The organism is Streptomyces sp. R-07, from assembly GCF_049913175.1.
Classification (GTDB): domain Bacteria; phylum Actinomycetota; class Actinomycetes; order Streptomycetales; family Streptomycetaceae; genus Streptomyces.
The window spans coordinates 6,102,327-6,159,041 of sequence record NZ_CP183978.1 but is presented as its reverse complement, the minus strand read 5'-3'; the positions used below and the strand labels follow the sequence as shown (position 1 = coordinate 6,159,041).

Below are 56,715 nucleotides of genomic sequence, written 5' to 3'. Positions count from 1 at the left end.
GGGTTCGTCGAGGACCGCGAAGCCGTCGAGCTCCACGAGGGCCTGCTCGTCCCAGAGGCGTACGACTCCGATGACGGCCATCGCCGGGTAGTCGCGGCCCGCCAACCGGCGCCAGATCCTGCCCAGTTCGTGGGCGTGGTCGCGGTAGGCGGGAACGTCCGTGGTGTAGACGGTGACCCGGGCGAGGTCGGCGGGGGTGCCGCCGGCGTGCCGCAGGGCGGTGAGCAGATTGCCGAGGGCGGTGGTGAACTGCTCGGTGAGGTCCTCCCCCACGACCTTGCCCTCGGTGTCGAGGGCGGTCTGCCCGGCGAGGAAGACGAGCCGGGTGCCGGTGGCGGTGACGGCGTGGGAGAAGCCGGTGGGCGGGGAGAGTTCGGCGGGGTTGTGGCGGTGCAGGCTCATGGCGTCGACTCCTCCTGCTTGTGTGCGTGTGGTTCCTCGCGCTGTCGCGCGTACAACTCCTTCGCGATGATCGTGCGCTGGACCTCGGTGGCGCCCTCGTAGATCCGGGGTGCGCGCACCTCTCGGTAGAGGTGTTCCAGGAGGTGGCCGCGCTGGAGGGCGAGGGCGCCGTGCAGCTGGACGGCGGCGTCGACGACGTACTGGGCCGTCTCGGTGGCGAGGAGCTTGGCCATGGCGGAGCGCCGGGGCACGTCCGGGTCGCCCTCGTCGTACGCGACGGCCGCCGCGTACACGAGGAGGCGGGCGGCCTCCGTACGGGTGGCCATCTCGGCGACGCGGTGCGAGACGGCCTGGAGGTCGGCGAGGACGCCGCCGAAGGCGGGGCGGGCGGCGGTGTGGGCGAGGGCCGCGTCGAGGGCGGCCTGGGCCATGCCGACGGCGAAGGCGCCGACGCTGGGCCGGAACAGGTTGAGGGTGTTCATGGCGACCCGGAAGCCCCGGTCCGGTGCGCCGAGCAGGTCGTCGGGGCCGACGGGGACGCCGTCGAAGGTGAGGGTGCCGAGGGCGTGCGGGGCGAGCATGTCGAGCGGCTCCCCGCCGAGGCCGGGGCGGTCGGCGGGGACGAGGAACGCGGTGACGCCGCGGGCTCCGGCGCCGCGGGTGGTGCGGGCGAAGACGGTGGCGAAGTCGGCCTCGGGGGCGTTGGAGATCCAGCGTTTCTCGCCGTGCAGGCGCCAGCCGCCGCGGCCGTCGGGGACGGCGTCGAGGGCGAGGGCGGCGGCGTCGGAGCCGGCGTCCGGTTCGGAGAGGGCGAAGGCGGCGACGGCGCGTCCCGCGGTGGCCTCGGGGAGCCAGCGGGCGCGCTGGGCGGGCGTCCCGAAGGCGGCGACGGGGTGGGTGCCGAGGCCCTGGAGGGCGAGCGCGGTCTCGGCCTCGGTGCAGGTCCGGGCGAGGGATTCACGCAGGAGGCAGAGGTCGAGGGCGCCGGCCTCGAAGAGCCGGGAGAGGAGGCCGAGCTCGCCGAGGGCCGCGACCAGGGGGCGGTTGACCCGGCCGGGTTCGCCCTGGTCGGCGAGGGGCTTCAGGCGTTCGGCGGCGAGGGTGCGGAGCTCCGCACACCAGGTGATCTGTGCCGGATCGAGCGAGAATGCGGGCATGTGGGCCCTCTCTGACGCCCTCCGGCGCCCTTGTCGCGAACCGTTGACTGCCGTCACCAACACGATACGCTCGTGGAGCGACGGGCGACCCCACCACGACAGGGGGACGGACTCATGGAGCAGCTGACACCCTCGGCCCACCTCGACACCTTCGCCCGCGACCGGCTGCCCCCGCCCGATCGGTGGCCGCGTCTCGTCTTCGACCTCCCCGAGCTCGCCTACCCCGACCGGCTCAACTGCGGCACGGAACTCCTCGACCGCACGGTGGAACGCTTCGGCGCCGACCGGCCCGCCTTCCACGACGGCGAGGGCGGGGTCTGGAGCTACGGGGAGCTCCGCGACCGGGTGGACCGCATCGCCCACGTCCTCACCACCGACCTGCGGGTGCTGCCCGGCAACCGGGTCCTCCTGCGCGGCCCCACCACCCCCTGGCTCGCCGCCTGCTGGCTCGCGGTGATGAAGGCCGGCGGCGTCGCCGTCACCGTCCTGGCCCAGCAGCGCGCCCCCGAACTGGCCGTGATGGCCGACGCCGCCCGGTGCACCCACGCGCTCTGCGACGCCCATGTGCTCGACGAGCTCCTCGCGGCCCGGATACCCGGGCTCCGGATCACCCCCTTCGGCGGGGAGGGACCGGACGACCTGCTCGCCCTCGCCGATCGCCGGCCCGGCCCGTACGAGGCGGTGGCGACCGCCGCCGACGACGTGGCCCTGATCGCCTTCACCTCCGGCACGACCGGGCGGCCCAAGGGCTGTGTCCACTTCCACCGGGACGTCCTGGCCGTCGCCGACACCTTCTCCGCGCGCGTCCTGCGCCCGCTGCCCGACGACGTCTTCGCCGGCTCGCCGCCGCTCGCCTTCACCTTCGGCCTCGGCGGGCTCGTCGTCTTCCCCCTGCGGGCCGGGGCGAGCGCGGTCCTCCTCGAACAGGCCGGGCCCAAACAGCTGCTCGCGGCGATCGAGCGGCACCGGGTCTCGGTGCTCTTCACCGCCCCGACGGCCTACCGGGTCATGCTCGACGAGCTCACCCAGGGCACGGCGCCCGATCTCGGCTCCCTGCGGCGCTGCGTCTCGGCCGGCGAGAACCTGCCGGAGGCGACCTGGAAGGCCTGGTACGCGCGGACCGGTCTCCGTCTGATCAACGGCATCGGCGCGACCGAGCTGCTGCACATCTTCATCTCCGCCGCCGACGGCGACATCCGCCCCGGCACCACAGGGCGTCCGGTGCCCGGCTGGCAGGCCAGGATCGTCGACCGCGAGGGCAACGGCGTCCCGGACGGCGAGGAGGGACTCCTCGCCGTCCGCGGCCCGGTGGGCTGCCGCTATCTGGCCGACCCCCGCCAGGAGGAGTACGTCCGGGACGGCTGGAACGTCACGGGCGACACGTACGTCCGCGAACCCGACGGCTGGTTCCGCTACGTCTCACGGGCCGACGACATGATCATCTCGGCCGGGTACAACATCGCCGGTCCCCAGGTCGAGGAGGTGCTCCTCGACCACCCCGACGTGGTGGAGACGGCGGTGGTGGGCCGCCCGGACGAGCTGCGCGGCCAGGTCGTCGTGGCCTACACGGTGGTACGGGACGGGGTGCCGCGCGACGCGAGCACCGCCGCCGCCCTGCGGGCCTTCGTGCGCGCCCGCCTCGCCCCGTACAAATCACCCCGGGAGATCGTCTTCCTGGACGCGCTGCCCCGCACGGCGACCGGCAAGCTCCAGCGCTTCCTGCTCCGGGACCCGGCGTGACCGGCGTGACCGGCGTGATCCGAAAAACAGGCCCTAAAGTGATCACGTGGCCGAGCAGCACACTCCCCGATCCCTGATCGTCTCCCTCTACGGCGCGTACGGCCGTGCGCCGGACGACTCGCCGGTGCCGGTCGCCGCGCTCATCCGGCTGCTCGGCGTGCTCGGCGTCGACGCGCCCTCGGTGCGCTCCTCGGTGTCACGGCTCAAGCGGCGCGGGCTGCTGCTGCCGGGCCGGACGGCGGGCGGCGCCGCCGGGTACGCCGTATCGGAGGACGCCCGGCGGCTCCTGGACGACGGCGACCGCCGGATCTACGCCCGTACGGAGCCGAAGCTGTCCGAGGGCTGGGTCCTGGCCGTCTTCTCGGTGCCCGAGGCCGAGCGGCACAAGCGGCACCTTCTGCGGTCCCGGCTCGCCCGACTGGGCTTCGGCACGGCGGCGCCGGGCGTGTGGATCGCACCCGCCCGGCTGTACGAGGAGACCCGAAACGCCCTGGAGCGCCTGGAGCTCTCCCCGTACGTGGACCTCTTCCGCGGCGAGCACCTGGGCTACACGGCGACGGCCGAGGCGGTGGCCCGCTGGTGGGACCTGCCGGCGATCGCCGGGCTCCACGAGGAGTTCCTGGCGGCCCACGAGCCGGTCCTGCGCGCCTGGCGGACGGCACCGGCGGGCCCCGAGGACGCCTACCGCGACTACCTCCTCGCCCTGGACTCCTGGCGCCGGCTGCCCTACGCGGACCCGGTGCTCCCGGCGGAGCTCCTGCCGGACGACTGGCCGGGCCGCCGCTCGGCGGAGGTCTTCGCGGCCCTGCACGAACTGCTCCGGGACCGGGGCGCGGAATACGTCCGCCCGTTCCTGGCGGGCGACTAGCGCCGTACGGACAGGGCCCGGAGCAGGCAGATCAGGCCCGCCGTGCCCAGGACCGCGCGGACGATGTTCCACGCCACCCACGGGCCCTCGAACGCGGCCCGCGCGGCGGCGGGGTCCTTGGCCGCCGCGAGTGCGTCGTTGAGCGGTACGTTCGCGGCCGAGGTGACCACGAGGACCGCCAGGCCGAGGACGAACCCGGCGAGCGTCCAGATCCGCGCCCGGCCCGCGCGGTGCTGCCAGGCCGCCACCGCCGTGAGGATCGGCACCCCGAAGAACGGGGTGAAGAACACCGGGTTCTGGATCACGTCGTTGATGTTCCGCATCACCTCGACGTAGACCCGGTCGTCGCTGCGCGCCAGCGCCGGCATCACCGAGCAGACGTACGCGAACCACACCCCCGCGAGCAGTCCCGTCGCCACCGTCGCCGCGCCGAGGACCAGCCCGGCGCCCTTCTTCCCGCCCCTGTTTTCTGTCATGCGCCCATTCAAGGGCGGGAGCGGTGCGCGGACCATGGTTCCGCGTCGCACCCGCATACGCGAGCGTCCAGGGGCGGGCTCTAGTCGCGGCGGCCGGTGGGCGGCCGGCGGCTGCCCGCGCGGTACGGGGCGGGCCAGGGGGCGGCCGGGCCCCGGTACTCCTGCTCGGCCGCCGCGTGCAGGGTCCAGTGCGGGTCGTAGAGGTGCGGCCGGGCGAGGGCGCAGAGGTCGGCGCGGCCCGCGAGGAGCAGGGAGTTGACGTCGTCCCAGGAGGAGATCGCGCCGACCGCGATCACGGGGACCCCGAGCTCGTTGCGGATGCGGTCGGCGTAGGGCGTCTGGTACGAGCGGCCGTAGGCGGGCTGCTCGTCGGGGACGACCTGGCCGGTGGAGACGTCGATCGCGTCGGCGCCGTGGTCCGCGAAGGCGCGGGCGATCGCGACGGCGTCCCCGGCGGTCGTGCCGCCCTCGGCCCAGTCGGTGGCCGAGATGCGGACGGTCATGGGGCGGTCGGCCGGCCACACCTCCCGCACCGCGTCGAAGACTTCGAGGGGGTAGCGCAGCCGGGCCGTGAGGTCGCCGCCGTAGGCGTCGGTGCGGTGGTTGGTGAGCGGGGAGAGGAAGCCGGAGAGGAGGTAGCCGTGGGCGCAGTGGAGTTCGAGCAGGTCGAAGCCGCAGCGGGCGGCGCGGCGGGCGGCGGCGGTGAACTGCTCGCGTACGGCGGTGAGTCCGGCGCGGTCGAGGGCGCCCGGGGTCTGGTTGACGCCGGGCCGGTACGGGAGGGGCGAGGCGGCGACCAGCGGCCAGTTGCCCTCGGGGAGGGGCTGGTCGATGCCCTCCCACATGAGGCGGGTGGAGCCCTTGCGGCCGGAGTGGCCGAGCTGGACGCCGAGCGCGGTGCCGGGCGCCGAGGTGTGGACGAAGTCGGCGATCCGGGTCCAGGCGGCGGCCTGGGCGTCGGTCCAGAGGCCGGTGCAGCCGGGGGTGATGCGGCCCTCGGGGCTCACGCAGACCATCTCGGTCATGACGAGTCCGGCGCCGCCGAGGGCCCTGGACCCGAGGTGGACGAGGTGGAAGTCGCCGGGGACGCCGTCCTCGGCGACGTACAGGTCCATGGGTGAGACGACGACCCTGTTGCGGAGGGTCAGTCCGCGCAGCCGGAAGGGGGTGAACATGGGCGGGGTGCCGGGCGGGCAGCCGAAGTCCTCCTCGACGGCGGCGGTGAAGGCCGGGTCGCGCAGCCGCAGGTTGGCGTGGGTGACCCGGCGGCTGCGGGTGAGCAGGTCGAAGGCGAAGCGGCGGGGCGGCCGGTCGACGTGCCCGGCGAGCTCCTCGAACCAGCGCAGGCTGGAGTCCGCCGCGCGCTGGGTGGACTCGACGACGGGACGGCGCTCCGTCTCGTACGCGGTGAGGGCCTGGTCGAGGGCGGGGTGGGCGCCGACGGCGGCGGCGAGGGCGACGGCGTCCTCGACGGCCAGTTTGGTGCCGGAGCCGATGGAGAAGTGCGCGGTGTGGGCGGCGTCGCCGATGAGGACGGTGTTGCCGTACGACCAGCGTGCGTTGGCGACGGTACGGAAGGCGGTCCAGGCGGAGTTGTTCGAGCGGAGCTCCCGGCCACCGAGCGCCTCGGCGAAGATCTTGGCGCAGCGGGCGGTGGACTCGGCCTCGTCGAGCTCGGGGAAGCCGGCGGCCCGCCACACCTCCTCGCGCATCTCGACGATGACCGTGGAGGAGTCCGCGGAGAAGGGGTAGGCGTGGAGCTGCATCACGCCGTGCTCGGTCTCGGCGATCTCGAAGCGGAAGGCCTCGAAGGGGAAGTCGGCGGCGAGCCAGATGTAACGGCAGCGGTGGGTGGTGATCCGCGGGCGGAAGTGCGCGGCGTGGGCCTCGCGGGTGTGGCTGTGGACGCCGTCGGCGGCGACGACCAGGTCGTGGTCGGCGGCGAGGACGGCCGCGGGCGGGGCCTCGGTGCGGAAGCGGAGCCGTACGCCGAGGTCGGCGCAGCGGGCGTGCAGGACCTCCAGGAGCCTGCGGCGGCCCAGGGCGGCGAAGCCGTGGCCGGTGGAGGTGGTGCGGTGGCCGCGGTGGACGACGTCGATGTCGTCCCAGCGGACCAGCTCGCGGCGGAGCGCCTCGTACACGACGGGGTCGGCGTCCCGGATGCCGCCGAGGGTCTCGTCGGAGAGGACGACGCCGAAGCCGAAGGTGTCGGAGGGCGCGTTCCGCTCCCAGACGGTGACCTCGCGGGCCGGGTCCTGCCGCATCAGCAGGGCGGCGGCATAGAGGCCACCGGGCCCGCCGCCGACGACGGCGACGGTACGGGGGCCCTGGCCGGGCACCGTCAGCACCCCCGCCACTTCGGGGGGCGTTTCTCGGTGAAGGCGGCGTGGAACTCGGCGTAGTCCTCGCCGTTCATCAGGAGCGCCTGGGTGGCCGCGTCCAGCTCGACCGCGGCGGCGAGCGGCATGTCGAGCTCGGCGGTGAGCAGGGCCTTGGTCTGCGCGAGGGCGAGGGCGGGGCCGTCCGCGAGGCGGCGGGCGAGGGCGGCGGCCCGCTCCCCCGCCGCGCCCTCCTCGGTGAGCTCGCTGAGCAGCCCGATGCGCTCGGCCTCGGCGGCGTGGACGGGCTCGCCCAGCATGAGGAGGCGGGTGGCGTGGCCGAGCCCGACGACCCGGGGCAGCAGATAGGCGGCGCCCATGTCGCCGCCGGAGAGCCCGACCCGGGTGAAGAGGAAGGAGAAGCGGGTGGTGGGGTCGGCGATCCGGAAGTCGGCGGCGAGGGCGAGGACGGCCCCGGCGCCGGCGGCGACGCCGTGGAGGGCGGCGACGACGGGGAAGGGGCATTCGCGCAGCGCCCGGACGACCTGGCCGGTCATCCGGTTGAAGTCGAGGAGCCGGGCGGTGTCGAGGGCGAGGGTGGCGCCGATGATCTCGTCGACGTCGCCGCCCGAGCAGAAGCCGCGGCCCTCGCCGCCGAGGACGAGGGCGCGGACGGCGCGCTCGCGGGAGAGCTCGGCGAGGAGGTCGCGCAGGTCGGCGTAGGCGCCGAAGGTCAGGGCGTTGAGTTTGGCGGGGCGGGCGAGGGTGACGGTGGCGACGCCCTGGTCGATGTCCAGGCGCAGGTGCTGCCAGCGTGCCGTGCGGGGCGTGGAGCCGGTAAAGGGGCTCATCCGAGGGGCCTCCTTCCTCCGCAGGGAGGGTATCACCCAGGTGTGACTGTCGTCACGAGTACGCGATACAGCCGTTTCGAGGGGTCCGAAGTCCCTCCCAGAAGGGGAGGGGGTGCCCTGGGAAACGGAATTTGCACCTCGTAAGGTTGAAACCAGGACGTCTCGGGATGCCCCCACCCCACCCGCACCACGGCGAAGGGAGCCCGCCCCCCATGCCCGAAGTCACCGGACCCACGGCCGTCGGACCCGGCACCGAAGCCACCGGGCCCGCCGCCTGGCGCATCCGCCTGCCCCACACCACGGCGGCCGTGCCGATCGCCCGCGCCCTGATCCGTACCGCGCTCACCGACATCGGCCCCGGGGCCGCCGGCCGCCCCGACAGCGACACGGCGGAGCTCCTCACCGCCGAGCTCGTCGCCAACGCCGTCGAGCACACCGCCGGCGCGGGCCCCATCGAGCTGGTCGTCGAGCTGCTCGCGACGCCCGGCGGCTGCCAGATCGAGGTGCACGACTCCCAGCCCGCCGGCCCCGGCGAGCTCGTCTGCCCCGACCCGGAGGCCGAGGTCGACCCCTGGCAGGAGCACGGCCGCGGCCTGCTCCTGATCCGGGCGCTCAGCAGCGACTGCGGCCACCGCCCCACGGCGCACGGCAAGGCGGTCTGGTTCACGCTCCCGGGGATCCCGGCCCAGCGGCGCCACCCGGCGTCCTGACGATCCGCGCATCGCGGCGCCCGCAGACGACGCACAGCGGCAGCGGCGTACGACAGCGGCAGCAACGTATGACAGCTGCAGCGGCAGCGACAGCGGCGTACGACAGACAGCGAGGGCGCCGACGACCGGGACGGCCGCCGACGCCCTGAAGCGTTCCCGGGGAGCTACGCCCCCGCCGGACCGGCCAGCGTCGCGACCAGGACCGCCTTGATGGTGTGCATCCGGTTCTCCGCCTCGTCGAAGACGACCGAGTGCGCCGACTCGAAGACCTCGTCCGAGACCTCGAGCTCGGTCAGGCCGTGCCGGGCGTGGATGTCCCGCCCGACCGCCGTGCCCAGGTCGTGGAAGGCGGGCAGGCAGTGCAGGAACTTGACGTCCGGGTTCCCGGTGGCGCGCAGCACGTCCATCGTCACGGAGTACGGGGCGAGGGCGGCGATCCGCTCGTCCCAGACCTCCTTGGGCTCGCCCATGGAGACCCAGACGTCGGTGACGACGAAATCGGCGCCGGCGACGCCCCCGGACACGTCCTCGGTGAGGGTGATCGTGGCGCCGCTGGTCTCGGCGAGCTTGCGGGCCGCGGCGACGACGTCCTCGGCCGGCCAGTACGCCTCCGGGGCGACGATCCGGACGTCCATGCCGAGCAGGGCGCCGGTGACCAGGTAGGAGTTGCCCATGTTGAAGCGGGCGTCGCCGAGATAGGCGAAGGCGATCCCGTCGAGCGGCTTGTCCACGTGCTCGGTCATGGTGAGCACGTCGGCCAGCATCTGGGTGGGGTGCCAGTCGTCGGTGAGGCCGTTGAAGACGGGCACGCCCGCGAAGGCGGCGAGCTCCTCGACGGCGGCCTGGCTGTCCCCGCGGTACTCGATGCCGTCGAACATCCGGCCGAGGACGCGGGCGGTGTCCTTGACCGACTCCTTGTGGCCGATCTGGGAGCCCGAGGGGTCGAGGTAGGTGGTGGAGGCGCCCTGGTCGGCGGCGGCGACCTCGAAGGCGCAGCGGGTGCGGGTCGAGGTCTTCTCGAAGATCAGGGCGATGTTCCGGCCGCGCAGCCGCGGCACCTCGGTGCCCGCCTTCTTGGCGGCCTTGAGCTCGGCGGCGAGCGCGATCAGGCCGCGGAACTCCTCGGCGGTGAAGTCCAGCTCCTTGAGGAAGTGGCGGCCGATGAGGTCTGTGGCCATGGGACGCGCTCCTGTGGGTACGGGTCGGGAGGACGGCGGTACGGGTCGATGGAAGTGTATACGCACTTCAACATTTCTATACAGCCCCCTCTCGTCTCCGGGCAGGCACGCTCCTCAGGCGGCGTCCCGCTCCACCGGACAGCTCATGCAGCGCGGGCCGCCCCTCCCCCGGCCCAGCTCGCTCCCGGGGATCTCGATCACCTCGATGCCCTGCTTCCGCAGATGCGTGTTGGTCGTGACGTTCCGCTCGTACGCGACGACCACCCCCGGCTCCACGGCCAGCACGTTGCACCCGTCGTCCCACTGCTCGCGCTCGGCCGCGTGCACGTCCTGGGTGGCCGTGAGCACCCGGATGTCCTGGAGCCCGAGGGCCGCCGCGATGGCGCTGTGCATCTGCTCCGGCGGATGGTCGGTGACGCGCAGGGACTGCCCCGCGTCCCCCGGTTCGATCGTGTACGAGCGGAGCATGCCGAGCCCCGCGTACTGCGTGAACGTGTCCTGGTCGACCATCGTCATCACCGTGTCCAGGTGCATGAACGCCCGCCGCTTCGGCATGTCCAGGGCGATGATCATGCGCGCCGAACCGGCCGCGAACATCCCCCGGGCCAGCATCTCCACCGCCTGCGGGGTGGTCCGCTCGCTCATCCCGATGAGCACGGCGCCGTTGCCGATGACGAGGACGTCCCCGCCCTCGATCGTCGACGGATAGTCCGTCTGCCCCTCCGACCAGTGGTGGAAGACGCCCGCCTCCGGGCCCGTGAACAGCGGATGGTGCTTGTAGATCGCCTCGAAGTGCACCGTCTCGCGCTGCCGGGCGGGCCAGCGCATGGCGTTGATGGAGACGCCGTCGTAGATCCACGCCGAGGTGTCCCGGGTGAAGAGGTGGTTCGGCAGCGGGCCGAGGACGAAGTCGTCCAGGTCCAGGGCGTGGAAGCGGACCGAGGTCGGCTCCCGGTGCACCGCCAGGAACTCCCGCTTCGTCATGCCGCCCACGAGCGCCTCGCCCAGCGCGGCGGCGTCCAGCGAGTCGAAGGCCGCCCGGAGGTGGTCGGCGGCCAGCGGCCCGTACTCCTTCTCGTCGAAGACCCGGTCGAGGACCAGCGCGCGGGCCGCCGGAACCTCCAGCGCCTCGCGCAGCAGGTCCCCGAAGAGGTGCACCTCCACCCCCCGGTCGCGCAGCACGTCGGCGAAGCCGTCGTGCTCCTGCCGGGCCCGCCGCACCCACAGCACGTCGTCGAAGAGGAGGGCGTCCTTGTTGGACGGGGTGAGCCGCTTCAGCTCCAGATCGGGCCGGTGCAGGATGACGCGGCGCAGCCGCCCGGTCTCGGAATCGACATGGAATCCCATGCGCCCATCCTGACGGAGCCGGGCTCCCCTGGCCCGCCTTTCGACGGGGTCACCCCGCTCCCGTCGCGGTCAGGTGGCCCACTTGGCCACGCCGACCACCACGATCGCGACCACCAGACCGCCGATCAGCAGCGCGGCACGGCGCAGGAAGCGACGGGTGTAGCCGTTGCCGAGATCGTCCTGGTGGGAGACCGGGGGGCCCGCGGGTCCCGGGCGGTGTGCGGTGCGCGGCAGCCCGTACGCCTCCTTCAGCAGGCCGAGCCAGACCGCGTCCGGCAGCCCCGGGCGTTCGCCGTCGACGATCAGCCAGAACGCCTCCCGGGCCGAGGGCGCCGGGCTCGTCCGGAGGTGCGACAGCAGCTCGGCGAGCGTGCCGACGGGGGCGTCGCCGCCGCCGAGCAGGGGGCGGACCGCCCAGCGGTGCAGCTCGGCGGCGTTGGCCGCGCGCTGCTCCTCCGCCGGCTCGGACGGGTCGTCCCGCGCGGTGGGCGGGGGCACGGCCCACAGGTCCTGGCCGATGACCACCTCGCAGAGCTCCCGGCGCAGCGGATGCTCCCAGGACGGCAGGCGCCGGGCGATCTCCGCCAGGAGGACGGTGACGACGGCGTACGCCTGGCGCCGGCGCAGCGCGTCGAGCAGCTCGCGGCTGCCGCCCCTCCGGACGAGCTCCCGCGCCTCGTCGACACTGCCCACGGTCGGCAGCTTGTGCACGAGCCGCGTCTCCTCCTCCCGCTCCCGCCCGCGCGGCCTCCTGGGGGGCCGGCGCGCCCCCGGACCGGGCCCGGTCCACTGCGGCCCGACGAGCGGCAGGACGGGCCGGGGGTAGGCGCCGCCCGGCTGCCGGGGCGGGGCGTCGGGGGCGTACGGGGGCTCGGAGGGAGGCTGGGGTTCGTGAGTGGGGACACGTACGGGAGCGGGCGGGCGGACGGGGGTCGGCGGGGGTACGGGAGTCGGCCGGGGTACGGGAGTCGGCGGCGGCTCCGGGGCGTACGCGGGCTCGGGCGCGGGCTCGGGCTCGCGGACGGGCGCGGGTCGGGGCGCCGCCGGACTCGGTGCGGACGGCGGCTCGGGCGCGTGTCCGTCCGGGGTGTCCCGTCGCCCGGGGGGCCACGAGTCGCCCCGCCCGTCGTCGGACTCGGGACGACGGCCCGGCGGGACCGGACGCTCCGCCGGGCCCGTCCGTTCGGGCCGGACCGACGGAGCCGGGCCCGGAGCCGGACCGGAGGCATCGGACCACGGGCCCGGGGATGTCGGGTAGGGCGCGCCCGGAGCAGCCGGGTACGGCGAATCCGCCGCGTCGGGGTGCCGGCGGTCCCGGTCGCCCGGGTACTGGGAGCCCGCCGGATCCGGGTGCCGGGGTTCCGGGTACGGGGCGCCCGCCGGATCCGGGTACTGGGGGGCCGGGTACTGGGAGCCCGCCGGATCCGGGTACTGGGGGGCCGGGTGCTGGGAGCCCGCCGGATCCGGATGCCGAGGGTCCGACGCGCCCTGGTCCCGGGGGCTCGGGGCGTCCGAGTCCCGGGGGCCCCAACCGCCCTGATCCCCGGGGCCCCAGCCGCCCTGGTCCCGGGAGTCCCGGCCTGCCTGGTCCCGGGAGCCCTGGCCCGCCTGGTCCCGGGAGCCCTGGCCCGCCTGGTCCCGGGAGCCCTGGCCCGCCTGGTCCCGGGAGCCCCCGCCCGCCTGATCCCAGGGGTCCCCGCCCGCCTGATCACGGGGGTCCGGCGCCGTACGGTTCCTCGGGCCCCGGCCGCTCCCCCGGTGGTCGAAGGAGTCCAGCGTGTCCGCGGCTCGGGCCGCCGTCTCCAGGAGCGGGCCCCGGTGCGCGGAGGCGGCGGTGTGGAGGACCCTGCCGACCACGTGATCGCGGCCCTTGCCCTCCTCGACCTCCCCCAGGTGGTGGCGGACCAGGCGGGCCGCGATCTCCTCCGCCCGGTCGCCGCACCGCTCGCGCGGGTCGACGCGGCGCCGCTCGGTGTTGCGGCTCGCCGCCCCGGACCAGCGGCCGACGAACGCGAAGCGGAGCGCGGGCAGTTCGACGGTGTCGTGGGTGGCGAAGGTCCACGGCCGGTTGGTGAGTGCGCCGAGCATGCTGTGCAGCCCCCACAGCACGGGGTGGGCGGTGTCGCCGCGTTCGTCGAGGACGGTGAACCGGTCGTCGGGGTGGCGCAGGAACTCCGCGACCGTGCCGACGAGCTCCTCCGCCGCGTACGGCAGGAGCCGGTCGAGCTCCGCCTGCCCCCTGCTCGCGGCGGGGCCGAGGGCCTCCTCCGGGACCACCGGCAGCAGGCCGCGCGCCTCGGCGGCGCGCACGGCGGCGGCGCCCTCCCAGTCCCAGCCGTGGAGCCCGAGGCAGACGGAGGGCCTGAGGAGGTTGGGCGCGCCGACGAGGGCGTGGCAGAGCACCGAGGTCCCCCCGTCGGCGTCCGTGAACGGCAGGCGCCGGATGAGCGTCACATGGGCGCGCCGGCGGAGCCGGATGAGGGCCGGCCGGGTCTCGTCCCCGCTGGCCCGCAGGACGGGGCCGAAGATCTGGAAGATCTCCCCGGCCTCGTCGCGGGGCCCGGACCAGGCGACCGGGCCGAAGCCGGTGTTGCCGGTGAGGTTCTCGCTGTCCCAGCGGAAGACGATCTGGTCGACCTCGTTCTCCGACCGTGTCATCGGACGATCCCCTCTCTGGGTTCCGCCCCGGGCAACAGCCCGCACAGGGCGAAGAGCGACAGCAGTGGCGCGAGGACCCGGCGCGGCCGGGCCCCGTGCGGAAATCGGTCACCGCGCGCCTGCCCGCCGGTCGCGGCGACGAAGTGCAGGGTGCAGTCGGCGCAGTCGTCGAAGGGCTTGAGCCAGGCGGCGCCGGCGTGGTGGGCGAGGAAGGCGTACGCGTCCCGGCTCTCCTCCCGGAGCGCGGCGGGGTCGTGGCGGCCGGGCAGCGCCCGGCCGAGCCAGCGGTCGACGACCGGTTCGAAGCGGACGAGGTCGCTCTTGTTGACGGCGAGCGCGGCGGGCGCGGCGACGAGTCCGCCGCGCTGCCGGGGGATGCGGTTGAGCACGGTGGTGAAGGCCTCGTCGCCGAGGTCGCGCCGCCGCAGCCCGCTCTGTTCGCGCACCGGGTCGAGACCGGGCAGCCGGAGGGCGCGCAGCGGGTCCAGGACGAAGACGAAGGCGTCGACGCCCATGAGGAAGCGGCCGACCTCCCCGTCCTGCGCGAGGTCCTCGCCCGCGAGGTCGAAGAAGACGACGGGCCGGGCCGGCGCGCCGCCCGCCGAGACGAGCAGGCCGTCGGCGAACCGCGCGAACGTCTGCTGTCCGGTACGGCCCAGCTGCCGCCCCTCCTTGAGGGTCTGCACCCGTTCACGCACGAAGGTCCTGTGCGCCTCGGGGTTGAGCGGCCGGCATTTGAGTCCGTACGGTTCGAGGCCGCCGAGTTCGACCTCGCCGAGCATGGCGGCGAGGAGGTGGGTCTTGCCGACGGAGGAGCTGCCCACGAGGGCGACGGAGAGCGGTTCGCCGTTGGTGAGGTAGGGGACGGGGAGTTCGTGTTCCTCGTCGCCGTCCACGGTGTGCGGGCACAGGTGGTAGGCCTTGCGCAGGGCGTCCGCGACGTGGCCGGGGCGGCGTTCGGCACTGAGGTCGAGCGGGATCCGGTTGCCCTTGGCGTCGATGGTGACGAGCAGCCGTTCGTCGTACTCGACGGGGAGCAGGCAGTGCGGGCACATGCGGCTCCGCGACGGCATGAGCGGCGCCGGTTCGGGCGTCACGACGGGCGCGACGGGCCGGAAGCCGTCGCCTCCGCCGCCGAAGATCCGGTCGCGCAGGGAGGGGCGCGACGGGCGCACGGAAGGCGGGGGCGGTTCATCCGCCTCCACGTGCGGCGGGGCGCCGCCGGAGGCCGCGCGTTTCCTGGCGATCTGGTGGTCGTACTCGGTGCGCCACCGGTCGAGCGGGTCGGCCGCCCCGACGCCGGTGGCGAGCGGGTCGGGGACGTGCAGCAGCCGCATGAGCTCGGCCGGGCGGGGCCGGTCCGCAGCGCGCGCGGCGAAGAGACCGCTCTGCCCGAGGGCGGCGAGACGCCGGTAGTCGGCGAGGTCCGCCGGGGGCCCCTCGCCCCGGTCGGGGCGGCCGGCGAGCAGGTAGTAGGCGAGTTCGGCGACGGACCACAGGTCGTCGCGCGGGTCCGCGGTGCCGTGGCCCGCGCGCTGTTCGGGCGAGGCCCAGGGGGCGCCGCCGAAGGGCTCGCGGGCCTCCCCGGCGCGCTGCGCCGCGTACGGCTCGCCGAGCCGGACCCGGGCGCCGTCCCACCGTACGGTGTCGGGTGCGAGGGCCCGGTGCACGAGGCCCGCCTCGCCCAGGAGCCTTACGGCCATGGCGAGTTGGCCGGTGATGCGCTCCTGGGCCTCGGCGCCGAGGCGCCCCACCCACTCGGACAACGGGCGGCCGGCGGGTGGCCGGTACAGCACGAAGGGCTCGGCGGCGGTCAGGTCGAAGCCGACGACCCTGGCGAAGACCGCGCCGAACTTCGCGCCGCCGTACCGCCGTTCGAGGGCGACGGCGACCTCCACCTCCCGCTCCAGGAGGCCGTACGCGTGCGGGTCGCCCTGCGCGGACGAGGCCAGGCGGTACTGGACGACGTGCGAGCCCGCGCCCAGGATCGCCCGGCGGGCGAGGACGCCGGGGCGGCCGGGCGGCCGGCGGTCCTCGCCGTACCGGACGGTGAAGCGGACCGGCTCCTCCCGGTGGGTGAAGAACTCCAGCTCCTGGTAGTACGGATGGGTCGGCGTACTCGGCTCGTCGAGGTGGTCGGGGTGGTCCGGGCCGATCGGATGGTTGGCGTCGCCCGGATGGCCGGCGCCGGTCGGTCGAGGGTCGGTCGGGTGGTTCGGGTCTGTCGGGCGACGGTCGCTCGGCTGGTTCGGGTCGTTCGGATGGCGGTCGCTCGGGCGGTTCGGGTCGTTCGGGTGGCGGTCGCTCGGGCGGTTCGGGTCGTTCGGGTGGCGGTCGCTCGGGCGGTTCGGGTCGTTCGGGCGACGGTCGGTCGGCTGGTTCGGGTCGTTCGGGTGGCGGTCGCTCGGGTGGTTCGGGTCGGTCACGTTTCTTCCGCCTCCTCGGCGCGGACGGTGTGCACGACGTCCGCGCGCAGCGGTACGAGACGGAGGATGCCGGCGTGCCGTCCCGCGCCGGTCCACACCACGTCCTCGGCGGTGCCCCGCCAGATGTCGTCCCCGGCGGCCCCGCGCCGCATCGCCTCGGGCACGAAGCGGACCTGCCGGGCGGCGAGCGGGTCGTGGGAGAGCAGCCGCAGGTGCTCGGGGCCGCAGAGCGCGACCGCACGGCCGGGGTCGTCCTCGGCGAGCAGCAGCCGGGCGACCGCGTCGGCGGCGACCCCGGTGAGACGGGCCGCGTCGGGCCGTTCGGAGCGGTCGGTGAAGGCGGCGAGGGAGGTGAGCGCCTCGGGATCGCGCAGGCCCTCGTACCGGGGCGGCGGCGAGGCGGCCACGTCCCGCTCCAGGCGCAGCCGGGTCTCGTCCAGGAGCTCCGTGAGCCGCTGCTCGTGACCGGCCCGCGCGAGGGCGCCGGGGTCGCGCTCGATGCCCGCCCAGCACCGGTCGAGGATCAGGACGGTCCCGGCGACCAGGTCGCCGACGAGGGTGTCGACGAGCGCGGGGCCCCCGTCCCCGTACCTCCGCTCCAGCCAGCCGGGCGCGGGAACGGGCAGGGGCCCGTCGACCCGGACCCCGGGGTCCGGGTCGAACGGGCCGTGGGCGGCGGGCGCGGGGAACGGGTCGGGTTCCTGGCCGGCGTGTCCGGCCGCCGCGGGTTCCGCGTCCGCGCCGGGCCAGAGGCCGCCGTCCGCTCCGTCGCCCCAGTCGTCCGCCTCGTCCCTCCAGTCGTCCGCGTCGTCGCTCCAGTCCTCCCAGCTCCAGGACACCGCTCCGGCCTCCCGGGCCGGTGGAGGCTCGGCCACCGGGTGCTCGCCCTTCCGTACGGCCGACGGCTGCCCGTGCGCGTCGGCGGTCTCCGCGAGCCCCCGGAGCAGCGCGGCCACCGCGCCCGCCCCGGCCGAGCAGTGGTGCCGCACCTCGGCGAAGAGCCAGTCGTGCACGGCGGTCGTGACCACCAGGGTCTGGATCTCCCGCAGGATCCGCCAGGCCTCCTCCGGGTCCGCGCGCGCCCACCAGTCGTCCACGGCCCGGGTCCAGTCGCGCAGCGCGAGCAGCAGGACGCCCGCCACGGACACCGTGGCCGCCACCGCCCCCGCCCAGACGGGCAGGCCGAGGAACTGGCCGATCCCCGCGCCGACGAGACCGCCGAGCAGCCCGCCGAAGAGCCGGGGCGCCGCGCCCGTGGCACCGCCGCCGTCGATCCGCCCGTCGGGCGAACGGTTGGGCCTCCGCCGCAGCATCAGATGGGCGAGTCCCGCGGCGAGGACGCCGACGGCCGGACCGAGGACCCAGCCGAGCAGCGGCCAGACGCCGGCGAGCAGCGCCAGGAGCCCGGTCACGGCGAAGGCCGCGGGACGCGAACCGCCGGCCGTGAACGGGTACCGGGCGCCGAGCCGCCGCAGCCGCTCCGGGCCGCAGATCGCGTCGAGCCGGGCCAGCCGGGCTGCGCTGCCCACGGGCGCGGTGCGCGCGGACAGCGCGGACAGCCGGGCCGCCACGGACCGCAGCGGCAGCCCCTTGCCGATCAGGTCGTGGGTGAGGTCCCGCAGCGCCGGGACGATCCCGGCCCGCGAGATCTCCCGCGGCAGCTCCGGCAGTTCGACGCCCCGGTCGCGCAGCACCCCCCGGTGCTCGGCGGTGAGCCGGGTGCCGCCCGCCGCGCCGAACGCGTCCGCGACGGCGGTACGGAAGCGGTCCAGCTCCTCCGTCACCCGCTCGACGTCCGCCGGCAGGTCGAGGCCCCGGCCCGCGGAGGTGAGGAGGCCGGCCGGGCCCCGGACCCGGTGGTAGCCCTCGACGGCCTCGCCGACGGCCTCCTCGCAGGCGGCGAGCCGGGCCCCCGCCCTGCCCTGGAGCGGCAGCCAGCCGTGGCCGGACAGGGAGCGCGGGACGCCCTCGTCGAGGAGGAGCGCGAGCGCGGCCGGCACCTGCTCGGCGGAGACGTTCACGGCCGGGACGTCGGGTCCGGTCAGGCCCTCCACGGCCTGCCGCCAGGCGCGCGCCCTGGCCTCGTCGGTGAGGTCGTGCTCCAGGACCCGCACGGCGGGCACGGCGACGCCGTGCACCACCTCGCCGAGCGCGCGGAGGACGGCGTCGAAGACCTCGGGCGTGGACAGGACGTCGACGAGCGGGCGCAGCACGGCCTCGCCCGGGACGCCGTCCTCCGTGGAGTCGAAGACCCACAGGACGCCGGCGGCGGGCGGGCGGAGGGTGAGGGAGCGGCTCAGGGTCCGTTCGCCCCGGGCGCCGACGGCCAGGCAGACGACGTGCGCGGGCCCGTAGGAGGACAGGCGCTCGTAGAGCAGCTGGTGGGCGACGAGCCGGTCGGCCTCGTCGACGACGAGGAAGCGCCGCTCGCCGCCGGGCTGCGGGACGTCCAGGGCCGCGCGGACGGCGGCCTCGGAGTCGTACGCCCCCGGCGCCGACGTGCGCAGGTCGAGGCAGACGGCGTGGCCCGGCAGCGGCCGTTCGGGAAGGACGGGAAGGGCTCGTGGGCTCACTCCGTCTCACCGGCCCGGTCGCGGCGGTGCGGCTCGTCGTCGAAGTCCCGTCCGTGGTCGGCGCCTCGGCCGGGACCCCGGCCGGAACCGGAGTCCGGCCCGTGGTCCGGCTCGTAGTAGGGCCCGTACTCGTCGGAGTCCGGTCCGTAGTCCGGCTCGGGCTCCAGCTCCCAGTCGCCCTCGTAGACGGACGGCGGGACGGGCCTCCCGTCCGGTGCGGGGGCCGGCCGGTCCGCGTAGGCGGACCGGGGATCGCGGGCGGGTCGGTGGTCGCGCCCGGCCCGGTCGTCATGGCCTGCCCGGTCGTCATGCCCGGCCCGGCCGTCGGGTCCGGCGCCGTTCCGGGAGCGGGGCTCGTACGACGGGCGGGGCTCGTACCCCTTGGGCTCGGGCTCGTACGACGGTCGCGGCTGGTACCCATCGGGCTCGGGCTCGTACGACAGACGCGGCTGGTACCCATCGGGCTCGGGCTCGTACGACAGACGCGGCTGGTACCCGCCGGTCCCGGGCTCGTACGACGGTCGCGGCTCGTACCCACCGGGCCCGGGCTCGTACGACGGGCGCGGCCTCGACCCGTGCTCCCGGCGCGGCCCGGCCCCGTACCCCGCGCGGGGTCCGGCTTCGTGGCGGGCCGGGGGGACCTGGCCGGACCGCTGCCCCTGCGGGCGTCCCTGGCCCTGGCCCGGTGCGTGGCGTTCGTACAGGGCGCGGAGGTTCGCCCGGGTCGCGCGGGCCGCGCTGGGGAAGCGCATCTCGAGGGCGCCCGGGTAGGTGACCTCCCAGAAGTGGCGGAGCGGCGCGAGCCATTCGCTGTCCGCCGCGCCGTACTCGGCGGCGATCTCGTCGATCAGGACGAGCTGGCGCGGGGCCACGTTCTCCACGAAGTGCGTGAACAGCGGCGACGGGGGCGCCGGGACCTGGGCCAGGCCCTTGGGCAGGGCGCGCATGAGCCGTTCGCAGAACTGCTCGATGATCTGCCCCTCGTCGAGCAGCGCCCAGCGCTCGTACGCGCGCAGCAGCCCCGCCCAGCTGGAGAGCGAGCCGTCGAAGCCCTCCAGGCGCAGCGACATGGTCGCGGACTCGCCCTCCTGGAGGCGGATCCGGACGAGGTCGGGCGAGTCGGCCGGGCCTTCGGCGGCGATGTGGCCGTTCCACATCGCGCACAGCAGCCGGTGGAGGATGCGCTGCCGGTCCTGCTCGGTGGAGACGAGCCAGTCGTCCTGGTAGCCGAGCCGCTGGCGCCATTGCAGGAAGTCGTCCTCGCCGCCCGAGTCGCGGGCCTCGGACCAGAGGCTGAGGACGCTGCGGACCTCGGAGATGTCGGTGAGGTTCATGCCGCTGCGGAAGAAGACCACGGTGATGGAGTCGGTGTCGACGGCCCGGCACTCGGGGAACACCCGGGAGGGCAGGTTGAGTTCCTGGGCGAGGAAGCCGGCGGCCCGGCCGTCGGACTCGCTCGCCGGGTGCACGATGAGGATCTTGAGCGGGCCGCTGCCGTCCGGGATGAAGCCCACGGGGAGGAGTCCGGCGAGCCGCGCGCGGAACTGGTCGAGCCAGCGGGGGTCGACCTTCGCCTCGGCGGTCTCGTCGCCCGCGGCGGCCCGCAGCAGCAGTTCCATGGAGGGCAGCAGGGGCTTGGCGAAGACGTCCTCGTTGGCCTCGCCGAAGAGGCGCTTGACCCGCCGCTCGACGACCTGCTTGATCTCCTTCACGGCCGCCCCGGAGGAGCGGCGGACCGCGTCGAGGGCGCGCCGCCAGTCGTCGGGCCCGACCAGCCGGTCGAGGAGGGTCGCGGCGTCGGTGCTCTCGGGGAGGCCCATGCTCTGGGCGAGGCGGTCGACGACGTCGTCGTAGAAGGCGCGCAGGGTGTTCTGCGGGGGCAGCAGGTAGGCGATGCCCGCGCGGTCGTCGCGGTAGAGCTCGCGGCGGCTGTCGGCGAAGGACTTCGCCTCGTCCTGCTCGTGGGCCCGGAGCACCTTGGTCAGTTCGGCGACCTCGTTGGTGACGCGGTGGAGGGAGGGCCGCCACTGGGCCTCGCCGGCCTGCCAGCCGCGGTGCCACAGGACCCGGGCCCGCCACTGGTACCAGGCCTCCTGCGCGGCGAGCGTGTCCTGGACGTCGGGGTCGGTCCAGCGGGCCGGGACGACGCCGCCGACGGTACGCCGGATGTGGGGGATGTTGGGGGCGGAGGTCTGGACGTTCGGGGGGCGTTCGGGCTCGTTGCGCCGGTTGTCGAGCATGCCGGTGAAGCCTTCCCTGGCCACCCGGTCGGAGTGGCCGGGCAGTCCGGCGAGGACGGTCTCGAGCTGGAACGGGCCGATGAGGCCGAGGAGTTCGCGTGCTCCCGAGCCCGGCTTGAAGTCCTCGGTGAGGCGGGGGATCTCGCGGGAGAGGTGGACGTCGAGGCGCTGGAGGGAGTCCTCCATGTCGTGGAGGCGGTGCCGTAGTTCCTGGGTGATGTCCCGGCTGCCCCGGGGGAGCTGCTCGGGCAGCGGCACGTCCGGTGCATCGCGGCTCCACAGGCGGCCGATGCCGGAGCGGGTGAAGAGGTCCCGGACGTGGTCCTGTCCGTCCCGGGCGGGCCTCCGGGCCCGTTCGGACATGCCGCGGACGGCCTGGGCGAGGAGCCGGGCGGCGACGATCTCGGCGAGGTCGTCGACGGGCACGGTGAGGGAGGCGGCGAGGCTGGTGGACATGCCGCGGTAGCCGATGCCGGTGCGGGCCGGGGTCGAGCGCTCCACGGCCTTGTTGATGAAGCTGGCGGCGAAGGACTGGTAGTCGTCGTCGGCGCGGTTCCCCGACCCGGTGTCCTCGCCGAGTTCGGTGCCGATCAGCGACATCACCATGGCGGTGATGGAGCGACGCAGGTCCTCGGTGCCGATGACGGCCGGCTTGGAGAAGAGGAAGGCGGTCTGCATGGTGGCGGGGCGCAGGGCGACGACCCCGTCGCCGGGGTAGGTGACGCTGAGCCGGCCGCGTTCCTCGACGTCGCCGACGGTGTCGAGGGCGTCGGGCACGTTCTGGTCGTCGACGAGCCGCGAGAGGTCCACGAGGGCTCGGGCGGCGTTGAGTTCGGCCTCGCGTCCGCCGCCCGCCTCGGGCGGGAAGGCGGAGGGCATGACGACGAGCGGGTAGATCTTCACGCCGGGCACCTTGGCATTGCGGAACTCGTGCCCGATGAGGTGGATGAAGTCGTAGAAGATGCCGGCTCCGGTGCCGCCGGCGACGGAGAAGGCGACGAAGACGTCGCAGCCCCGGATGCGCCCGCCGCCGACCCGCTTGAGGTCGCCCGCCGCCTGCCCGATGGCGCCGATCGCCTCGCGGAGCTGGCGCAGGACGGGTTCGAGGCCGGTGCGGAGGGTCGCGAAGAGCGCGGCGCGCCCGACGGTCGGGAGCTGCCCCGCGCCGTTGTTGAGGGGGGCGACGCGCGGCTGGCGGGCCTGGGGCGGCAGCCAGAGCCGGGTCTCCTCGTGGAGGGAGACGCGCAGCATGCGGGCCACCTCGGGCGAGGTGTCGAAGTCGGTGGGCAGCAGGTCGCGGACCATCCGGGAGGTACGGGCGAAGGCGGCGCCCTCCGCCCCCTTGGCGCGGAACTGCGGCTGGCCGAGCAGCTCGCCCTCGCTGAAGTCGGCGTAGACGAACTGGAGGCAGTCGGGCAGCTGGAAGGGCAGCCGGCGGCCGCCGTCGACGAGGTCGGTGCCGTCGGGCCCGCACAGTTCCCGGCGCAGCTGGCGTTCGAGTTCGCTGCCGATGCGTCCGCCGGTGCCGCCGAGTCCGACGAAGAGCATGGGCTGGTAGATCTTCATGTCGTCTCTCCTCGGTACCCGGTCAGAAGTTGCGGTCGTAGGTGTCGGACCCGCCGGTTGCCCCGCCCGCTCCCGGGCCGGACCCCGCGGCGGCTCCCGTGTCCGTACGGGTGCCGGGGTCCGTACCGCGTCCGGAGCCGCGGCCGGAGCCGGTGCGCCGGGGATCGCGGGTGCGCCGCGACCACGGGAGGTCGCGGGTCCTCGGGGTGGGCGTGCGCCCGCCCCGTACGACGAGTTCGTGGTCGCCCAGGCCGATGGGCTCGCCGGCCCTGACCGGCACCTGCCCGGCGCCCCGGGACCGCAGCAGCAGCTCGCCGGAGCCGGTGCGGCGCAGCACGTGGGCGGTGGCGGCGGCGGTGCCGCGGACGTTGCGGAGCGTCGGCGGTCCCCCGTACGGCTCGTCGACGGTGAAGGCGAAGGCCCCGCTCTCGCTCTGCCCCTTGCGGACGGTCAGCGTGTACAGGGACCTTCCGTCGTCGCGCAGTTCGAGCGTGAGCCCGGTGAGGTCGCGGCGCCGCCGCCGGGCGACGAGCCGGATGGCGGTGAGGACGGCGAGGACGAGCACGACGACGGCGCCGCCGGTGACGGCCTTCCACCAGCGGTCCCACCAGGTCGGCGGCGCCACCACGAGGACGTCGAGGAAGGCCGTGTCGAGGACGGCGTCGCGGGCGCCGGTGTCCACGACCGCGATCCGGCCGCCCAGTTCGCCGAGGGCCGTGCCGGCGGCGAGGGTCACCGTGAAGGGGATGCGGGTGCTCTTGCCCGCGGCCGCGGTGACCGATGTCGGGGCGACGGTGATCTCGGTGCCGGGCGTCTGGTCCTGGAGGGCGAGCCGCAGGGTGTGCGGCGCGGAGTCGTTGTTGGTGACGTCGAGGGTGCCGCGGACGGTGCCGCCCGGGTGCACGGTGGTGCGCTCGACGGCGAGCCCCGCGGTCACCACCGGCACGTCCGGGCCGCGCCGGGCGTGCACCGGGCGCCGGTCGGAGGTGATCCCGGGCGCCGCCATGCGCGTGACGAGCTCCAGGTCGCCGGTGGCCCCGGCGGGCAGCGTGAACGTGCCGGTGAACCGGACGTCCCCGGCCTTCGCGTCGGGGGCCCGGCCGTCGTCGGCGAGCCGGAAGGTGAAGGGCGCGAAGCCCGCGCCGGCGACCTCGGCCGAGGCCGAGAGACCGGCGAGCTGCCGCGGATCGGTGATGACGACGCCGCGCCGGGTCTGCATCCGCACCTGCACGGTGACCTTCTCCCCCGCGCGCGGGGACGCCGGGTCGAGGGTGACGTCGGAGCGGAGGCGGCCCTGCCAGATGGCGCGGACGGCGACCTCCCGGTCGCCGTGGCCCTCCGGCGCCTCGATGTGGACGCGCCAGCGGCCGGGCAGCGGGTCCTTCACGCGCAGCGCCTCGACCGGCCCGTCCTGGCCGCTCACCTCGAAGGACGAGCCGTCGAACTCGCCCCCTACGGGCACCTTGCGGCCCGCCGGGTCGTAGTACGTGACCCGCACCTTCGGGTCGTGCTTGGCGACCGTGAGGGAGCCGTCGGTGGCGAGCGGCGGGATCGTCACGGTCAGGTCGGCGGGCGGCTTCCCGACCGTGCCCTGGGCGATCCGGGCGCAGCGGGCGGCGGCGAAGGTCTCCTGGAGCGCCTTGTCGATCTCCGCGGAGGTGCCGACGACCCGCATGACGGGGACGGAGCCGGGGATGTCGGAGCAGGCGCCCCGGTAGCCGCCCTCGGCCATCGCGGTGAGGGCGGAGCGGTCGATCTCGCTGCCGAAGCCGAGCGGCCAGATCTGGACGCCGGCCGCCCGGGCGCGGGCGAGCTCCTCGGTGAGCCGCCGCGCCCCGTTCGACTGTCGGGTGTCCCGGTCGGTGCCGTACTCGGGGCTGTCGGCGACGTCCAGCTTCCCGTCGGTGAGCAGGAAGACGACCTTCGGCGCGGCCGGGGTCTTCGCCCCGTCGGGCCGGGCCTCCGTGAGGCGGGTGACGGCCTGCCGGATCGCGGCCGGGAAGTCGGTGCCGGGGCCCATGCGGGCGGTGTCGATGTGGCCCAGCTGCTGGACGCACTCGCTGAGCCGCTCGCGGCCCGCCGCGTCGGCGACGGTGAGCGGGCAGACCTCGCGCACGGGCGACTGGCCGGACTTCTCGGAGCTGCCGAAGCCGATGACGGCGGCCCGGGAGCGCTCCGATATCTCGCCCTGGCTCAGCAGCGCGGCCGCCTCGGTCTCACGCGCCAGGTCCTTCTCGGCGAGGCTCGCCGACTGGTCGACGACCACGGCGAAGTCGAGCGGGTCGGGCCCCTCGGCGGGCTCGGCGGGCTCGGCGGCGGTACGGGACGCTCCCGGGGCCAGGCGGAGGGCGGGCGCGCCCGAGGCGGTGGGTGCCGCGAGCGGGCCGGAGAGCACGAGGAGCGCCCCGGCGAGGAGCAGGGCGCTCCCCTTGTTGGTCCACTGCATGTTCTCTCTCACCACAGTTCGCTGAAGAGGGCCAGGAGGGCGCCGAGCGCGAGCGCGGACACGCCCAGGCGCAGCCACCGGTACTTCGCCGCGAGCACGAGCCCGTGCACGCCGGCCTGTTCGAGGAGCCAGTCGGTGGCGCCGGCGCCGGACGCGCCGAGCCGCTCGCGCAGCTCGGGCGCGGACGGACCGGCCGTCAGCTCGCGCAGGAGCGTGCGGTCCGCCCCGATCCGGGTGCGCGGCAGGACCACCGAGACGAGCATCAGGACCCCGGCCGTCCACAGCACGCCCGCCGCGAGCAGGAACGCGAGCCCGACGCCGCCGGTGGGCAGCGGGGCACGGTCCCCGGAGAACACGACCGCGAGGAAGGCGAGGGCGCCGGAGAGCAGGATCGCGGCCTTGGTGTCGGCCCGGCCGATGTCCTCCCGGACGGTGGCGAGGAGCCGCTCGGCCATGAACCGGACCTCCTCGGACGGTGCGGGCGCGGGCGCCTGGTCGGGTACGGGGGCGGGCGCGGGTGCCTGGTCGGGCGTGGGGGCGGGGGCGGGCGCCTGGTCGGGTACGGGGGCGGGCGCGGGTGCCGGGTCGGACGTGGGCGTCCGATCGGGTACGGGGGCAGGCGCCGGCGCCCCGTCGGGTACGGGGGCGGGGGCCGCTGCCCGGTCGGCCACGGGGGCCGGGTCCGGGGTGCTCATTCGTCGTCCCAGTCGTCGAAGTCGGCGCTGGGCCGGGTGGGCCTGGTGGGCCGGCGCTGCCGGTCGCGGCCCTCGCGGTCGTACGGGTCGTCGCGGTCGTACCGGTCGTTCCGGTCGTACGCGTCCGGCTCGTACCGGTCGCGCCCGTCGTCGAACCCGTCGTCGCGCCGGCCCCGCGACCGCCCCCGCTCGCGCTCCCGTTCCCGTTCGGAGCCCGACTCGACGCGGGTCGGTTCGTAGACCCGGGGGTCCCGCGGGGACTCGCCGTGCTCCTCGTCCCAGGACCCGCGCGGGGCGTCCCGGTGGTCCTCGTCCCGCTGCTCCTCGTCCCAGTCCGGGGCGCCCGGCTCCGCCGAGGCCTCCTCCAGGGCGCGCCGCCGCCGGGGGGTGTCGCCCGAGGGGTTGAGGACCCGGTCGGTGATGCCGCCGAGGACGGTGCCGGTCTGGGACCGCAGGTACATGAGCACCTGGTACATCTGCTCGCCGATGTCGTGCCGTTCGAGGACGCCGGTGTCCAGGAGCCGGTTGAAGACCCGCAGGTAGTCCTCCTGGCCCTCGCGCCGCTCCCGCTGGAGCTGGGTGCGGATCTCCCACTGCTTGTCGGGGTGCATCGCCATGTGGTGGGCGATCTGCGCGAGGTCGCCGCGCCGGAAGAGGGCCTCCATCTCGCGGGCGCGGTCGGCGACGAGCGCCCGGTCGGCGGCGTCCCTGCGCCGCTCCGCCTCGGCGACGCGCTCGTCGGCCTCCATGGTGACGCCGACGATGTCCCGGCGGGAGACCTCGGCCTTGACGGTGTCGTCGAGGTCGATGAAGACGAGGACCCGGGTGCGCAGTCCGATGTCCCGGCCGAAGCCGAGGCGCCCGGTGGCGAGTTCCTCCCGCACGGCCTCGTCGGCGCGGTGGGCCTCGGTGATCCGGAACCGCCGGGAGACCCTCCGCAGCCCGTCGAGCAGCTCGTCGTGGAGCAGTTCGGCGACGTCCTCGACCTGCTCCTGGACGACGAGGTGCGGGTCGGTCACCACCCACTGGACCTTGGCGACGGCGTCGAAGAAGACGCCGTCGCCCGCGGCGGGCAGCTGGAGCCGGAACTCGGTGACATTGCGCCCGAGTTGCACCTCGAAGACGGTGTACGGGGAGCCGAACATGGGCTTGTTGACGTCCTCGGTGCGGTCCGGCCAGACCACCCGGTGGCCGCCGTTGCGGTAGAGGAGCACGGCGGCGACCCGGCCGCTGCGGCGGCGGTACGGGGGCGCGTACTCGCCGACGAGGGGGCCGCGCGGCCGTCCGGAGGCCGCGGATCCGCCGGTGGCCGCCGCGTGCCGCCGCCCCTGGCCGCGCGCCTGTTCCGGTTCCTCGTCCCCCGCGGGGCCGAGGTCGAGGTCCGGGTCCGGTTCCTCGTCCCCGTCACGGCCGCCGGGGTGCTGTCCGCCGTTCTGCCGCTCGTACGGCTGCCGCTCGTACCGCTCCTCGTACCGCTGCCGATCCCGCCGGTCCGGTCCGTCGTACCGCTGACTGTCCTGCCCTTCGGGCCGCTGCCGTTCCCGCCCGTCCCGTGCGTCGTACCGCTGCCGTTCCCGCCCGTCACGGGCCTCGTACCGCATGCGCTCCTCGCGGTCCCGCTCGTCCCACCGCGCCCGCTCGTCCGGCCGCGCGTTCCTGTTCTGCTCGGGCCCGGTCATCGGTTCGCTCCTTCCGTGACGGCGTCCCACATCCGGCGCGCCGCGCTCCTGTCCAGGGGCCGGTCGCGGTCCCGGACGAGTTCGTTCAGCAGTCCCCTGAGCCGGTCCCGGTCGCGGCGGTCCACCGCGAGGCGCGGCAGGAGGGCGCGGACGTGCCCGAGCGCCTCGGGGTCCTTCGCGGCCCGCCGGAGCATGCCGCCGAGGGCTTCGAGGGCCGCCTCTCCTGAGCGGGCGGTGGAGAGCGTGTGCCGCAGCAGCCGCGCGAGTTCGGGCGCGAGCGCGGGCCGGGTCGCGAGCAGCGCGACGAGCAGGGGCCGGGCCGCGTGCTCGTCGAGTTCGGGCACCTCGCGCAGTCCCCACAGGTGGGTGGTCCGGGTGCTCAGTGCGCGGATGACGGCGAGGTGGACCAGGTTGGCGAGGTTGAGCCTGCCGTCGTCGAGCCACTGGTGGAGCCGGCGCAGCACGGGTTCGGGTTCTCCGGAGGCGAGGAGGCGGGCGACGCTGAAGGAGGCGGGCACGAGCACCTCGACGTCGGTCGACTCGCGGGTCCTGACGACCCGGGCAAGGGCGTCGAGCGAGCCGGAGACGCTCCCGGCGGCGAGGACGTAGCCGTGGGCGAGCAGGGCCGTCCTGACGAGCGTGTCCTCGCCGGATCCGGCCCAGTCCTTGAGCACGGCGGCGACCGCCGGCCGGACCTCCGGGTCGCGGGCGGACTCGGCGAGCGCGGTGGCCGCGGCCATCCGGGCCCTCGGGTCGTCCGTCACCGCGAGCGGCACCACGAGCTCGCGGAAGCCGTGGATCCAGTCCCAGGAGCAGAGCACCCCGGCGGCGACGGAGGCCCGCACCCACACCTCGGGGCGCGGATCGTCGCACAGGGAGCGCAGCCACCGTGCCACCGGTCCGCGGACGTTGTGGTAGCCGTGCCAGATCTCGCCGAGGACGGCGCCGGCGAGCGCCTCGCCCTGGAAGCGGACGGCCCGCACCGGCACCTTGGCGGGGCCGAGGTCCAGCTCACCGTCCTCCAGGACCGCCCGGGCCTGCACCGGCCGGTGCTCGGCGTGCGTGCCGAACAGGCGCCGCCCGGGGGCGTGGTCGGGATCGAGGGTGACGGCGAGTTCCCAGGCGAGGAGTTCGGCGGCCTCGGCGGCGAGGCTGTAGGCGGAGCCGTCGAAGACGGCGACGGCGATGCGGAACGCGCCGGCGTTCAGGACGGGCAGCGCCTCCGGGAGCGCGCCCGGGCGGTCGGCGCCGGCGAACCACTCGCGGGCCTGGGAGCGGACGAAGCTGGCGCATTCGGCGAGGAGTTGCCCGTCCGTCATCTCGCCGCGCCAGTGCCGGGCGAGGTGGTCGGCGAGCCGGGCGGCCTCGCGGGGCCGCAGTTCTTCGAGGCCGAGGGCCCGGACGACGTCCGGGCGGCGGGCACGCTCGCGCGCGGCGCCGAGGGCCTCGTCGGGTTCGGCGCGCAGGAGGTGCCAGAGGTGGCGGTTGAGGACCTCGTCGGCGGGCGGGGGCGCGCAGTACATGCCGTACCGGCCGCGCAGGAGCCGGTCGGCGAGCTCGCCGTTCTCGACGAGGACGATCCCGTACGCGTCCCGGCCGCGCAGCAGTTCGCCGAAGCGGTCGAGGTGCAGCTCGGAGAGCCGGGTCGCGGGGCGGCGGGCCGCCGCGGCGGGCTCGCCCCGGCCGGAGCGGGCGGTTCGCGGCTCGCTCTCGGTACGGACGTCCTCGGTGAGCAGCTCCAGCAGGTGGCCGCCGCTCTCCTGGAGGACGTCCTCGGTGATCTCGTCGACGCCGTGGCGGGGGTCGAGGCGGAAGACCTTGCCGCCGGTGAGCTCGTCGAGGAGGGCGAGCGCGGTGGCCTTCCGGCCGCTGCCGGGCTCGCCGCAGAGCACGAGGACCCGGTGGTCGCGGAGCCGGTCCCGCATCCGGGCGTACCCGGCGGTCGCGCAGTACACCCGGCCGAGGTGGTCGAGCGTCTCGGGCGGGACGGGCCCCTGGACGAAGAGCGAGGAGCGGTCGGAGCCGTACAGGGCGAAGATCTGGTTGCCCTCGAAGACGGTGCCGTCGCCGTGGATCGTGGTCAGGCGGTCGACGGGCGCCCCCGCCCAGGTGCGGACGGCCCGCTGGGCGGTGGCGGCGCCGCCGGTGTCGCTCTCGCCGCCGAGGGGTCCCCGGTCGGCGGCGGCGAAGACGCTGGGCTCGCGCGGCTGCTCGCCCGTACCGTCGGCGCGCTCGCCTTCGCGGTCACCGCGGTCGCCGCGGTCGCCCCGGTGCGCCCGATCCCCGCGGTCGCCTCGGTGCGCCCGGTCGCCCCGGTCGCCCCGGTCCCCCCGGTCGCCTCGGTCCCCGCGGTCGCCACCTCGATCGCCCCGATCACCCCGGTCGTGCGCGTCCGCCCGGCCGCCCCCGTCACCGCGGCCGCCACCGCCCCCGTCGCCGCGGTCGTGGCCGGAGGCCGGGGTGTCGTTCCCCGTCGCCGCCTCGTCCTGGTCACTCATTCCGGCTCACCCGCCCCCGTACCCGAGCCCTTGCGGATGCCGGTGAAACCCCCGTGGATGGTGTTGCCGTGGACGTCGAGCAGGTCTCCCCCGACGTGGTACGTACGGTTCCCTCCCCCGGTCCGGGGCGTTGGGCCGTCCCCCCGCGACGGCCCAACGCCGGTCCGTGAACCCCCCGCGGGCACCGGCGGCTCCCCCTCGGGCGCCGCCCGCTCCCCCTCGGATCCGGCCAGCGGCGGGGCGGTCCTGCGCGGTACGTGGAACCACGCGGTCTCGTCGGTCTCCTTGGACCGGATGCGGGCCGGCCGGTAGTGGGCCGGCTCGACGTACCGCCCGCCCTCGGCGACCACGTTCCCGTACAGCCAGTCCGAGACGACGACCAGCAGGTCGACCTCGGGGCTCTCCGCCATGATCCGCTTGGCGGGGGCGCTGTCGCAGAGCCGCGCGGCGAGGTCCACCGCCCGCCCGACGAGCCCGTGCGCGTCCTGGGCGACGAGCCCCGCGTTCATGCCGATCCGCAGCCGCAGACGCCTGCTCCGGCCCCTGTTGTGGGCGCGGAGGCTCTCGTACAGGGTGTCGATCCACCGTCCGACCATGAGGGTCGGCGGCACGTCGGGGCGCAGGGCGGCGAGGATGCCGTCCCCCCGGTCCTCCTGGTGGAAGGTGCCGGGTTCGACCCCGACGGAGCCGTACGCCTCGTCGAAGGCGGCGTACATCGCGGCCCGGTGCAGTTCCTTCCCGGCCATGTCCAGGGTCCCGGAGCCGCAGATGTCGCCGAAGACGACGAACCGGTGGATCCCGCCCGCTACCCCGTTCACTCCCGCACTGCTCACTCTCGGACTCCCTGTGTGTGGTGCCGTGGTGGTGCGCGTGTCCAGACTGGCCGCGTGCCGCGACCGGCGATGTAGCCGTTTACACACCCGGCGGAGATTCGTCCGCCGGATTTCCGCCGGGGCGCGCGCGCCCCTGCGCGAGCAGCACCAGGACCCGCATGTCGATCACGACGACGGTGCGGTTCGCGGTGCGGACGACGTCCTGCTCCCGCAGCAGGCGCAGCGCCTTGGCCACCGCCTCCCGGGTGGCTCCGATGGCCGCCGCCAGGTCGTGCTGGGGCAGCGGGAGGTCGAGCACGGTCCCGCCGTCCGCCCTCCGTCCGGCGCGCTCGGCCAGTTCGACGAGCCGGGCGGCGAGGCGCTGGAGGACGGTCTCGGAGGCGAGCGCGCGGCGTTCGACGTCGGCGCTGCGCAGCCGGGTGGCGAGCTGGCGCATGATCAGCGCGGTGGCGTGCGGCCGGGCGGCGAGGAAACGCCGGAACCGGTCGCCGGAGACGGCCACCGCCTCGACCGTGCCGAGGGCGGTGACGCTGGCGCTGCGCGGTCCCCGGTCGACGGCGGCGAGGTCGCCGACGACCTCGCCCGCTCCGCGCAGGGCGAGGATGAGCCGCGATCCGCGCTCGGTGCCGACGGAGACGACGGACCAGCCGGAGAGGAGCGCGAGGACGTAGGCGCTGGTGTCGCGTTCGCGGATCATCACCTCGCCGGGTTCGTAGACGCGCCGGGCACCCTCGGCGAGCAGCGACCGCCGGTCGGCCGCGGGGAGGGCGTGGAGGAAGGAGCGGTCCTGGCCGAAGAGACTCATCGCCGCTCACCCCCGTACCGTCCGCGGGCCCTCCGGGGAAGACCGTCCGCCGGTGGCCGACCGGCATTTTCGCGTGTGTGTTCCCACCTCATGTGACGTGCTCCGCCACACTATTGACGCTGCGTCACGTGATGGGGTGAAGAACGCTAGAGGGTGCGGAAGAAACGCGTCAACGAGCACGGGGGGCGCAGGGGAGCGCCGTCGCCGACGCCCCTGCGCCCCCCGTGGGAGCGACCCGGCGGGCTTCGCGAAGCCTTCGTGAAGGCTTCGCGAACGCCCCGGAACCCGCGCTTCGCGGGAGCCGGGAACCCGGGCTTCGCGGGAGCCGGAAGTCCGGGCTTCGCGGGAGCCGGAAGTCCGGGCTTCGCGGGAGCCGGGACTCCGGGCTTCGCGGGAGCCGGAAGTCCGGGCTTCGCGGGAGCCGGGACTCCGGGCTTCGCGGCACCGGAAGCCCACGCTGCGCGGGAGCCCGGAAACCCACGCCTCACGAACGGCCCGGGCCCCGCGCTCCAGGGGAGCCGGGAACCCGCGTTTCACGGGAGCCGGGTCAGAGCCGCGGGTCGACCGGCTCCGACTCCAGGGCCAGGACCGCGAAGACGGCCTCGTGGACCCGCCAGAGCGGCTCGCCCTCGGCCAGCCGGTCGAGCGCCTCCAGGCCGAGCGCGTACTCGCGCAGCGCGAGCGACCTCTTGTGGCCGAGGAAGCGCTGCCGCAGCCGCTCCAGGTTCTCCGGGCGGGTGTACTCGGGGCCGTAGATGATCCGCAGGTACTCCCGGCCGCGCACCTTCACGCCCGGCTGCCCGAGCCGGCCCCCGGCGTCGCGGACGAGCGCCGCGAGCGGCTTGACGACCATGCCCTCGCCGCCCGCTCCGGTCAGTTCCAGCCACCAGTCGGTGCCGGCGCGGACCGAGGCCTCGTCGCCGGTGTCGACGACGAGCCGGCGGGTGACCTGGAGCAGCCCGGTCGGGTCGTGCTCGACGAGCCGGTCGAGCCAGGCGAGCTGCTCGTCGTGCGGCACTGCCGCGAGCGAGCGCCCGCGCGCCGCGAGCAGCTGGAAGGGCGCGAACCGCACGCCCTCCAGGCCCTCGGTCGGCCAGCAGTACCTGCGGTACGCCTCGGTGAAGGCCGCCGCGTCCACGGCCCGCTCCCGCTGCCGGGCGAGCAGCCCGTCGATCCCCTCGACCCCGCGTCCCACCGCCCGCTCCAGGGCGTCGATCGCCCCGGGGAGCACGGCGCCGGAGGCGGCGCCGACCGCCGCGTACTGCGCGCGGAGCAGCCCGGCCGACTTGAGGGACCACGGCATCAGTTCGCCGTCGAGCAGCAGCCAGTCCGTGTCGAGCTCGTCCCAGAGGCCCGCGGCACCGATCGCGGTCCGCAGCCGGCCGAGGACCTCCTCGGTGACGTCCTGATCGTCGAAGAAGGGCCGTCCGGTACGCGTGTGCAGGGCGCCGGTCACGCCGGTGACGCCGAACGTCTCGCGGGCCGCCGCCTCGTCGCGGCAGACCAGGGCCACGGCGCGGGAGCCCATGTGCTTCTCCTCGCACACGACCCGCTCGACGCCGTCCGCCCGGTACTGGGCGAAGGCCTCCGCCGGGTGCTCCAGGTAGCCCTCCTCCTTCGAGGTGGCGGTCGGCGCCATGGTCGGCGGCAGGTAGGCGAGCAGCCGCGGGTCGACCGCGAACCGGCTCATGACCTCCAGGGCCGCCGCGGCGTTCTCCTCGCGCACGGCGACGTTCCCGAGGTGACGGGTCTCCACGGTCCGCCGCCCGTGCACGTCGGCCAGGTCCAGGGGCCGCCCCTGGTGCCCGCCGGGCGCCTCCGTGGCGAGCGGCCGGGCCGGCTCGTACCAGACGCGCTCGGCCGGTACGTCGACGAGTTCGCGCTCCGGCCAGCGCAGCGCGGTCATCTTCCCGCCGAAGACGGCCCCGGTGTCGAGGCAGATGGTGTTGTTGATCCAGGAGGTGTTCGGCACGGGCGTGTGTCCGTACACGACGGTGGCCCGCCCCCGGTACTCCTCCGCCCACGGGTAGCGCACCGGCAGCCCGAACTCGTCGGTCTCGCCCGTGGTGTCCCCGTAGAGCGCGTGCGAGCGCACCCGCCCGGACGTCCGGCCGTGGTACTTCTCCGGCAGACCGGCGTGGCAGACGACGAGGTTCCCGCCGTCGAGGACGTAGTGGCTGACGAGCCCCTCGATGAACTGCCCGACCTCCGCCCGGAACTCCTCGCTCTCGTGCCCCAACTGCTCGATCGTCTCGGCCAGTCCGTGCGTCTCCTGCACCTTCCGTCCCTTGAGCCACCGGCCGAGCTTGTTCTCGTGGTTGCCCGGGACGCACAGGGCGTCGCCCGCGGCCACCATCGCCATGACCCGGCGCAGGACGCCCGGCGAGTCGGGGCCGCGGTCGACGAGGTCGCCGACGAAGACGGCCGTCCGCCCCTCCGGGTGGTGGCCGTCGACGTAGCCGAGCTTCGCGAGCAGGGTCTCCAGCTCGGAGCGGCAGCCGTGGATGTCACCGATGATGTCGAAGGGGCCGGTGAGGTGCCGCAGGTCGTTGAAACGGCGCTCCAGGACGACCTCGGCGTCCTCGACCTCCTCCACGGAACGCAGCACGTGCACCTTGCGGAAGCCCTCGCGCTCCAGACCGCGCAGCGAACGGCGCAGCTCCCGCCGGTGACGCTGGATGACGTGCGCCGGCATGTCCGCCCGGTCGGGCCGGGCGGCGTTCCGGGTGCGGCACACCTCCTCGGGCAGGTCGAGGACGATCGCGATCGGCAGCACGTCGTGCGCCCTGGCCAGCTGGACCAGCTGACGCCGGGCCTCCTGCTGCACGTTGGTGGCGTCGACGACGGTCAGCCGCCCCGCCGCCAGGCGCTTGCCCGCGATGTAGTGGAGGACGTCGAAGGCGTCCCTGCTCGCGGACTGGTCGTTCTCGTCGTCGGCGACGAGCCCCCGGCAGAAGTCGGAGGAGACGATCTCGGTCGCCTTGAAGTGACGCCGGGCGAAGGTGGACTTGCCGGAACCGGTGGCACCGACGAGCACCACGAGGGACAGATCGGTGACGGGCAGGGTGCGGGTCATGCCGTGACCTCCTTCAAGGTCTCGTCGGTACGGCGGTCGGTACGGTCCTCGGTCCGGGGGTCGGTACGGTCCTCGGCACGGGGGTCGGTACGGTCCTCGGTCCGGGGGTCGGTACGGTCCTCGGTCCGGCTGAAGACGGCCATCTGGGTCGGCGGCCCGACCTCCGGGTCGTCCGGGCCCACGGGGCCGAACTCGACCGCGTACCCGTACCGCCCGGCGACGCCTGCCGCCCAGCCCCGGAACTCCTCGCGGGTCCACTCGAAGCGGTGGTCGCCGTGCCGGACGTGTCCGGCCGGGAGCGACTCCCAGCGCACGTTGTACTCGACGTTCGGCGTGGTCACGATGACCGTACGGGGCCGGGCCGAGCCGAACACCGCGTACTCCAGGGCCGGCAGCCTCGGCAGGTCCAGGTGCTCGATCACCTCGCTGAGCACGGCCGCGTCGTAGCCGGCCAGCCGCTTGTCGGTGTACGCGAGGGAGCCCTGCGTCAGCGTCACCCGGGCGGCCTGCCGCTCACCCATCCGGTCGAGCCGCAGCCGGCGGGCCGCGATTCCCAGGGCGCGGGCGGACACGTCGACACCGACGATCTCGGTGAAGCGCGGGTCCTTGAGCAGGGCCTGCACCAACTGTCCCTGCCCGCAGCCGAGGTCGAGCACGCGGGCCGCACCGGAGGCGTTCAGCGCGGCGAGGATCGCCTCGCGCCGCTGCTCGGCGAGCGGCACCGGACGCTCCTCCGTGTCGGTCGTCTCGTCGACGGCGTTGTCGACGTCCTCGACGTCCAGGCCCTCGGCCTCGGCGAGCCGGACCAGTTCGAGCCGCTCGGTGGCCTCACGGGCCAGACCCCAGCGGCGCGAGAGGTAGCGGGCGGTGATCAGCTTCCGCTCGGGGTGGCCGGCCAGCCAGCCGTCACCGGCGCGCAGCAGTTTGTCGACCTCGTCGGGCGCCACCCAGTAGTGCTTGGCGTCGTCGAGGACGGGCAGCAGGACGTACAGGTGGTTGAGCGCGTCCGCGAGCCGCAGCTCGCCCTCCAGGACGAGACGCACGTAACGCGAGTCGCCCCACTCGGGGAACTCCCCGTCCAGGACCACCGGTTCGGCCTCCACCGTGTCCCATCCGAGCGGCCCGAACAGCGCCCGCACCAGCCCCGCGCCGCCCCGGGCGGGGAGCGCGGGGACCTCGACGCGCAGCGGCAGCGGCGCGGCGGCCCGCTCGGGCATCGCCTTGCACTCGCCGTGCAGCGCGGTCTTGAAGACCCGGGCGAGCGCGACCGCGAGCAGCGAGGACGCCGCGTAGGGCCGGTCGTTCACGTACTGCGCGAGCGCCGAGTCCGGGGCGCCGCCCCGGCCCTTGCCCTTGCCGCGGCGCACGAGCGCCACGGGGTCCACCTCCAGGAGGAGTGCCGCCGTGCACCGCTCGACGCTCGCCTCGGGATAGAGGACGTGCGCCGTGCCGTGCGAAGTCGGGAACGCCTGGGCCCGCTCGGGATGCTTGTGCAGCAGGAATCCGAGATCGGTCGCGGGTCGCTCCGGGTTGCCGTAGGTACTGATCGTCAGGAACACATGCCCGAGTATGAGCGCCCCCGCCCCCACCGACCAGGCATTTTCCCCGCCCCGACCACCGACCGAACCCGCCGACGACCGAACCCGATCGACGGCCCGACCGGCCGCCCGACCCACCGACCGACGGGCCGACGGGCCGACGGGCCGACCGGCTGCCCGACCGGCTGCCCGACCGACGGGCCGACCGACGGGCCGACCGACGGGCCGACGGGCCGACGGGCCGACGGGCCGACGGGCCGACGGGCCGACGGGCCGACGGGCCGACGGGCCGACGGGCCGACGGCACCAGCGTCCCGGCCCGGGCCCCAGCCGGCGCAGCGCCCGGGCACGGCCCCAGCCAGGCGCCCCGGTCGGCGCGGGGGCGCATACGGCCCCGGCGAGACACCCGGTCCGCCGGGGGGGCCGGAGTGCGGGTGCCCGTCAGGGGGACCGGTCGGCGGCGAGTTCCTCGGCGAGCGCGGCGATCGTCGCCGGGCCGACGCGGCAGCAGCCGCCGACGAGGCGCGCCCCGCCTCCGGCCCAGTCGACCGCCCGGGCCGGATCGAAGGCCATGTCCCCGCGCCAGCCCCGCGCCCGGGCGTCCCACCGCTCCCCGCTGTTCGGGTAGACCACGGCCGGCTTCCCCGTCACGGCCACGGCGAGCTCCACGGCGGCCCCCGCCTCGGCCGGGTCACAGCAGTTCACCCCGACCGCCACGACCTGCTCGTTCCCCGCGACGACCGCGAACGCCTCCGCCAGTTCCTGCCCGGCACGGGTCCGCCCGCCCGCGACCGTGTACGAGAGCCACACCGGCACCCCGCACCCCTCGGCCGCCCGCAGCAGCGCGTCGGCCTCCTCCACGTCCGGAACGGTCTCCAGGGCCAGCACGTCCGGCGCCGCCTCGGCGAGCACCTCGATCCGCGGCCGGTGGAACCTCTCCAGCGCCCCCACGGACAGCCCGTACCGTCCCCGGTACTCACTGCCGTCCGCGAGCATCGCCCCGTACGGCCCGACGGACGCGGCGACCCACACCTCCTCCGGGGCCCCCGCCCCCGCCCCCTCCCCTGTCGCCCCTTCCCCCGCCCTCCGGGCCAGTTCCACGCTCCGGGCGAGCAGCCGTGCCGCCTCCTCCCGGCCGGTGCCGCGCCGGGCGAAGCCCTCGAACGTGGCCTGGTAGCTGGAGGTGATCAGCACCCGCGCACCGGCCCGTACGTACGCCGCGTGGGCCGCCTCGATCTGCTCGGGCGCGTCGGCGAGGAGCCGCGCGGACCAGAGCGCGTCCGAGAGGTCGCAGCCCTGCGCCTCCAGCTGGTTGGACAGCCCGCCGTCGAGGACGAGCACCCCCGTCCCGAGGGCCTCGGCGAGCGTACGGACCGGTCTCATCGGATCGCCCCGCTCATCCCAGCTGCGACTGGACCCGGGCGGAGATCAGCTCCAGGTGGTCCAGGTCGTCCAGGTCCAGGACCTGGAGGTAGACCCGGGAGGAGCCGATCGCCGCGTACCGCCCGAGCTTGTCGACGACCTCCGCGGGCGAGCCCGCGAGCCCGTTCGCCTTGAGCTCGTCCACGTCCCGGCCGATGGCGGCGGCCCGGCGTGCCACCTCGGCGTCGTCCTTGCCGACGCAGACCACCAGCGCGTTCGAGTACACCAGGTCGCCTGCCGCCCGACCGGCCGCCTCGGCGGCGGCCCGCACCCGGCCGAACTGCCGCTCGCTGTCCTCGATGGAGGCGAACGGGATGTTGAACTCGTCCGCGTACCGCGCGGCAAGCCGTGGCGTACGGCTCGCGCCGTGCCCGCCGATCAGCACCGGGATCCTGGACTGAGCGGGCTTGGGCAGCGCGGGCGAGTCCGTGAGCTGGTAGTACTCCCCGTCGTAGTCGAAGGTCTTCCCCACCTCGGTCTCCCACAGGCCGGTGACGATCGCCAGCTGCTCCTCCAGCCGGGCGAACCTCTCCTTCGGGAAGGGGATGCCGTAGGCCTTGTGCTCCTCCTCGAACCAGCCCGCGCCCAGGCCCAGCTCGACCCGGCCACCGGACATGCGGTCCACCTGGGCGACCTGGATGGCGAGGACTCCGGGAAGCCGGAAGGTGCCGGCCGTCATCAGCGTGCCGAGCCGGATCCGCTTCGTCTCCCGGGCCAGGCCTGCCAGGGTGATCCAGGCGTCCGTCGGTCCCGGCAGCCCGTCGGCGGAGCCCATGCTGACGTAGTGGTCGGAGCGGAAGAAGGCGTCGAATCCGAGCTCCTCGGTGGCCCGGGCCACCGCGAGGAGGGTGTCGTAGTCGGCCCCCTGCTGGGGTTCGGTGAAGATGCGAAGATCCATACCTCCATCCTGCACCGTCGGGTGCGTGTCAACCTCGTCGTCAGCGGCCCGTCCGCACCGGCTCGGTCGGGTGAATATCCGGCCCCCTGGCGGGCGGCATCCGCCCTGGCCAGTGACCGGGCCTGGCGCCCGTCGTTGGCTCGGGCGGAGCCGGACCGCCCGGCCCGCGTGCCGGCGGCCGCTGCCGGTGCGTCTCTCTCACGGCCCCGTCCTCGGCGGCGGGGCCCGGGCCGAGGAGGCCGCCATGTCCCAGGAAGCCGCGCCGGAACGGGCCGTGCCCGAACAGCCGGTGCCGCAGTCCGTGCCCGAGCAGAAGGGCTCCGGCGCCCCCAAGGGCCTGCTGCAGCAGATGGAGGAGCTGATGGCGGCGCTCTCCGCCGATCTCTCCCAGCTGGACGCCGACCTCCAGTCCACGTCCGAACGCCACACCCCGGAACCCCAGCCGCGGCCCGAGCCGGAGGCCCGCCGCGAGCACCGGGACGCCGAGCACCACGGCCCCGAGCACCAGCGGCCCGAGCACCACGGCCCCGACCGCCGCTGACCCGGCCGAAACGACCCCGGCCGCCACCGCCTCGCGCACCCCTACCACGACGGGCCCCCTCCCGGGCCCGCGCGGCCTCGGGCGGGGTCGGGCGGGCGGGCCCGCTCCCCGTCGCGGACAGCGAGGCGCCGCAGCATCCCGCGCACCCGGTCGCTCGACTCGTCGGCGGCGTCGATGGCCTCGATGCACTGCCAGTAGAGCCCCTCCTCGTCGGTGGCGCAGGCCACCCCCACGAGCGCGATCCCCACCTCCCCGAGCAGGTCCCCCAGCGCGGTCAACGCGCCGCACGGATCCGTCACTTCGGTCAGCCGGGCCGCACGCGGCCCGCCGGCACCCCAGGCCGGATACTCCCCGATCTCGCTCAGCCCCCGCGCCTCTCCGCGCAGCTCCAGCGGTCCGCAGAGCGCGAGATGACTCCCTATCGCCTGGGCAAGCGCCTGCGCCTGCCAGGCTTCCGCCACAATGTCCTGTGCTGTGCCGCTCCCCGCCAGCGCCTGCCGGCCGAGCGCGATGAGTCGCTCCGCTTCCATCAACGCCGCCCCCGTTCGTACGACTTACTGCCCACTCACTCCACTACCCAGAGTGAGGCCGCCTGAGCCTCGACACCAGAGGAATTCGGAAATCTGTGGACAGGAAGCCTGACGGGGAAAAGTCGATCACTCCGAAGAGTGACGATCTTCGTCCGCGTCGACGTCTGCGCCCCCTCCTCCACCCCCTCCTCCCCGCCTCCGGACGGGAAATCGGACCTCGTTCCGGTCGATCTTGGCGCTGAGCGCCGCCAGCGGATCGACCCCGAGCACCTGGCAGAACTGGAGGAGGTAGGCGAGCACGTCCGCCACCTCGTCGGCGACGCGGTGCGCCGACTCCGGGTCGTCCATCACCCGCTCCGCCTGCTCGGGCGTCAACCATTGGAAGATCTCCAGGAGTTCGGCCGCCTCCACGCTGAGGGCCGCCGCGAGGTTCTTGGGCGTGTGGTAGGGCTGCCAGTCGCGGGCCGCCGCGAACTCGGCCAGCCTGCCCTGCAGCCCCGCCACGTCGCCGCCGCCCGTCACGTCGTCGTCCGTCACGTCGTTGTCCGCCCCACCATCGCCCGTCACGTCGTCGTCCGTCACGTCGTTGTCCGTCGCACCGTCGTCCGTCACGTCGTTGTCCGTCGCCTCGTTGTCCGTCATCCGCTCAGGTCTACCACCGTCACCCCGGGCGTCCGGCGCGCCTCCCCCGCCGCCCGTTCCCCGACCGTTCCCGCCACCCTGATGTGTCCGTCGGCGGCGATCTCCGTCGCGAGCCGCAGCAGTTCGCCCAGCTGGCGCGCGTCGAGTCCCCGGTCCAGGCCGTCGGCGAGCAGCGTCAGGCTCTGCATGGCGTCCGGCACCTCGGCGATCCGGTCCATCTCCAGGACGCCGGGGCCCGTGAGCAGGGTGAGTGCGAGCGCCAGATAGCGGAGTTCGCCGTCGCCGAGGCGGCCGAGCGGGGTCGCGGGCAGGCCGCCGCGTTCGAGGACCGCCCGGACGGTGCCCTCCGGGAGTTCCTGCACGCCGAGACCGGTGACGGGTCCCGCGCAGCCCGCTCCGGCGACGGCGGCGAGGCGGTGGTGGCGGCGCGGGCAGTCCGTGTGGGTGCGGTGCAGGACCTCGGCGAGGTTGCCGCAGCCGCGCCGCAGCCGCCCCTCGCCGGGCGGGACGGGGGCCCGCATCCGCTCGGGCCGGGGGTCGCAGGCGAAGGCGGACCGCAGCCCGATGACCACCTGCTCGGCGGCGGCCAGGACCTCCAGCTGCCCCCGGGTCTTTCCCGCGACCCGCAGGGGCAGCAGGGCGGTGCCGAGCAGGTCGTCGGGGAGCGGGGCCCGGGTGACGGGGGTGGAGCCCGCCGTGTGCCACTCGGCCTGGACGGTGCTGCGGCCGGGGTCGCGGAGTGCGGTGGCGAGCAGGGTGCGGCCGCGTCCGGTGAGCCGCTCGCCGACGATCCGGAGCCGTGGCTCGGCCTGTACGGCGAGGTCCAGGCGGACGGGGCCTTCGGGTCCGTCGACCGTGCATCCGATCCGGAAGCCGCGCCTGCCCTGGGCGTCGGGCCTGGCGCGCTCGGGGACGCAGTCGACGGCGTCGGGGAAGACCTCGTGCAGGGGGTCGCCCGCGCCGAGCCGGGCGAGGGCCTCGTACGCCCGCAGGGTGGTGGACTTGCCGCTGCCGCTGGGCCCGGTGAAGAGGGTGACCGGTCCGAGCGCGTGCGCGGCGGAACGGTGACCCGCGAACGCGGAGAGCCGTAGTTCGGTGACGGCGGGCCGGGCGGCGAGCACTTCGCCCCGGCCCTCCGCCGGGACCGGGCCCCGCGCCTCGGGGACGGAGGCACGGGGCCCGGAGACGCGGGCTCCGGAAGCAAGGCCGGCGCCGGCGGGGGCGACGGAAGGGGAGACGGCCGAAGAAGTGATCGCTGAGGAAGTGCCGGTCGGGGACGTGAACGCCGAAGGAGCGACGGCCGGGTAAGGAACGGCCGAAGGCGTGAACGCCGGCGGAGCGACGACCGGGCGCGGAACGGCCGAAGCCGTAGGCGCAGAGGAAGGAGCAGCCGAAGGCGGGACGGCCGGGGAAGGAACGACGTCGGAGGTGCGGGCGTCTGACGTGCGGGCGAGCGTGGAGCCGCCGGTGAGGTCCATGCCCGGACCGTACGCAGATCATTCCCTGACGAACCGTTACGGCGAGATGACCTTCCTACGATCGGGGGACGCCGGCGGTCCGGCCGCCCACGACACCTTCCTCGTCCTCGCCCTCCGCGCCCTCGACCTCCGTGCCGGCCGGGGCCAGCAGGAAGACGTTCCGGTCGACGCGGTGCATCCCGCTGCCGAGGCCGAAGACGACGCCGCTGCTGAAGTCGAGGATCCGCTTGGCGACCTCGGTGTCGGCGCTCGTCAGATCGAGGAGCACCGGGATCTGGGCGATGAGGTACTCGGCGACCTCGCGGGCGTCGGCGAAGACCTGTACGCGGAGCACGACCATGCGGCGCTGCTCGGCGGTTTCGTACTGCTCGGGGATCGTGCGGTGGTCGACCCTGGACGGCCATTCGTCACGGCCGCGCAGGGGCACGACCTGGGCGAGGCCCTCCCACTGCTCGTCGGTGACGTCGTACCTCTCGTACCTACTCATGGGCCCATCCTCCCGCTCCTCACCCGTTCGGCCCAACAACGACACGAGGTGATGACCCGGGTGGCGGTCGGCGCGCGGCCGTGGGTCAGCCGGTCGGCTGACCTGCGGCCGTGGGCGGGACGGAGTACGTCACGGTGGCGGAGGCCGCCAGATCGCCTGCCTCGTCGCGGAGTTCGGCGAGGACCACGCAGAGGCGCCGGCCGAACTTGGCCATGCGCGCGTGGGTGCGGAGCAGTCCGGGGCGGGGGCGGTTGAGGTAGCTGATCTGGAGCGAGGTGGTGAGCGCCATCGGCGTGGGGCGGCCGAGCCGGGCGTTGATGAGGAGGAAGGCGGCGAGGTCGACGAGTCCGGCCTGTTCGGGGCCGGAGATCGTGCCGCCGGGGCGGGTGCGGAGCCGGGCGCCGTCGGCCTCCATGAGCAGGTGTGTTCCGCTGGCGTCGGTGACGCGGCAGGCCGCGTAGTCCGGGAACTGCCGCTGGACGAGCGCGTTGAGCTCGTCCGGCGACAGCGTTCCGGTGGCCGGGGAAGGCACCTGCGTGCGGGTCGCGGGGCTCCCGGTGTCCCTCATCGGACGAAGCTCTTCGCCAGCCGGCGGAGACCTTCCCTGATCTCGTCGGCCGAGTGCGTCGTGAACGACAGTCGCATCGCGCCCGGGTCCGGCTCGCCGCAGAAGAACGGCGCCCCCGGCACGTACGCCACCTCGTGTCCGACGGCGGTCTTCAGGAGGGCCGTGGCGTCGTGGCCCGCGGGGAGGGTCGCCCAGATGAACATGCCGCCCTCCGGCCTGTTCCACCGGCTGCCCTCGGGGAGGGCGCCCGGCAGGCCTTCGAGCATGGCGTCCCGGCGCTCCTGGTAGGCGGCGCGCATCACCGCGACGTGCGCGTCGAGGTCGCTGTCGCGCAGGTAGCGGGCGGCGGCGGCCTGGTCGATGGTCGAGGTGTGCAGGTCGGCGGCCTGCTTGGCGATCACGCAGGCGCGGCGCAGCCCGGCGGGGGCGCGCAGGAAGCCGAGGCGGAGGCCGGGGGCCATGACCTTGGAGAAGGAGCCGAGCAGGACGGTGCGGTCGGCCGCGGCGGGGTCGGCGGCGATGGAGGGGACGCGCTCGCCGTCGTAGCGGAGTTCGCCGTACGGGTCGTCCTCGACGATCCAGAACCCGTGCCGTGCGGCGGCCTCGGCGACGGCGTGGCGGCGCTCGGCGGGGAGGGTGCGGCCGGTGGGGTTCTGGAAGGTGGGGACGATGTAGAGGAGGGTGGCCTTCTCGCGGGCCGCGATCTCCTCCAGCGCCTCCGGGATGATGCCGTGGTCGTCGGTGGGCACGGGGACGACGCGGGCGCCGGCGAAGCCGAAGGTCTGGAGGGCGGCGAGGTAGCAGGGGTCCTCGACGAGGACCACGCCGCCGGGTTCGACGAGGGCGGTGGTGAGGAGCGTGAGCGCCTGCTGCGAGCCGGTGGTGACGAGCAGGTCGTCGGCGTCGGTGGGCAGTTCGCGTGCGGTGAGCCGGGCGGCGATGGCGGTGCGCAGCTCGGGGTCGCCCTCGGTCGTCGAGTACTGGAGGGCCTGCTGCGGGTTCTCCGCGAGGACCCGGTCGTACGCGGCCCGGATCCCGGCGATGTCGAACAGTTCGGGGGCGGGCAGGCCTCCGGCGAACGAGATCACCTCGGGCCGCGCCGTGAGCGCCAGGATCTCCCGTACCGGCGACGAACCGACGTTGGCCAGCCGGGAGGCGGTGGCCGGCGCGGGCACGGAGGGGGTGGAGGGGGTGGCGTTCGCGGGCGCGGAGGCGGCAGAAAGCATGGCGCCAGCATATAGAGATTCAAGGCGGTGTCCAGGTCGTTCGATTCCCGCCGCGTGTGGCCGAGTTGACACTCTTCGGGGCTGTGTCGGGGGGAATTCCCGGCCTGATCCGGCCACACTGCGGGCCGTGGGAATCCGGCCGTGCGCCCCGAATTCGGAGGATTCCGCTCCCCTGTCCTTTCCCGCTGGTCGGCCCTGGAAATGGACGGCCCGGCGATCTTTCCCTGTCCTGTCCGACGCGCCGCAGTCGGTGCCGGATCCGGTTCTCCGTCTGCCGTGAACGCCTCCGGGAAATCGGCCATTCCGTTCCTGGGTCTCATTGATGGACGGCCGCGCCGTGGATAGCGTTCGACCGCTCCACCACCGCGATGTCCGCTGTCCCGCCGTGACGCCGGCGGGTCTCCACCGCGATGTCGGCGGTCTTTCGGGTCGAAGTCGAACGAGCGAGGCGAGTGGATCACCATGGCATCTTCCGTTCCCGTCGACGAGGTCGTCGTCGTCCGCACCCCCGAGGAATTCCTCGCCATGCCCGAGGACTACCGCGAGATCGCCGTGCGGGGAATGATCGTCAACACCGAGGGCGAACTGTCGGGGGCCGACGACTACATCCAGGTGTTCCTGCCGCTCGCGCCGAATGCCGAGGAACGGCAGGTGTGCGCCGAGCGTGCCGTCGAGGAGTACGACCACTACAAGATCGGCAAACGGATCCTGGCCGACATCGGCGTGGACACCGGATACATGGAGCGTCAGCGGCTCGCCGACCGTGATCTCTTCGCCGGTCACGAGTTCCACACCTGCACCACCTGGGCCGAGCGCGGAATCTTCTCGTACATCGGTGAGGAGACCGCGATGGTGATGATCTCCGAATTCGCGCAGAGCAGTTACAAGCCGTGGGCCGAGGCGGTGCGCACGATCATTCTCGACGAGAAGGTGCACATCGCGCACGGTGCGCGTGTCTGCCGGAATCTCGCCCGCACCGGGGAAGGCCGTGAGGAACTCCAGCGGGGTCTCGACCGATTGTGGCCGGGATTCGTCCGGATCTTCGGCAGTGCGCGTTCGGAGCGGTCGAAGCTCGCGGTCCGCTTCGGGCTGCGGCAGACCACCAACGGAGAGGCCCGCGACATCTGGCGGGCGAAGGTCACTCCGCGGATCGAGAGCCTCGGCCTGAAGGTCCCCGAGTAGCCCGAGCAACCCGCGTACCCGAGCTGTCCGAGCAACCCGAGTGCCTCAGTACGGCGAGGGCGCGCGAGGGCGCGCGAGGGCGAGAGACACCGAGCAGCAGTCCGACCGAGGAGTCCGCACCCCCATGGCCACCCCCCTGACCATCACACCGCGCCCGCTCGGCCGCCGCGAGGCGAAGGAGCGCACCGCCGCCCTCTTGGCCGAACGTCCCGATCTCGCCGAGCGTCTGCACCGGCTGCGCCGTCTCGGCCGGGAGGTGCGCTCCTGCGAGGTGCACCTCACCAACACGTGCAACATCCGCTGCAAGGGCTGCTGGTACTTCGAGGGCGGCTTCGACACGGCCGTGCGCGAGCTGTCGGACGTCGACAGGATCCGCGCGTTCGCCCGCCGGCTGCGGGACGAGGGCGTCAACCAGGCCACCCTGATCGGCGGTGAGCCGACGCTGGTGCTGCGCCGTGTGGAGGCGTTCGTCGAGGAACTGCCGTACATCACGATCTCGACCAACGGCCTGCGTCCGATGCCCGTGCAGGGCTTCGAGCACATCGCGGTGGCGGTCAGCATCTTCGGCGGCGGGCCGCTCGACGACGACCTGCGGGCCATCCGGGTCAACGGCTCGAAGTTCACGGGCCTGTTCGACACGGCGCTGTCGCACTACAAGGACGACCCACGGGTCCTGTTCATCTTCGCGCTGTCCGAGGACGGGCTGCCGTACCTCGAACCGACCGTGCGCAAGATCGCCGAGAACGGCAACATCGTCACCTTCAACTTCTACAGCGAGCACGGCTCCGACAACCCGATCCGGATCGAGAACGAGCGGCGCGTCCTCGAGGAGGCCCTGCGGGTCAAGGCGGCGTACCCGGAGACCGTGGTCAGCCACCCGTACTTCATCCGCAGTCTCATCACGGGCACCTCGCACTGGGGAGCGCGGTTCGGGTACGACGTGTGCCCGAGCCTCAGCGTCGACCATCCGGACCACGAGGAGCGGGTGGCCAACGGCAACCCGGTGATCCCGGGCTTCGCCGCCTGGGGCGCGGACTACGAGTCGCTGCAGTTCTGCTGCACGTCCGGGGAGTGCGGCGGCTGTCGCGACAGCCAGGCCGTCTACAGCTGGCTGGTGGTCAGCGCCTCGCGGTTCCTGGACAGCGCCGCGCGCCTGGAGGAGTGGGTGGACATAGCGGAGAGCTACTGGCGCCAGTGGCACTGGTCCCCGTACCACGCCTCGAAGCTCACGCCCTGACCCCGTACCTCGCCTCGAAGCCCCCCTGACCGCAGCGCAGCCCTGATCCCCACACCGCACGGGAGAGTTATGTCCGACACGCTGGACCGCGCCACCATCGAGCAGTTCATCACCGACGCCCTCGTCGAGCTGGGAGTCGACGCCGCCGACGTCCTTCCGGGGGCCGCGCTCGACGACCTGGAGATCGACTCGCTCGACATGGTCGAGCTCGCGCAGTCCGTCAAGCGGGACCTCGGCGTGCCGGTCCGCACGAAGGACTTCGACGGCATCGACACCGTCGGCCAGATCCTCGAACTGTGCTTCGAGAAGGCCGGAGTTGAGTGATCCGCAGCCGGGTCGGGAGGTCGTCGTCACCGGTTTCGGCGCGGTCACCCCGCTCGGCGTCGGCGCCGGCGTGCTCCACGAGCGCGCCGTCGCCGGGGACATGGCGGTCGCGGGTTCCCATCCGGCCGTCCGGAAGGCGGACTTCACCGCCACGGACCATCTGCCGCGGAACCTGGTGCGTCGCACCGACCGGTTCACACAGCTGGCCCTGGTGGCGGCGGAGGAGGCCCTGACGCAGGCGGGGCACCGGACGGATGCTCCGCCGCCCTGGCTCCCCGAGCGCGTCGCCTGCGTCATCGGCTGCGGCCTCGGCGGCACGGTCTCCTTCGAGGCGCAGCGGGAGGTGTACGTGAGGGAGGGCGCCGGGTTCGTGTCGCCGCTGATGGTCCCGCAGATGATGGCCAACGCTGCGGCCGCCCATCTCTCCATGCGGCACGGTTTCCGGGGCGAGAGCCTGTGCGTGGCGTCCGCGTGCAGCAGTGGCGCGCAGGCCGTCGGTGCGGGGATGCGGCTCCTGGCCGCCGGGGCGGCCGACGCCGTGGTCGTGGGTGGCGCGGAGGCCTCCTCCTCGGACCTGGTGGCGGCCGCGTTCGCGAACGCCGGCGCGCTCTCCCCGAGCGGTTCCTCCCGTCCCTTCGACCGGGACCGCGACGGGTTCGTGATCGGCGAGGGCGCCGGGATCCTCGTGCTGGAGACGGCGGCGGGTGCCGCCCGGCGCGGCGCCGAGGTCCTCGGAGTCGTACGGGGGTACGGGGCGACCTCCGACGCCCATCACGTCACGGCGCCCGACCCCACCGGCGGGTCCGCGGGCCGGGCGGTCGCGCTCGCCCTGGAGGAGGCAGCGGTGGCGCCCGGGGAGCTGGCGTACGTGAACGCCCACGGGACCGGCACCGCGCTCAACGACCGTCTGGAGTGCGAGGCCCTGCGCCAGGCCCTGGGAGCCGATGTCCTCGCGGAGCTGCCCCTCTCCTCCGGCAAGGGCGCTCTCGGGCACCTCTTCGGGGCGGCGGGCGCGGTCGAGGCCGTCGCCACGCTCCAGGCCTTGCGGCACGGCGTCGCGCCCCCGACGGCGGGGCTGCGCCGTCCGGACCCGGCGCTCGGGCGGCTCGACCTCGTCCGTACGGCGCGGAAACTCACCACGCGCGCGCGTACGGGCGGGCTGTTCGGGCTCTCCACCTCCTTCGGTTTCGGCGGGCACAACGCGGCGCTGGTCCTGGCCGTGGAAGGGCGGTCCTGATGCGCGCGTCCCGCGATGCGCACGGCGTCCCCGATCTGCTGGGCCTGTCGGGGCGCCGCTATCTGGTGACCGGGGTCCTCAACGACGACTCGATCGCCTGGCACACGGCCCGGGCGCTCCAGGAGGCGGGCGCGGAGGTCCTCCTGACGGGCTTCGGGCGGACCCGGCGGATCACGGAGGCGGCGGCGTCCGGCCTCCCGTACCCGACGGACGTCCTGGAACTCGACGTGACGCGCCCCGAGGACCTCGACCGGCTCACGAAGGAGCTGGAGCGGCGCTGGGGCGCGGTCGACGGCGTCCTGCACGCGATCGCCGCCGCCCCGCCGTCCGCGCTCAGCGGCAACTTCCTCACCACGCCCGTCGAGAGCGCGGCCCTCGCCCTGCGTACGGCGGCGTTCTCGCTGCACTCGCTGACGACGGCGCTCGCCCCGCTGCTGCACGAGGGCGGGGGCGGCGGCGGGGCCAGGGGCAGTGTCGTCGGGCTCGACTTCGACTCGTCCGGGGCCTGGCCGGGGTACGACTGGATGGGGGTCGGCAAGGCCACGCTCGGCGCGGTCTGCCGCTATCTCGCGCTGTACCTGGGGCATTCCGGCATCCGGGTCAACCTCGTGGCCGCGGGCCCGGTGGAGACCGTGGCGGGGCGGGCCGTCAGCACCTTCGACCGGATCGCCGACCGCTGGGAGCAGGAGGCGCCGCTCGGCTGGAGCCGCGCCGATCCGGCGCGGCTCGTCGGCCCCGTCCTGTTCCTGTTGTCGGACCTGGCGGCCACCGTCACCGGGGAGATCGTGCACGCGGACGGCGGGATGCACGCCGTCCGCATGGGGGTGGGCGCCGTCGGCGAGCCCCCGGGAATCGGCGCCCCGCCCCGCGCCGGCAAGGAGGACCGCTCATGACCGCGGCGATCGTCGGCATCGGCTCCGCGCTGCCCGAACGGGCGGTGCCCAACAGTCACTTCGCGGCCATCGGCTCCTCCGACGAATGGATCGTCAAGCGGACCGGCATCCGGCAGCGTCATTTCCTGCCGGAGGACGGGCACCTCGCCGACCTCGCCCTGGCGGCCTCCCGGACGGCCCTCGCCCGGTCGGGGCGCACCGCGCGCGAGGTCGGGCACGTCGTCGTGGCGACCACGACGCCCGACCGGACCACGCCGGGCCTCGCCGTGGAGGTGGCCGCGCGGCTCGGGGCGGACCGGGCCGCCGCGTTCGATCTGCACGCGGCCTGCGCCGGGTTCGTGTACGCCCTGGACCACGCCGTCGCCCTGATCGAGTCGGGCCGGGCCGGGACCGTCCTGGTCTGCGGCGCCGAGGCGCTCACCCGGATCACCGACCAGGAGGACCGGTCGACGGCGGTGCTGCTCGGTGACGGGGCGGGGGCGGTGGTCGTGGCGGACGTGGATCCGGGTCCGTCCGTCGAGCCCGCGTTCCGGCTCGGCTCCGACGGGGACCTGATCCCGCTGCTCTACGCCGACCGGTACGACCGGAAGCTCCGGATGGACGGCCCCGAGATCTTCGTCCAGGCCGTGGAGCGGATGAGCGAGGCGGCCAGGGACGTCCTCGCACGGCGGAAGCTGGCCACCGACGACGTCGACCTGTTCGTCGCCCACCAGGCCAACGCGCGGATCGTACGGGCCGTGGGCAAGGAGCTCGGCGTGGCGCCGGAGCGGCTGTACCTCAACGTCGACCGGGTCGCCAACACGTCCTCGGCCTCCATCCCCCTCGCCCTCGACCAGGCCTGGCAGGAGGGCCGCCTCGGCCCGACGGGTCTGCTCGGGGTGGCGGCGTTCGGCGCGGGCGTCACGTGGGGCGCGGGCGTGATCGGCTGGCACCTGGCGGACGCGGGCCCGGAGACCGCGCCGGCGGAGTCGCGATGACGGCGTCCCCCTTTCCCGTACTCGCCGAGCTGACCGCCCCGGACGGCGCGTCGCTGGTGGTCCGCGTCCACGCCCGCCCCGAGCCCACCGCCCCGGTCGTGGTAGTCCTCCCCGCGATGGGCACCGCCGCCCGCCACTACACGCCGCTGGCGCGGGCCCTGCACCGGCGGGGCGCGAGCGTGGTGACGACGGACCTGCGGGGCCACGGCGAGAGCACGCCCGTCGCGGCGCGCGGGGTCCGCTTCGGCTACCGCGCACTCGTCGAGCACGACTTCGGCGCGGTCCTCGACGCCGTCGAGCGCGCCTTCCCCGACGCGCCGAGGCTGCTCCTGGGGCACAGCCTCGGCGGCCAGCTCGGTCTGGTGCACTGCGGACTGTTCCGGCCCCGCCTCGCGGGGGTCGTCCTGGTCGCCAGCGGTTCGGCGTGGTGGCGCGCGCTCGGTACGGGGGCGGATCCCCGGCCGGGCGCGCGGTGGCTCGTCCGGAGCCTGCTGTGCGTGGCCGGCGCGGAGCTGCTCGGGTACTGGCCGGGGCACCGGTTCGGCTTCGGCGGGCGGGAGTCCGTGGGGGTGATGCGGGACTGGGCCCGGCAGATGCGGACCGGGCGGTACGGGGCCCGGGGCGCCGTCGCCGACTACGAGGAGGCGCTGCGGAACGTCGACCTGCCCGTGCTCGCCGTCGACGTCGAGGGCGACGCGCTCGCGCCGCCCCGGGCGGTGGACCACCTGTGCGCGAAGCTCCCTTCGGCCCGCGTGCGGCGCTGGACCTACCGGGCGTCGGACGCCGGCGGCCGGCGGCTCGACCACTTCCGCTGGATCCGGCACAACACGGGCCTGGTCGAACGGATCGCGGCGTGGGCGGAGTTCCCGGCGGCGGTCGAGCCCACCACGCCTTCGGGTGCCCGGGCGTGAGCGGGGGACGGGCGGACGCACGTCTGCTCGGCGCGGTGCTGCCCGGGCAGGTGCGCTGGGCGGAGGAGAGCGGCGAGCCGGGCCCCGTATGGCTCTTCCCCGAGGAGGAGGCGCTGATGGCGCGTGCCGCGCCCGGCAGGCGGCGCGAGTTCGCGACGGCCCGGCTCTGCGCCCACCGTGCCCTCGCCGCCCTGGGGGTCGCGGCGGCGCCGCTCCTGCGGGGCCGGCGCGGGGCGCCCGCGTGGCCCGCGGGCACCGTCGGCAGCATCACTCACTGCGCCGGGTACCGGGGGCGCGGCGGTGGCGCCGGCCGCCCGCTTCCTCGCCCTCGGCATCGACGCCGAGCCGCACGCGCCGCTGCCGTCCGGGGTCGGCGAGGCGGTCGCGTTCGGCCCGGAACCGGCGCGGCTGCGCGCACTGGCCGCCCGGCGGCCGGACATCGCCTGGGACCGGCTGCTGTTCAGCGCCAAGGAGTCCGTCTACAAGGCCTGGAGCGGGTACGGCGGCACCTGGCTCGGCTTCGAGGACGCCGAGGTGTGGTGGACGCTCGGCACGGACGACGGCTGGGACCTGTCCACGCGCGCCCGTGCGGCGGAAGCGCCGCCGCGCGCGCATGCCCCCGGCCCGTCCGCACGCGCACGTACCCTCGGCCCGTCGCCCAGCGTGCGTACCCCGGATCCGTCCTCACACGCGCGCACCCCGGAAACGCCGCCACGCGCGCGTACTACGGATCCACCCTCACGCGCGCGTACGGAGCGCCCTTGGGCCTCCGGCCGGTTCGGGGCGCGGATTGTGCTCTCCCCTCCGGCCGGCCCGCCCGCGCTGCCCCGGACCCTGCGCGGTCGCTGGCTCGTCCGCGACGGCCTGCTCCTGACCGCGGTCGCCGTCCCTCGCCCCGTACCGACTCCCCACCGCACGGCCCCGAAGGAGCACCGCTGATGAGCGTCGACGACGGTTCCGTTCCCGCGCTGCTCGCCCGGAGCGCGGCCGCGCACCCCGACCGGACCGCGCTGCGGCTCGGTGGCGAGGCGCTGACGTACGGCGCGCTCGACGACCTCGCCGGCCGGGCCGCCGCGCTGCTCCACGCGCGCGGGGTCGGGCCCGGTGACCGGGTCGCCCTCATGCTGCCGAACAGCACGCTGTTCGCCGTGCTCTACTACGGCGTCCTGCGCGCGGGCGCGATCGTCGTCCCGCTCAACCCGCTGCTGCGCGCGGGCGAGGTCCGGCACTGTCTGGCGGACGCCGGGGCGGCGATGCTCCTCGCGTGGCACCGGGACGGCGAGGAGGCCGCCGAGGGGGCCAGGCTCGCGGGGACGCCGCACCTCGCGGTCGAACCGGACGCGTTCACGGCGCTGTTGGCGGGCCACGCGCGCGTGGAGGCCGTTTCCCGTGCCCCCGAGGACACGGCGGTCGTGCTCTACACCTCCGGCACGACCGGGGCGCCGAAGGGCGCCGAGCTCACGCACCGCAACATCCGGCGCAACGTCGACGAAGGGGTGCGGGTCCTCGCGCTCGCCCCCTCGGACGTGGTCTTCGGCGGGCTGCCGCTCTTCCACTCCTTCGGGCAGGTGATGGGGCTCAACTGCACGGTGTCCGTGGGCGCCTGCCTGACCCTGATGGCCCGCTTCGACCCGGCGGGCGCGCTGGCGCTCGTCGCCCGGGACCGGGTCACGGTCTTCCTCGGCGTCCCCACGATGTACGCGCTGCTGCTGCGGCACCCGGACCGCGCGGCCCACGACGTGTCCTCGCTGCGGGTCTGTCTGTGCGGCGGTTCGCCCCTCCCGGTGGCGGTCCTGACCGGTTTCGAGTCCGGCTTCGGCTGCGCGGTACTGGAGGGGTACGGGCTGTCCGAGTCGTCCCCGCTGGCCTGTGTGAACCGGATCGACCGGCCGCGCTCCCCCGGCACCATCGGCATCCCGATCGACGGGGTGGAGATGCGCGTGGTGGACCGGGACGGCAAGGAGGTCCCCGACGGCGAGGTCGGCGAGCTCGTCATCCGGGGCCACAACGTCATGAAGGGGTACTGGCGTCGCCCCGACGCCACCGCCGAGACGGTACGGGACGGCTGGCTGCACACCGGTGACCTCGGCACGCGGGACGACTCGGGCGACTTCCGGGTGGTCGACCGCGTCAAGGACGTCGTGATCCGGGGCGGGTTCAACGTGTATCCGAGGGAGGTGGAGGAGGTCCTCCACCTCCACCCGTCGGTGGCGGAGGCCGCCGTCCTCGGCGTCCCGCACCCGGTGCACGGGCAGGAGGTCGCCGCCGCGGTCGTCCTGCGACCCGGCAGCCGGGTCTCCCCCGCCGAGCTGCGCGCCCACGTGCGGGAGCGGGTCGCCCCGTACAAGTACCCGCGTCGGATCTGGCTCACGGACGCCCTGCCGAAGGGCCCGACGGGGAAGGTCCTCAAGCGGGCGATCGTCCCGCCGGAGGGGAGGGAGGGGCACCCCGCCGATCAGATGTGATCGTCGAGGATGTCCTCCCGATCAGGCCTGATCGGGAGGGACGCCCCGCCGATCACTCCTGGTCGTCGCCGGCCTCCGCCCACAGGGAGCGCACATGGCCGAGGTGGCGGCGCATGCACGCCTCGGCGCCTGCCGCGTCCCCGGCGATCATCAGGTCGAGGAGTTCGAGGTGCTCCTCGGCGGAGGAGACCAGTTTCCCGGCCTCGTCGAGGCCGGTCAGACCGTAGAGCCGGGAGCGCTTGCGCAGCTCCCCCACGGTCTCGACGAGCCGCTCGTTCCCGGAGAGGGCGAGCAGCGCGAGGTGGAAGCGGCGGTCCGCCTCCAGGTAGCCGATGAGGTCGTGCTCGCGGGCGCGGGCGACGATCTCCTCGGCGACCGGGCGCAGTTCCTCCAGCTGCTCCGGGGTGGCCCTGCGGCAGACCCGGGCGATGGTGGGGACCTCGATGAGTGTGCGGAGCTCGGTGTACTGGTCGAGGTCCCGCTCGCTGACCTCGGTGATGCGGAAGCCCTTGTTGCGGACGGGCTCGACCAGGCCCTCCCGGGCCAGGTCGAGCATGGCCTCGCGGACCGGGGTCGCGGAGACGCCGAGGTCGCTCGCGAGCCCGGGGGCCGAGTAGACCTGGCCGGGGCGCAGTTCCCCGGCGATCAGGGCGGCGCGAAGGGCGTGGCCGACCTGGTCGCGGAGCCGCTCCTGCGCTCTGACGAGGCCGTACTGTTTCAGGTCACCCATCGTGCGTCCTCCGAGAAGTCACGGGGGAGCATCGTACAATGTCACGTTTCCCCAGCTGTCCCCGCGTGAGCTCAGAGCAGGAATCCGGCGGGGAACGGGTCGTCGGGGTCGAGGAAGTACTGGGCGGTGCCGGTGATCCAGGCGCGGCCGGTGACGGTCGGGACGACGGCGGGCAGTCCGCCGACGGTCGTCTCGCCGACGATCCGCCCCGTGAACTCGGTGCCGATGAAGGACTCGTTGACGAAGTCGGTGTGCGGGGAGAGCTGTCCGCGTGCGTGCAGCTGGGCCATGCGGGCGCTGGTGCCCGTACCGCACGGGGAGCGGTCGAACCAGCCGGGGTGGATGGCCATGGCGTGGCGCGAACGGGTCGCGTCGGAGCCGGGGGCGGTCAGGTAGACGTGCTTCACCCCGGCGAAGGCCGGGTTCTCGGGGTGGACGGGACGGTCGGGTCCCGCGTTGACCGCGTCCATGACGGCGAGCCCGGCGGCGAGCAGCTCGTCCTTGTGTGCGCGGTCGAAGGGCAGGCCCAGGGCGTCGAGGTCGACGAAGGCGTAGAAGTTGCCGCCGTACGCGAGGTCGTAGGTGACCGTGCCGTATCCGGGCACCTCGGCCTTGAGGTCGAGCCCGACGGAGAAGGCGGGCACGTTGGTGAGGGTGACGGAGCAGGCCCGGCCGTCCTCGACGCGGACGTCGACGCTGACGAGCCCGGCCGGGGTGTCGAGGCGGACGGTGGTGACGGGTTCGACGACCGGCACCATGCCCGTCTCGACGAGGACGGTGGCGACGCCGATGGTGCCGTGGCCGCACATCGGCAGCAGGCCGGACACCTCGATGTAGAGGACGCCGTAGTCGGCGTCGGGGCGGGTGGGCGGCTGGAGGATCGCGCCGCTCATCGCCGCGTGGCCGCGCGGTTCGTACATGAGGAGGGTGCGGACGTGGTCGAGGTGCTCGGCGAAGTGGAGCCGTTTCTCGGCCATGGTGGCGCCGGGGATGATCCCGAAGCCGCCGGTGATGACGCGGGTGGGCATGCCTTCGGTGTGGGAGTCCACCGCGTGGTAGACGTGGCGGGTGCGCATGGTGCCCCCTTCGGGCGGCGGGCGAACGGATGGACGGATGGACGGATGAACAGGGGAACAGGGGAACGGGGGAACGGGAAGACAGGACGGGACGGCTGGGGCCGGTCCGGCAGATCGGGCTCGGACGGGCCTACGCGTGGCCCTCGGCGAGGGCCTTCTCCGTGGCGGCGCGCACGACGGCGTCCTGTTCGGGCGTCAGCGGGAGGCGGGGCTGCCGGGTGGCGCCCCCGGTGTGGCCGGCGAGGTCCATGGAGAGCTTGATCGCCTGGACGAACTCGATCTTGGAGTCCCAGCGGAAGAGCGGGTGCAGCGACCGGTAGAGCGGCAGGGCGACGGCGAGGTCGCCGGCGACGGCGGCCCGGTAGAGGGTGGCGCACGCGCGCGGGAGGGCGTTGGGGAAGCCGGCGATCCAGCCGACGGCGCCGGCGAGGGCGAGTTCGAGGAGCACGTCGTCGGCGCCGACGAGCAGGTCGAGGCCGGGGGCGAGCTCGGCGAGCTCGTAGGCGCGGCGGACGTCGCCGCTGAACTCCTTGACGGCCACGATGCTGCCGTCGGCGTACAGCCGGGCGAGAAGGGCGGGGGTGAGGTCGACCTTGGTGTCGAAGGGGTTGTTGTAGGCGACGACGGGCAGCCCCGCCTCGGCGACCTCGGCGTAATGGGCGCGCACGGAACGCTCGTCGGCCCGGTAGGCGTTGGGCGGCAGGAGCAGGACCGAGCCCGCGCCGGCCTCGGCGGCCTGCTCGGCCCAGCGGCGGGACTCGGCGCTGCCGTACGCGGAGACCCCCGGCATGACCCGTGCCCCGTCCCCGGCCGCTTCGACGGCGGTACGGACGACCTGGGCGCGCTCGTCGTCGGTGAGGGTCTGGTACTCGCCGAGGGAGCCGTTCGGGACGACGCCGTCGCAGCCGTCGGCGACCAGCCGGGCCACGTGCCGCGCGTAGGCGTCGTGGTCGACGGAGCCGTCCTCGCGGAAGGGGAGGGCGGTGGCGACCATGATCCCGTGCCAGGGGTGGGCGCGGTGCACGGGGACTTGCGCGTGGGCCATGAAGGACTCCCTTGTGTGGTGTGTGACATTTTATTGATGGGAGCGGGGTCCACAAGGGTCCCGTACACGCTCTGTTCTGACGGCTGATCAGCTGAACCGCGCGCGACGCCTCTCCTCCGGCGCCGCATCGACCGGCACGGCCCGTTCCTCACGCCCCGGGAACCCCAGGGCCCGCCGCCACGTTCTACAAGTCCGTAGAAGCGATCGACGTCTGGAGAACTCGACCATGGCTCTGTGGGACCGCGTCAAGGAGTCCGCATCGACGATGCAGACCCAGCTGATGGCGAAGAAGAACGACCTGAAGAGCGGCGCGTTCCGCGACGCGAGCATGGCCATGTGCGCCCTGGTCGCCGCCGCCGACGGCACGATCGACCCCGCCGAGCGCCGCCGGGTCGCCCAGCTCATCGCGAGCAACGAGGTGCTGCAGAACTTCGACGCGACCGACCTCCAGCGCCGCTTCGACGCCAACCTGGACAAGCTCACCGCCGACTTCGACTTCGGCAAGGTCAGCGTGCTCCAGGAGATCGCCAAGGCGAAGAAGAAGCCGGCCGAGGCCCGCGCCGTCGTCCAGATCGGCATCGTCATCGGCGGCGCCGACGGCGACTTCGACAAGACCGAGCAGGCCGTGGTCCGCGAGGCGTGCTTCACCCTCGACCTGCCGCCCCACGAGTTCGACCTCTGACCCCGGACGGCTCCTTCGTCGCACGACCGCCTCGGACTCACCCGGTGTGCCGTCCGCGTGGGCCTGATCGAGCCGTAGGGCGGT

At 74.6% G+C, this 56,715-nt stretch carries 45 protein-coding genes and 1 pseudogene (2 of these 46 running past the window's edge); 15 read left to right on the top strand and 31 right to left on the bottom strand.

The genetic code is table 11. From position 1 onward, the window contains the following. Positions 1-402, bottom strand: the 5' portion of a protein-coding gene (locus ACN9M0_RS28255; RefSeq protein ID WP_366040190.1) for a RidA family protein. 12 nt of this gene lie to the left of the window's left edge; 402 of the gene's 414 nt are visible here — the first part of the coding sequence; the start codon lies at positions 400-402; the stop codon falls past the left edge of the window. After that, positions 399-1,559 carry an acyl-CoA dehydrogenase family protein gene (locus tag ACN9M0_RS28250; protein ID WP_366040191.1) on the bottom strand — a complete coding sequence of 387 codons (1,161 nt, stop codon included), beginning with the start codon at positions 1,557-1,559 and terminating at the stop codon, positions 399-401. Before ACN9M0_RS28250 ends, ACN9M0_RS28255 begins: the two co-directional genes overlap by 4 nt. Positions 1,560-1,673: 114 nt before the next feature. Between ACN9M0_RS28250 and ACN9M0_RS28245 the strand changes: the two genes are divergently transcribed. Further along, positions 1,674-3,299, top strand: a complete 1,626-nt coding sequence (locus ACN9M0_RS28245; protein WP_366040192.1) for an AMP-binding protein — start codon at positions 1,674-1,676, stop codon at positions 3,297-3,299. 46 nt (positions 3,300-3,345) lie between these two features. Then, positions 3,346-4,167 carry a PaaX family transcriptional regulator C-terminal domain-containing protein gene (locus tag ACN9M0_RS28240; RefSeq protein WP_426404409.1) on the top strand — a complete coding sequence of 274 codons (822 nt, stop codon included), beginning with the start codon at positions 3,346-3,348 and terminating at the stop codon, positions 4,165-4,167. On the opposite strand, the gene ACN9M0_RS28235 is transcribed toward ACN9M0_RS28240, so the two are convergent. The 3 genes from ACN9M0_RS28235 to ACN9M0_RS28225 form a co-directional block, all read right to left on the bottom strand. After that, positions 4,164-4,643: a DUF1772 domain-containing protein gene (locus tag ACN9M0_RS28235; protein ID WP_426404408.1), complete on the bottom strand. Its 480-nt coding sequence runs from the start codon at positions 4,641-4,643 to the stop codon at positions 4,164-4,166. The two genes, ACN9M0_RS28240 and ACN9M0_RS28235, sit on opposite strands and share 4 nt — an antisense overlap. Before the next feature lie 80 nt (positions 4,644-4,723). Continuing rightward, entirely contained in the window at positions 4,724-6,907 is a 2,184-nt protein-coding gene (locus ACN9M0_RS28230) for a bifunctional salicylyl-CoA 5-hydroxylase/oxidoreductase (protein WP_426405334.1), read from the bottom strand. 77 nt (positions 6,908-6,984) lie between these two features. Beyond that, positions 6,985-7,812: an enoyl-CoA hydratase family protein gene (locus ACN9M0_RS28225; RefSeq protein ID WP_123455901.1), complete on the bottom strand. Its 828-nt coding sequence runs from the start codon at positions 7,810-7,812 to the stop codon at positions 6,985-6,987. A gap of 212 nt (positions 7,813-8,024) precedes the next feature. Between ACN9M0_RS28225 and ACN9M0_RS28220 the strand changes: the two genes are divergently transcribed. Next, positions 8,025-8,522 carry an ATP-binding protein gene (locus tag ACN9M0_RS28220; protein WP_426404407.1) on the top strand — a complete coding sequence of 166 codons (498 nt, stop codon included), beginning with the start codon at positions 8,025-8,027 and terminating at the stop codon, positions 8,520-8,522. Positions 8,523-8,686: 164 nt separating this feature from the next. On the opposite strand, the gene argF is transcribed toward ACN9M0_RS28220, so the two are convergent. The 16 genes from argF to ACN9M0_RS28140 form a co-directional block, all read right to left on the bottom strand. Further along, positions 8,687-9,700 carry an ornithine carbamoyltransferase gene (gene argF, locus ACN9M0_RS28215; protein WP_426404406.1) on the bottom strand — a complete coding sequence of 338 codons (1,014 nt, stop codon included), beginning with the start codon at positions 9,698-9,700 and terminating at the stop codon, positions 8,687-8,689. Positions 9,701-9,814: 114 nt separating this feature from the next. Next, on the bottom strand, positions 9,815-11,047 hold the full coding sequence (locus ACN9M0_RS28210; RefSeq protein ID WP_366040198.1) for an arginine deiminase: 1,233 nt from the start codon (positions 11,045-11,047) through the stop codon (positions 9,815-9,817). A 69-nt stretch (positions 11,048-11,116) separates the two neighbouring features. Further along, on the bottom strand, positions 11,117-13,705 hold the full coding sequence (locus ACN9M0_RS28205; RefSeq protein WP_426404405.1) for a hypothetical protein: 2,589 nt from the start codon (positions 13,703-13,705) through the stop codon (positions 11,117-11,119). After that, positions 13,702-16,131, bottom strand: a complete 2,430-nt coding sequence (locus tag ACN9M0_RS28200; protein WP_426404404.1) for a hypothetical protein — start codon at positions 16,129-16,131, stop codon at positions 13,702-13,704. Before ACN9M0_RS28200 ends, ACN9M0_RS28205 begins: the two co-directional genes overlap by 4 nt. Beyond that, entirely contained in the window at positions 16,128-18,704 is a 2,577-nt protein-coding gene (locus ACN9M0_RS28195) for a hypothetical protein (RefSeq protein WP_426404403.1), read from the bottom strand. Before ACN9M0_RS28195 ends, ACN9M0_RS28200 begins: the two co-directional genes overlap by 4 nt. After that, on the bottom strand, positions 18,701-22,510 hold the full coding sequence (locus ACN9M0_RS28190) for a tubulin-like doman-containing protein (protein WP_426404402.1): 3,810 nt from the start codon (positions 22,508-22,510) through the stop codon (positions 18,701-18,703). The genes ACN9M0_RS28195 and ACN9M0_RS28190 overlap by 4 nt, the downstream gene beginning before the upstream one ends. A 22-nt stretch (positions 22,511-22,532) precedes the next feature. Next, positions 22,533-24,956: a VWA domain-containing protein gene (locus ACN9M0_RS28185; protein ID WP_426404401.1), complete on the bottom strand. Its 2,424-nt coding sequence runs from the start codon at positions 24,954-24,956 to the stop codon at positions 22,533-22,535. 8 nt (positions 24,957-24,964) lie between these two features. Next, positions 24,965-25,651, bottom strand: a complete 687-nt coding sequence (locus tag ACN9M0_RS28180; RefSeq protein ID WP_426404400.1) for a Pycsar system effector family protein — start codon at positions 25,649-25,651, stop codon at positions 24,965-24,967. After that, complete coding sequence (locus tag ACN9M0_RS28175) at positions 25,648-27,330, bottom strand: hypothetical protein (protein WP_426404399.1); 1,683 nt, start codon at positions 27,328-27,330, stop codon at positions 25,648-25,650. The genes ACN9M0_RS28180 and ACN9M0_RS28175 overlap by 4 nt, the downstream gene beginning before the upstream one ends. Then, the gene (locus ACN9M0_RS28170) at positions 27,327-29,828 is read right to left on the bottom strand and encodes a hypothetical protein (protein WP_426404398.1); all 2,502 of its coding nucleotides are present in this window, start codon (positions 29,826-29,828) and stop codon (positions 27,327-27,329) included. Before ACN9M0_RS28170 ends, ACN9M0_RS28175 begins: the two co-directional genes overlap by 4 nt. Further along, positions 29,825-30,661 carry a hypothetical protein gene (locus tag ACN9M0_RS28165; protein ID WP_426404397.1) on the bottom strand — a complete coding sequence of 279 codons (837 nt, stop codon included), beginning with the start codon at positions 30,659-30,661 and terminating at the stop codon, positions 29,825-29,827. Before ACN9M0_RS28165 ends, ACN9M0_RS28170 begins: the two co-directional genes overlap by 4 nt. 79 nt (positions 30,662-30,740) lie before the next feature. Beyond that, positions 30,741-31,466: a Crp/Fnr family transcriptional regulator gene (locus ACN9M0_RS28160; RefSeq protein WP_399698973.1), complete on the bottom strand. Its 726-nt coding sequence runs from the start codon at positions 31,464-31,466 to the stop codon at positions 30,741-30,743. Between the two features lie 547 nt (positions 31,467-32,013). Continuing rightward, the gene (locus tag ACN9M0_RS28155; protein WP_366042899.1) at positions 32,014-34,542 is read right to left on the bottom strand and encodes a polynucleotide kinase-phosphatase; all 2,529 of its coding nucleotides are present in this window, start codon (positions 34,540-34,542) and stop codon (positions 32,014-32,016) included. Further along, the gene (locus tag ACN9M0_RS28150) at positions 34,539-36,101 is read right to left on the bottom strand and encodes a 3' terminal RNA ribose 2'-O-methyltransferase Hen1 (RefSeq protein ID WP_426404396.1); all 1,563 of its coding nucleotides are present in this window, start codon (positions 36,099-36,101) and stop codon (positions 34,539-34,541) included. The genes ACN9M0_RS28155 and ACN9M0_RS28150 overlap by 4 nt, the downstream gene beginning before the upstream one ends. Before the next feature lie 420 nt (positions 36,102-36,521). After that, positions 36,522-37,463: a homocysteine S-methyltransferase gene (gene mmuM, locus ACN9M0_RS28145; protein WP_366041428.1), complete on the bottom strand. Its 942-nt coding sequence runs from the start codon at positions 37,461-37,463 to the stop codon at positions 36,522-36,524. Between the two features lie 13 nt (positions 37,464-37,476). Next, entirely contained in the window at positions 37,477-38,400 is a 924-nt protein-coding gene (locus tag ACN9M0_RS28140) for an LLM class F420-dependent oxidoreductase (RefSeq protein ID WP_366041429.1), read from the bottom strand. Positions 38,401-38,644: 244 nt separating this feature from the next. Here ACN9M0_RS28140 and ACN9M0_RS28135 point away from each other — a divergent pair, with 244 nt between their 5' ends. Next, positions 38,645-38,941, top strand: coding sequence for a hypothetical protein (locus ACN9M0_RS28135; RefSeq protein ID WP_366041472.1), 297 nt, complete (start codon positions 38,645-38,647; stop codon positions 38,939-38,941). Positions 38,942-38,982: 41 nt separating this feature from the next. Here the strand turns inward: ACN9M0_RS28135 and ACN9M0_RS28130 are convergent, their stop codons facing one another. The 6 genes from ACN9M0_RS28130 to ACN9M0_RS28105 form a co-directional block, all read right to left on the bottom strand. Further along, positions 38,983-39,471, bottom strand: coding sequence for a DUF6099 family protein (locus tag ACN9M0_RS28130; protein ID WP_399698966.1), 489 nt, complete (start codon positions 39,469-39,471; stop codon positions 38,983-38,985). Positions 39,472-39,597: 126 nt separating this feature from the next. Further along, the gene (locus tag ACN9M0_RS28125; RefSeq protein WP_366041469.1) at positions 39,598-39,993 is read right to left on the bottom strand and encodes a nucleotide pyrophosphohydrolase; all 396 of its coding nucleotides are present in this window, start codon (positions 39,991-39,993) and stop codon (positions 39,598-39,600) included. Positions 39,994-40,109: 116 nt separating this feature from the next. After that, positions 40,110-41,591 (bottom strand): ATP-binding protein, encoded by a 1,482-nt coding sequence (locus tag ACN9M0_RS28120; RefSeq protein ID WP_426404395.1) that lies wholly within the window; start codon positions 41,589-41,591, stop codon positions 40,110-40,112. A 55-nt stretch (positions 41,592-41,646) separates the two neighbouring features. Next, on the bottom strand, positions 41,647-42,078 hold the full coding sequence (locus ACN9M0_RS28115; RefSeq protein ID WP_189835082.1) for a cell division protein SepF: 432 nt from the start codon (positions 42,076-42,078) through the stop codon (positions 41,647-41,649). Between the two features lie 85 nt (positions 42,079-42,163). After that, entirely contained in the window at positions 42,164-42,646 is a 483-nt protein-coding gene (locus ACN9M0_RS28110; protein WP_366041432.1) for a PaaI family thioesterase, read from the bottom strand. Beyond that, positions 42,643-43,872, bottom strand: a complete 1,230-nt coding sequence (locus tag ACN9M0_RS28105; RefSeq protein ID WP_366041434.1) for a PLP-dependent aminotransferase family protein — start codon at positions 43,870-43,872, stop codon at positions 42,643-42,645. Before ACN9M0_RS28105 ends, ACN9M0_RS28110 begins: the two co-directional genes overlap by 4 nt. Positions 43,873-44,334: 462 nt before the next feature. On the opposite strand from ACN9M0_RS28105, the gene ACN9M0_RS28100 reads away from it, so the two are divergent. The 10 genes and pseudogenes from ACN9M0_RS28100 to ACN9M0_RS28055 all read left to right on the top strand — a co-directional run bounded on the left by ACN9M0_RS28100 (position 44,335) and on the right by ACN9M0_RS28055 (position 53,098). Next, on the top strand, positions 44,335-45,054 hold the full coding sequence (locus ACN9M0_RS28100) for a Phenylacetic acid catabolic protein (protein WP_366041436.1): 720 nt from the start codon (positions 44,335-44,337) through the stop codon (positions 45,052-45,054). 124 nt (positions 45,055-45,178) lie between these two features. After that, entirely contained in the window at positions 45,179-46,291 is a 1,113-nt protein-coding gene (locus ACN9M0_RS28095) for a radical SAM protein (RefSeq protein WP_366041437.1), read from the top strand. Positions 46,292-46,360: 69 nt separating this feature from the next. After that, entirely contained in the window at positions 46,361-46,615 is a 255-nt protein-coding gene (locus tag ACN9M0_RS28090) for an acyl carrier protein (protein WP_366041438.1), read from the top strand. After that, positions 46,608-47,852 (top strand): beta-ketoacyl-[acyl-carrier-protein] synthase family protein, encoded by a 1,245-nt coding sequence (locus ACN9M0_RS28085; RefSeq protein WP_366041439.1) that lies wholly within the window; start codon positions 46,608-46,610, stop codon positions 47,850-47,852. Before ACN9M0_RS28090 ends, ACN9M0_RS28085 begins: the two co-directional genes overlap by 8 nt. After that, positions 47,852-48,745, top strand: coding sequence for an enoyl-ACP reductase FabI (gene fabI / locus ACN9M0_RS28080; RefSeq protein WP_426404394.1), 894 nt, complete (start codon positions 47,852-47,854; stop codon positions 48,743-48,745). The genes ACN9M0_RS28085 and fabI overlap by 1 nt, the downstream gene beginning before the upstream one ends. Continuing rightward, positions 48,742-49,722 (top strand): beta-ketoacyl-ACP synthase III, encoded by a 981-nt coding sequence (locus ACN9M0_RS28075; RefSeq protein ID WP_366041440.1) that lies wholly within the window; start codon positions 48,742-48,744, stop codon positions 49,720-49,722. The genes fabI and ACN9M0_RS28075 overlap by 4 nt, the downstream gene beginning before the upstream one ends. Next, complete coding sequence (locus tag ACN9M0_RS28070; protein ID WP_426404393.1) at positions 49,719-50,633, top strand: alpha/beta fold hydrolase; 915 nt, start codon at positions 49,719-49,721, stop codon at positions 50,631-50,633. Before ACN9M0_RS28075 ends, ACN9M0_RS28070 begins: the two co-directional genes overlap by 4 nt. Positions 50,634-50,749: 116 nt before the next feature. After that, positions 50,750-50,863: pseudogene (locus tag ACN9M0_RS28065) on the top strand (4'-phosphopantetheinyl transferase); the annotation flags it as partial. Between the two features lie 70 nt (positions 50,864-50,933). Continuing rightward, entirely contained in the window at positions 50,934-51,572 is a 639-nt protein-coding gene (locus ACN9M0_RS28060; protein WP_426405333.1) for a 4'-phosphopantetheinyl transferase superfamily protein, read from the top strand. Next, a complete protein-coding gene (locus tag ACN9M0_RS28055; protein WP_426405332.1) occupies positions 51,572-53,098 on the top strand; it encodes a long-chain-fatty-acid--CoA ligase in 1,527 nt (508 codons plus the stop codon). The genes ACN9M0_RS28060 and ACN9M0_RS28055 overlap by 1 nt, the downstream gene beginning before the upstream one ends. A gap of 52 nt (positions 53,099-53,150) precedes the next feature. Here the strand turns inward: ACN9M0_RS28055 and ACN9M0_RS28050 are convergent, their stop codons facing one another. From ACN9M0_RS28050 to ACN9M0_RS28040, 3 genes are all read right to left on the bottom strand, one after another. After that, positions 53,151-53,828, bottom strand: a complete 678-nt coding sequence (locus ACN9M0_RS28050; RefSeq protein ID WP_366041444.1) for a GntR family transcriptional regulator — start codon at positions 53,826-53,828, stop codon at positions 53,151-53,153. Between the two features lie 71 nt (positions 53,829-53,899). After that, a complete protein-coding gene (locus ACN9M0_RS28045) occupies positions 53,900-54,904 on the bottom strand; it encodes a proline racemase family protein (RefSeq protein WP_366041445.1) in 1,005 nt (334 codons plus the stop codon). 130 nt (positions 54,905-55,034) lie between these two features. Further along, positions 55,035-55,949, bottom strand: coding sequence for a dihydrodipicolinate synthase family protein (locus ACN9M0_RS28040; protein WP_366041446.1), 915 nt, complete (start codon positions 55,947-55,949; stop codon positions 55,035-55,037). Positions 55,950-56,175: 226 nt separating this feature from the next. On the opposite strand from ACN9M0_RS28040, the gene ACN9M0_RS28035 reads away from it, so the two are divergent. Then, complete coding sequence (locus tag ACN9M0_RS28035; protein ID WP_366041447.1) at positions 56,176-56,631, top strand: tellurite resistance TerB family protein; 456 nt, start codon at positions 56,176-56,178, stop codon at positions 56,629-56,631. Positions 56,632-56,714: 83 nt separating this feature from the next. On the opposite strand, the gene ACN9M0_RS28030 is transcribed toward ACN9M0_RS28035, so the two are convergent. Next, a protein-coding gene (locus ACN9M0_RS28030; protein WP_426404392.1) for a hypothetical protein crosses the window boundary here: on the bottom strand, position 56,715 shows a 1-nt sliver of it. Its footprint extends 734 nt past the window's final position; a 1-nt sliver of its 735-nt coding sequence is all that appears in the window; its start codon lies off the right edge, out of view; its stop codon straddles the right edge of the window (only 1 of its three bases is visible, at position 56,715).

What these genes read in the sequence shown, in the direction of transcription:
- ACN9M0_RS28250 (WP_366040191.1), bottom strand. Translation starts at nt 1,559, where the DNA reads ATGCCCGCATTCTCGCTCGATCCGGCACAGATCACCTGGTGTGCGGAG.
- ACN9M0_RS28245 (WP_366040192.1), top strand. Translation starts at nt 1,674, where the DNA reads ATGGAGCAGCTGACACCCTCGGCCCACCTCGACACCTTCGCCCGCGAC.
- ACN9M0_RS28235 (WP_426404408.1), bottom strand. Translation starts at nt 4,643, where the DNA reads ATGACAGAAAACAGGGGCGGGAAGAAGGGCGCCGGGCTGGTCCTCGGC.
- ACN9M0_RS28230 (WP_426405334.1), bottom strand. Translation starts at nt 6,907, where the DNA reads ATGCGGCAGGACCCGGCCCGCGAGGTCACCGTCTGGGAGCGGAACGCG.
- ACN9M0_RS28225 (WP_123455901.1), bottom strand. Translation starts at nt 7,812, where the DNA reads ATGAGCCCCTTTACCGGCTCCACGCCCCGCACGGCACGCTGGCAGCAC.
- ACN9M0_RS28220 (WP_426404407.1), top strand. Translation starts at nt 8,025, where the DNA reads ATGCCCGAAGTCACCGGACCCACGGCCGTCGGACCCGGCACCGAAGCC.
- argF (WP_426404406.1), bottom strand. Translation starts at nt 9,700, where the DNA reads ATGGCCACAGACCTCATCGGCCGCCACTTCCTCAAGGAGCTGGACTTC.
- ACN9M0_RS28210 (WP_366040198.1), bottom strand. Translation starts at nt 11,047, where the DNA reads ATGGGATTCCATGTCGATTCCGAGACCGGGCGGCTGCGCCGCGTCATC.
- ACN9M0_RS28205 (WP_426404405.1), bottom strand. Translation starts at nt 13,705, where the DNA reads ATGACACGGTCGGAGAACGAGGTCGACCAGATCGTCTTCCGCTGGGAC.
- ACN9M0_RS28190 (WP_426404402.1), bottom strand. Translation starts at nt 22,510, where the DNA reads ATGAAGATCTACCAGCCCATGCTCTTCGTCGGACTCGGCGGCACCGGC.
- ACN9M0_RS28185 (WP_426404401.1), bottom strand. Translation starts at nt 24,956, where the DNA reads ATGCAGTGGACCAACAAGGGGAGCGCCCTGCTCCTCGCCGGGGCGCTC.
- ACN9M0_RS28180 (WP_426404400.1), bottom strand. Translation starts at nt 25,651, where the DNA reads ATGAGCACCCCGGACCCGGCCCCCGTGGCCGACCGGGCAGCGGCCCCC.
- ACN9M0_RS28175 (WP_426404399.1), bottom strand. Translation starts at nt 27,330, where the DNA reads ATGACCGGGCCCGAGCAGAACAGGAACGCGCGGCCGGACGAGCGGGCG.
- ACN9M0_RS28170 (WP_426404398.1), bottom strand. Translation starts at nt 29,828, where the DNA reads ATGAGTGACCAGGACGAGGCGGCGACGGGGAACGACACCCCGGCCTCC.
- ACN9M0_RS28160 (WP_399698973.1), bottom strand. Translation starts at nt 31,466, where the DNA reads ATGAGTCTCTTCGGCCAGGACCGCTCCTTCCTCCACGCCCTCCCCGCG.
- ACN9M0_RS28155 (WP_366042899.1), bottom strand. Translation starts at nt 34,542, where the DNA reads ATGACCCGCACCCTGCCCGTCACCGATCTGTCCCTCGTGGTGCTCGTC.
- mmuM (WP_366041428.1), bottom strand. Translation starts at nt 37,463, where the DNA reads ATGAGACCGGTCCGTACGCTCGCCGAGGCCCTCGGGACGGGGGTGCTC.
- ACN9M0_RS28140 (WP_366041429.1), bottom strand. Translation starts at nt 38,400, where the DNA reads ATGGATCTTCGCATCTTCACCGAACCCCAGCAGGGGGCCGACTACGAC.
- ACN9M0_RS28135 (WP_366041472.1), top strand. Translation starts at nt 38,645, where the DNA reads ATGTCCCAGGAAGCCGCGCCGGAACGGGCCGTGCCCGAACAGCCGGTG.
- ACN9M0_RS28130 (WP_399698966.1), bottom strand. Translation starts at nt 39,471, where the DNA reads ATGGAAGCGGAGCGACTCATCGCGCTCGGCCGGCAGGCGCTGGCGGGG.
- ACN9M0_RS28120 (WP_426404395.1), bottom strand. Translation starts at nt 41,591, where the DNA reads ATGGACCTCACCGGCGGCTCCACGCTCGCCCGCACGTCAGACGCCCGC.
- ACN9M0_RS28115 (WP_189835082.1), bottom strand. Translation starts at nt 42,078, where the DNA reads ATGAGTAGGTACGAGAGGTACGACGTCACCGACGAGCAGTGGGAGGGC.
- ACN9M0_RS28110 (WP_366041432.1), bottom strand. Translation starts at nt 42,646, where the DNA reads ATGAGGGACACCGGGAGCCCCGCGACCCGCACGCAGGTGCCTTCCCCG.
- ACN9M0_RS28105 (WP_366041434.1), bottom strand. Translation starts at nt 43,872, where the DNA reads ATGCTTTCTGCCGCCTCCGCGCCCGCGAACGCCACCCCCTCCACCCCC.
- ACN9M0_RS28100 (WP_366041436.1), top strand. Translation starts at nt 44,335, where the DNA reads ATGGCATCTTCCGTTCCCGTCGACGAGGTCGTCGTCGTCCGCACCCCC.
- ACN9M0_RS28095 (WP_366041437.1), top strand. Translation starts at nt 45,179, where the DNA reads ATGGCCACCCCCCTGACCATCACACCGCGCCCGCTCGGCCGCCGCGAG.
- ACN9M0_RS28090 (WP_366041438.1), top strand. Translation starts at nt 46,361, where the DNA reads ATGTCCGACACGCTGGACCGCGCCACCATCGAGCAGTTCATCACCGAC.
- fabI (WP_426404394.1), top strand. Translation starts at nt 47,852, where the DNA reads ATGCGCGCGTCCCGCGATGCGCACGGCGTCCCCGATCTGCTGGGCCTG.
- ACN9M0_RS28075 (WP_366041440.1), top strand. Translation starts at nt 48,742, where the DNA reads ATGACCGCGGCGATCGTCGGCATCGGCTCCGCGCTGCCCGAACGGGCG.
- ACN9M0_RS28070 (WP_426404393.1), top strand. Translation starts at nt 49,719, where the DNA reads ATGACGGCGTCCCCCTTTCCCGTACTCGCCGAGCTGACCGCCCCGGAC.
- ACN9M0_RS28055 (WP_426405332.1), top strand. Translation starts at nt 51,572, where the DNA reads ATGAGCGTCGACGACGGTTCCGTTCCCGCGCTGCTCGCCCGGAGCGCG.
- ACN9M0_RS28050 (WP_366041444.1), bottom strand. Translation starts at nt 53,828, where the DNA reads ATGGGTGACCTGAAACAGTACGGCCTCGTCAGAGCGCAGGAGCGGCTC.
- ACN9M0_RS28045 (WP_366041445.1), bottom strand. Translation starts at nt 54,904, where the DNA reads ATGCGCACCCGCCACGTCTACCACGCGGTGGACTCCCACACCGAAGGC.
- ACN9M0_RS28040 (WP_366041446.1), bottom strand. Translation starts at nt 55,949, where the DNA reads ATGGCCCACGCGCAAGTCCCCGTGCACCGCGCCCACCCCTGGCACGGG.
- ACN9M0_RS28035 (WP_366041447.1), top strand. Translation starts at nt 56,176, where the DNA reads ATGGCTCTGTGGGACCGCGTCAAGGAGTCCGCATCGACGATGCAGACC.